We start from the raw sequence: 40,478 nt of genomic DNA, 5'->3' as shown, positions 1-40,478 counted from the left end.
ACCCGTTTCATGTGCTCAAGCGCCTGTGGGGCTTTGCCAAGGTGCGCTACCGAGGCCTGGCCAAGAACGCCAACCGCGCCTTCACGGCGCTGGCGATGGTCAACCTGTACATGGCCGCACGGCGCGTGCCGGCATTGGTGCGCCCGTAATGGGCCCATCATGGCCCGGGCGGGCGCCGAAGGGCCCGCCAGTAAGGCCCTCGAGGCCGTAGAACGCGCCAAAAACGCTCCGTTTCGCCCCGCGCAGGACAATCTCGCCGCGGCGCGGGGCTTGATCAGCGTTTCCTTAATTACCTGCCAGTCGTTGATCAATCCAGCTGAAGGCGCTTTGCACGTCATAGTTGCCAGCATGGCCGGTGTCCCACTGCAGCGCGAAGTCGACGGTACGAACTTTGCTGTCGGCTTTCAGGGCTTGGCTGATGTTGTAAGCCACGGTGAATGAAGTGTCGCGATCGCGTGCGCCGTTGCGGATGCGCCAGTGCCTGGCGATGCCATCGGTCTTTCCGATATACGGTAGGGCGTTGATCAGCTTGATCTGGTTGAGCAGGTAGTCGCGCTGCGGGGTGCCTGCCCAGGTGTAGCCGGTGTTGAGAAGGCCCACGTCGGCCTGCGGGGCGTTGATCGCGTCGCCACCGTTGTTGTTGTTCCAGCCGTACTCGGTGAAATTTGCGTACACCTGCGCGGCGGTGCCGAACAGGTTGGACTCGCCACCGCTATAGTTGGCGTAGATGGTGGCTCCGGCGTGGGTGGTATCTGCAGTGGCGGTAGAGGACAGCGCGAGGGTCTGCCCCACCTGATCGAAGGCCGGGACGGCTTTCAGGCGCGATTGCTTGGCCACGTACTTCAGGTAATTGGCCATGTTGAAGTATTTGACATTGCCTGAGGCATCTACGTCGATGAAGTCGTTGACGTAGCTCAGCACGCCGCTGCCTCCGGCCACACCGTTGGCCGACGTGGTACCGGTGGCGCCGAAGGCCACGAAAGACTTACCAGCCAGGACGTGGGCACTGGCCGACTTCTTGAACTCATCTTGCAACGCGGCGAGCAGGTTGTCGGTGGTGAGGGCGGCGCCGGTGTCGGTCTTCAGGCCCAGGCTCGCCTGGTAGGTAACGAACCGGTTCATCAACGTCAGACTGCCGACAGGGTCATTGTTGGAGGCACGCACCAATTCGTTGCCCGCAGTGTCGACGATCAGTCCGGCCTTTTGGTCGGCAGAGACGGCGGCGCGGGTGCCGAGCACGTTGAACATCCATTCATAGGCGAGGTCGGCGTTGCCCAGGTCCTGGATAGGGCAGTAAGCCACCACGGCGAACACGCTATCGCTGATCGAACTCTTGCCGTTGGCATCAATGCCGGCAGCGCCGACGGCCTGCAGGTAGGGCAGGTAGTCGACGTGGTCTCCGCTGGCGCCGAGCTGAACGGCCTGAGCACCACCGCCGCTAGTGCCGTTGACGATGATGCGTTCGGCGTTGCCGAACATCACGCTGTCATTCAGGCGGAGGTAGCGCACGGCCGCTTTGGCGTCGACGATGGCCGCGGGCGCCTTGCCTTGGTAGATTCCGTCACTGTAGACGCCCGCCGGCGCGGTGGCACCACGGCTGCGCGAGGCGATGTTGATGTAGACCATGCCACGGGCAAGCGCCGCGCCGACCTTGTCGGTGTCGCTGGTGCTGACGTAGCTTCTACCGTCCACGACGTCGGCGCCGCGGTAGTTGGTCGTGGTGATGGGGTCGGTACCGTTCCAACCGTTGAGGCCGCCCTGGTAGCTGGCGAACCAGCCGCCGTTATTGACGTTGAGCAGAATGGCGTTGTCCTGCCTTGCGGCATCAGCTTCTCGAACGAAGATGTTCATATTTTGGTAGCCGCAGGTCTGGTTGTCGACATTGGAGCCACGTTGATTTGGCGCCAGCGCCATGGGCTTGCCAACGTAGCAGACCTCGCGGTACCAGCGCACCGGCGTGGCTACGCCGTCGAGGGTGATGGTGATCGTCGTGTACTTCGTCGGGTCAAAGACCAACTGGCTGTCGTATACACCTGGGCCGACGATTTCGGGGGCAGGCGTTGAAGCGGCGTTGCTCGTGCCGCCTCCGCAGGCCGTCAGTAGGGTGGTAGCAGACAGGGTGGCGATGACAGTCGCCAGTGCTTGGCGTTGAATGGGTTGTTGCATGGTTGTCTCCTTTTTTGTGGGTGAGTCGGATCAATCGAGGCCGGTGTTGCTGCCTGGGTCGACGCGTTCACGTTCAGGCGTGGCATCCAATTCGAAGGTGGACGTTCTTTTCATTGCGAAGTGAGCTGCTTCTGACGACTTCTGGAAATGGCTGCGCACTGTACGCGGCCCGACCCCTGTGAAGAAGATTGCTCGTCAGAGGGGGCGATAACCTCGCGCCATCAGGGTTTCCCAGGGGGGGCGATGATTCGGAGCGCCGTCGTGTCTGTTCGTGATGAGCGTGCAAAGCTGATCGCCACCGCCTGGGGCGGCCATCTGCGCCGAGGTGGGCCGGCTCCTGCTGGAACGAGGGCGGCGCTTGAGCGCAGGCATGATCGTGGACGTCACCGTCTTCGCCGCGCCCCGCTCGACCAAGAACGAACCGCGCAACCGCAACCGAAGAGCCGCATCGGCGCACGCGTCGAGCCCCCGTTTCATGCGCTGGTCGGCTGTGTGGGGGCGTCAAGGTGTGCTACCACGGTCTGGCCAAGAACGCCAACCGCGCCTGCATCGCAATGCTGGGTCAGGCGGCCTGCAACGGGTCCACTGGAACCGCCATGACCAACAAAACAGTGCTGCCGGATGCCCGAACGGCCTACGTCGCTGTCTTACGGCAGCTTGATCAGCCTGTCCCAAATTCTCGATGTCTCGATGGAGTGGAGCGGCTCACAAAACGGCGTCGTGAGCTGTGCAAGCGGATGACGCAACGAGCCAGGGGCGAAAACGCCGCATGAGTGTCGAGGCTGTCTCCGACGTAGGCCATGCCCATGTGTGGGGGCTGTGCGTCATCGGCTGCCACGTTGCCCAAGGCGCGAGGCCTCATCGACGTTCTCGCACCGGAATCGGGGTTGCTCGGTCGATGGTCACTGCGGTCACGCTGTTTTGTGGCGAGCCTTCGATGACGCGGTCGGAGTAGGTGAGGTAGACGAGGGTGTGGCGCTTCACGTCCACCATGCGCACCACGTGCAGGCGTTTGAAGAGCAGGGACATGCGTTCGGTGAACACGTCTTCTTGCAGCGGCAGCGGCTGCTTGAAGGTCACGGGGCCGACTTGGCGGCACGCGATGGAGGCTTCGGAGCGGTCTTCGGCCAGACCGAGCGCGCCCTTGAGGCCGCCGGTGCGGGCGCGCGAGACGTAGCAAGTGACGCCCAAGACCTTGGGGTCGTCATAGGCTTCGACGACGATCTTGTGGTCCGGGCCCAGCCATTGGAAGGCGGTATCGACTTCTCCGAGGAGCTCTGCCTGGCTTGGCATGCTGCTCACCGCAGCGGCGAGGAGGAGGGCGCAAGGGACGGTGGGGTTCATCATGGGGGCGTACTCCTGGGGTGGCGAGGCCGAAGCGGCAGCGCCAGCAGCCCCACCAGGGCCAACGGGGCGAAGCCGTGCGCATGCCGTGGGATGCGTCAGTCGATCAATAGGTGAGTTGGAAGCGCTGCTGTCGCCAGCGCAGCACGGCCGCGCGCGGCTGGATGTGCTCGACCACCAGCTCGGGGCCCACCGAGTCGCCTTCCCGGTAGGGTTGGCCGTTGACGATGACGATGCGCTCGGACGGGGTGGTGGCGTAGATCAAGCCGCCCAAGCTCAGCGGGGGCAGGGCGCTGCGCACGGTCTCGGGCAGCTCCTGCAGGCGCGGGGCCGGGGCCGATGGGGCGGGCCGCTGGGCCGCTGCGGCCGCAGGCGGTGCGGGCTGCTGCGGCGCCAGGGGGGGCTGCGCCGTGTGAAGTGCGGCCGGCGGCGCCGCAGGCTCGGGCTGCAAGGCGGCGGCGGGGGCGGGCGGCCGTGGTTCGCTGGGCGGCCGTGGTGCCGCAGGCGCTGCGGCCTGAGGCGCCGGGCGCAGCGGCCGCGGCGTGGGGGTTGGCGAGGTGGCCGGCGCGGCTGGTGCGGGGCTGGGCGGCACGGCCGTGGGTGCAGGCGGGCTCTGCGGTGCTGAGGCGGGCGCTTGTGCGATGGGCGCTGCAAGGGGCGGCTCTTGCGCTGCCGGGGTCGGGAGGGCGGGTGGCCGTGGGGGGTGTTGCTGCGCGGCAGGTGGGGTGTCCACCGGCGTTTGGCGGCCCCACCAATAAGCCAGTCCCGGCAGCGCCAGGCCCAGCAGCAGACCCATGGCCCACCACAGCGGTGCTGGTGAGCGGTGGCTTGGCATCGCGGGTTCGGGGTCGATCCGGTGCTGGCTGTCCAGCCCGGGCACGGCACCGCGTTTGCGCTCGGCCTCGGCGCGTCGCAGGGCTTCGAGGATGTACGACATGGGCAGCGGCTTGAAAGGGTTCAGGGATCGGCGGACGCCGCAGGCGCCAGGTGGGGCGGCGCCGTGCGGGGCGCGGCGGCGGGCGAATGGGTGGGGGCCGTGGGCTCGGGCCGGCTCAGCGTCCAGGCGGCATAGCCCAGGCCGGCCAGGCCCAAGCCGGTGGCCAGCGCGGCCGCCAGGGGTCGCAGCGCCGGGCTGCGGTGCCAGCGCGGCCACCAGCGGCCGCCTCCGGCGAGGCCGCCGTCTTCCTCGTCGAAGACTTCGCGGGCGGCACGCTCGACGATGCGCGCGTCCACGCGGGGCTGGCCGCAGGCGTAGGCACCCAACAGGGCCCGGTCGCACAGCAGGTTGATGCGGCGTGGCACCCCGCGCGAGAGCCGATGGATGCGTTGGAGCGCGCCACGGTCGAAGGGCAAGGGGGTGCTCAGGCCGGCCACGCCCATGCGGTGGCGCACGTAGGCGACCGTGTCTTTCTCGTCGAGGGCTTGCAGGTGGTAGCGCGCGATCACGCGCTGGGCGAGCTGTTCGAGCTCGGGCCGGCGCAGCATGCGGCGCAGCTCGGGCTGGCCGATCAGGATGATCTGCAACAGTTTGCGCTCGTGGGTTTCCAGGTTGGTCAGCAGCCGCAGCTGCTCCAGCACGTCGGCCGAGAGGTTCTGGGCTTCGTCGATGATGAGCACGTTGTTGCGTCCCACCGAGTGCATGCGCAGCAAGAAGGCATTGAGCGCATCGACGTAGTCTTTCACCGTGGCCTGTCCGGGGCCGAGGTGTTCGATGGGCACCTGGAATTCCTCGCACACCGTGCGCAGCAGCTCCTCGACCGTGAGTTTGGGGTTGAACACATAAGCGACATTGCAGCGCTTGGGGATGCGTTCGAGGAAGCAGCGGCACACGGTGGTCTTGCCCGCACCGATCTCGCCGGTGAGCAAGACGAAGCCCCCGCCGGCGCGCACGCCATACAGCAGGTGGGCCAGCGCTTCGCGATGGCGCTCGCTCATGTAGAGATAGCGCGGGTCGGGCGCGATGGAAAACGGCGCTTGCGCCAGGCCGAAGAATTGCGCGTACATGATGGCTCAAGGATAGCGGGCGGCCGCAGCCGGCCCCAAGTCCAGCCGCACGGCAAAGCCTCGGTCCACCGGCTCCAAGGTCACCCGTCCGCCGTGCGCGCGGGCCACCAGGTCGGCCAGCATCAGCCCCAAGCCCACCTGGCCCTCGTAGGCTTGTTCATCCAGGGCTTGCTGGATCGCGCGTCGCCGCGCCTCGGGCAGGCCGGGGCCGTCGTCGCGCAGACGCAGCCCATTGCGTGGCGGCTCGGGGCCCTCCGCGTGTTCCAGCCACAGTTGGGACGCACCATGGCGGCTGGCATTGTCGAGCAAATTCGACAAGGCGGCAGCCAGCAAGTCGGGGTCGGCATGCAGTCGCAGATCGGGGGCGGCATGCACGAGCAGGCCGTCGATCGGCAGGTCCTGCAGCATGGCGTTCACATCGACCATGCGGCGGGTGGGCTCGGCGCCGCTGCGAAACAACGTGATGACCGCCGCCACCACACGGCGCAAGCGGCGCGAGGCCTCGCGCGCGCGCCGCAGCGCAGCCGAATGCTCAGCGGGCGAGGCCACCTGCGCGGCGGCCAGCTGGGCGTCCAGTCCGGCCAGCGGGGTGCGCAGCGCATGGGCCACCTGGGCGGCCACGGCGCGTTCCTGTCCGAGCCGGCGGCGCAGTCCGTCCCCGAGGCTGGCCACGGCGTCGCGCAGGGGTTGGAGTTCGAGTCGATCGGCCTCGGGCAAAGGCGGATGTTTCAAGGGGTCGTGACGGGCGATGCGTTCGGACCACTCGGTCAAAGGGCGCAACTCGCGCCGTACCCGTCGGCGCATCCACAGCACGAACACCGCGCCCACGCCCAAGGCGCTGGCGCTCACGCTCAGGGCCACGTCGGTGAGTGCTTCCAACCGTTCGGCACGGGTTTTTCCCACATACAACATGCTGCCATCGGGCAAGGCGCGGCCATACAGCCGCCAGGCTGCTGCGGCCGCTGGCGTGGTGGCGAATCCCGCTTGGGCGGTGGTCAGCCAAGGCTGCGACGGGGCGGCCGTGGATCGGGCGCGCAGCTGGCCGTCCAGACCCACCCATTGCCATGCGTAGCGGCCTGGGCCAGTGTCGCGGTGCAGGCCGGGCGGCTGTGGCGTCTGGGTCAGCAACCCGGCCAGCACCTCGGCCGACGCCACCAGGGTGTCGTCCAACAGCTCGTCGACTTCATGCCGCAGCGCCAGCCACACCGCCGCCGAGGCCAGCACCGCCCAGGCCAGCGACAGTGCCAGCACCGTGCGGGCCAGCCGACGCACGATCGAAGGCGGGGGCTTCATTCGGCGGCCTCGCTGGGGCGCAAGCGGTAGCCCAGCCCGCGCACGGTGTCGATCAGGCCGGGGCCGAGCTTGCGCCGCAGGTGTGAGACATGGACCTCCAGCGCGTTGCTGTGCACCTCGGCTTCGCGCGCGAAGACCAGGGCCTCCAGCTCGGCCTTGGGCACCAGCCGACCGGCGCGCAGGATCAAGGCTTCGAGCACCGCCCATTCGCGTGCGGTGAGCTCCACCGGCTGCTCGTCGCGGCGGACTTGCCGGCGGCCGAGGTCGATGCGCAGCGTACCCCAGCGCAGCGGCTGGCCGGCCCCGCCCTGCGCACGGCGCTGTACCGCGCGCAGGCGGGCCAGCAGCTCCTCCGGGTCGAAGGGCTTGACCAGATAGTCATCGGCGCCGCTGTCCAGCCCTTCGATGCGTTCGTGCACGCGGTCGCGCGCCGTCAGCACCAGCGCGGCGGTCGCGTCGCCTTGCCGGCGCCGCCGGCGCAGCCAGTCCAGCCCCGAGCCGTCGGGCAGCTGCCAGTCGATCAACCAGGCGTCATAGGGCTCGCTGGCCAGCACCTCGGCCTGCGCCACCTCGGTGACCCAATCCACCGCATGGCCCAGTGCGCCAAGGTAGTCGCGCAAGCCGCCGCCGAGCAAGCGGTCGTCTTCGATCAGGAGCAGTCGCATCGCAGGAAGCGCAGTCAAGTCCCCCACACGGGGTTGCAGACCGTACGCTAGCACGGCTGCGCCGGGGCTTCAGTTTGGCTTCAGGGTGAACGCTTGCAATCGCGGCATGTTTGTGTCTTTTCGTCTTCGGCCGGCCGTTCGTGCCGGCCGTGCGGTGCTGCGCCCCTGTCCTGCGGAAGTGCTGATCGTCGGCTTGAGCCTGTGGTGGCTGCTGATGGAGCACCACCGGTTCTTTGGCGCGGTGCGTGAACATCTGGGCAGCGCTTCATGGGGCGTGCTGGCCGCCTGGATGCTTGCCGTGCTGGCGTTGAACGTGGTGGTGTTGTCGGTGCTTGCGCCCGGGCGGGCGTTTCGCCCGGTGGCCGTCGCACTCACGCTGGTGGCGGCGGTGTCGAGCTATTACGTCGATCATTACGGCGTTTTCCTCGACCCCTCGATGCTGCGCAATGTGCTGCACACGCAGCCGGCCGAAGCGCGCGAGCTGTTGGGGGCAGGCTTGTTCTGGCATGTGCTGGTGCACGCGGGCCCGCCAAGCGCGGTGGTGATGCTGTGGCCGTTGTCGCGCCGCTCCTGGCCGCAGGCGTTGGCGTGGCGGGCGGCCACCGTGCTGGGGGCCAGCGTGGTTTTGATCGCCGTGGTGATGGCCACGTTCCAGCCCTTGGCTTCGCTGATGCGCAACCACAAAGAACTGCGTTATTGGTTGCTGCCGGCCGCCCCGCTGTGGTCCGTCGCGAAAGCGTTGACGGGCGATGCCAGGCAAGCGACCGGCCCGCGCACGCCCCTCGGGCTGGATGCACAACGCATCCTGCCGCCGGGCCCGCGCCGACCGCGGGTGGTGGTCCTGGTGGTGGGCGAGACGGCGCGCGCGGCCAATTGGGGATTGAATGGTTATGCCCGTCAGACCACCCCCGGCCTGGCCGAGCGTGGGGTGATCAATGTGGCGCCGGTGCAAAGCTGCGGCACCAACACCGAGGTGTCGGTGCCGTGTTTGTTTGCGCCGGTGGGGCGGCGCGATTATGACGAAGACCGCATCCGCCGCAGTGAGTCGCTGTTGCACGTGCTGGCCCGGGCGGGCTGGGCGGTGCAGTGGATCGACAACCAAACCGGCTGCAAAGGCGTGTGCGAGGGGCTGCCCTACACGACCGTGGCGCAGCTGGCCCCGCCGCAGCTGTGCCACGACGGCACCTGCTGGGACGAAGGCCTGCTCACCGGGCTGGACGACCGGCTGAAGCGTTTGCAAGACGATCAGGTGCTGGTGCTGCACATGCTGGGCAATCATGGCCCGTCGTACTTCCGGCGCTATCCGTCAGCGTTTGCTCGCTTCCAACCGGAATGCCGGGAAGATGAGTTGCAGCGCTGCTCACGCGAGGCCATCGTCAATGCCTATGACAATGCCTTGCTTTACACCGACCATGTGCTCAGCCGCCTGATCGATACCTTGAAGGCCCATGCCGCGCAGGTGGACAGCGCCATGCTCTATGTCTCCGACCATGGCGAATCCTTGGGCGAGGCGCAGCTGTATTTGCACGGCCTGCCCTATGCCATCGCCCCGGCCGAGCAAACCCGCGTGCCGATGGTGATGTGGTTCTCGCCGGGCTATGCGGCGGGCTTGTCCCTGGATGAGGGCTGCTTGCGCCAGCGCGCCCTGCAAGGCGCCGCGCACGACCACGTGTTTCACACCGTCTTGGCGCTTGCGGGGGTGAGCACGGCGCTGTACGAGCCGGCCTGGGATTTGATCGCGGGCTGCCGCCGGCCGCCGGCCGCAGCGCAGCGGCCGGCGCCATGACTCCGCGGCAAGCTTCACAAGGGCCGGCGCTGCTGGCCGCTGCGCTGCTGATCCTGGCTTGGGAGGCGCTCGGCGGCGATCTGTGGGTGGCCCACCGACTGGGCGGCGCGGCGGGGTTCCCGTGGCGCCACCATTGGCTGACCGAGACCGTGTTGCACGAAGGCGGGCGGGCGCTGTCCGGCGTGGCCCTGGTGCTGTGGGCCGCCTGGGCCATGGGGCCGCAGACCGAGGGCAGGCCGTCACGGCGTGAGCGCTGGCGGGCTTGGGTGCTGAGCCTGGGCTTGCTGTTGCTGGTGCCGGCGATCAAGCGGCTCAGCCTGGCCAGCTGTCCCTGGGACATGCATGATTTCGGCGGCGCGGCACGCTATGTGTCGCATTGGTTGTCGTGGTGGCCGGCCCAAGGCGATGGCGGCCCAGGACATTGCTTTCCGGCCGGACATGCGACCGCCGCATTTGCCTTCTTGCCCGGGGTGTGGATGTGGGCGGCGCACGACCGCCGCATGGCCATGCGCTGGGCGCTGGCGGTGGTGAGCGCCGGTGTCTTGCTGTCGCTGGGACAAACCCTGCGCGGGGCGCACTTCGTGAGCCACCATCTGTGGACCGCGTGGCTGTGCTGGGCCTGCAGCGCCATGCTGGCGCCTCGCAGGCTGGCGCGGGCGCCGGCCGTGATCCGTGATGCACAATCTTTGGATGCCTGTACCCACCTTACGTCGCTTGCTGGCGCCGCAGCGCAGCCCTGGCAGCAACAGGAAGCTCGGACGGATCCTGGCCTTCGTCGCTGGCGCCATCAATGCCGGTGGCTTTTTGGCCGTGCATCGATACACCTCGCACATGACCGGCATCGTCTCGGCGATCGCCGATGATTTGGTGTTGGGTCAGATGGCACTGGCCTTGGGTGGGGCGGCCTCGGTCGGGGCTTTCGTGGCTGGCGCGGCCACGACCGCCGGTTTCGTCCATTGGGCCCGACGGCGACAGATGCACAGCGAATACGCCTTGAGCCTGTTGCTGGAGGCCGTGTTGTTGTTGGTGTTCGGGCTGCTGGGGGCTCATCTGGCCTGGCGGGCGGACCTGATCGTTCCGGCCACGGTGCTGTTGCTGTGTTTCGTGATGGGCTTGCAAAACGCGCTCATCACCAAGATCTCTCGGGCCGAGATTCGCACGACGCACATGACCGGCATCCTCACCGACTTGGGCATCGAGCTGGGGCGCTTGTTTTATTGGAACCGCGATCCGCGGGCCAATGCGCAGTATGTCGTCCGCGCCAATCGCGACCGCTTGCGCCTGCATGCGCAGGTGCTGGGCTGTTTTCTGAGCGGAGGCATCGTTGGTGCGGCTGCATTCAAATCGTTCGGCTTTGTTGCGGCCGTGCCGTTGGCCGTGTTGCTGGCGGCGCTGGCGGTCGTTCCGGTGCTGGACGATGTGCGTCGGATGCTGGCGCGCTGATGGGCGCACGGATGGGCGCACGGATCCGACGGTGGGCTGGCTGAGGCTCAAGCAGGGCGTGGGCGCCAAGGCATCACGTGCACCAGCTCCGGGTCGAGCCGCAGGCCCAGCGACGTGCCTGGGTGCAGCCCCAACCGCCGCGGGCCGGACACGGTGAGCTTGAGCCTCACGCCAGGCAGCTCGGCCAGTTCACACCCCACCAGGCTGATCTCTCCGAGGTGGCGGGCTTCACGCACCGTGACGCGCCAGCCGTCGACCGCCTCATCGGCGTCCAGCAGGTGCAAGCCTTCGCTGCTGATGACCCAATGCACGGCTTGGCCCGCGGCGATCTTGCCTTTGTCCCGCACGCGCAGGCGCAGGCCCTCGCCGGGGGCGGCGCCTGGCGCCTGCCAGCACAGCCATGCCTGCCCGGGCTGATCCGCCGGGCCCAGCCACACGCCTTCGAATCGGTTTTGCAGCCCCACCAGATCGGCCACGCGCGCATTGCGCGGGGCCCGATGGATGTCGGCCGGGCTGCCTTGCTGAAGCACCCGCCCGGCATCCATCACGACGAGCTGATCGGCCAAGAGTCGGGCTTCGTGCAAGTCGTGCGTGACCAGCACGATGGGGATGGCCAGTTCGCGCCGCAGATCGGCCAACAAGGCGTACAGACCTTGGCGATTCATCTGATCCACGGCCGAGAACGGTTCATCCAGCAGCAGCAGCTTGGGCTCGCGCGCCAGCGCGCGGGCCAGCGCCACACGTTGCTGCTGCCCCCCGGACAGTTCGGCCGGCCGGCGCCCATGCAGCGCCGCATCCAGGCGCATGTGCTCGAGCCATTGACGCGCGCGGGCGTTGCGCTGCGCGCGCGGCAGATGCAGCATCGACAAGGCCACGTTGTCCTGCGCACTGAGGTGCGGCATCAGTGCATAGTGTTGGAACACCAGGCCCACGTGCCGTTCCTGCGGGCGGCGGTGCACGCCGGCGGCCGTGTCGCACCAGACCTCCTCGCCCACTTGGACGCGGCCCCGCGCGGGCCGCATCAGGCCGGCCAAGATGCGCAGCATCGAGGTTTTGCCGGCCCCGGAGGGGCCCACCAGCGCAGTCAGCTCACCGGCTGCACAGCCAAAGCGGCCCTGCAGCGGCATGGGGTGCGTCTGCTCGATCTCGACGAACAGGGCCGTGTTCATCGCTTCACCCACAACCGGGCCGATGCGAAGAAGGACGCGGCCACCGCGCCGAGCGAAAACAGCAGCAGCACCAGCGCCATGCGGTCGGCGGCTTGCAGGTCGAACGCCTGCACCCGGTCGTAGATCGCGATGGCGATGGTCTTGGTCTCACCGGGGATGCTGCCGCCGACCATCAGCACCACGCCAAACTCGCCCAGCGTGTGCACGAAGGTCAGCACCATGGCCGACAGCACGCCCGGCCATGCCAGTGGCAGCTCGATGCGCCAAAAGGTTTGCCAACCCGACAGGCCACTGACCGCGGCGGCCTCGGCCAGATTGCGCGGGATCGCCTCGAAGGCGCGTTGCACGGGCTGCACCATGAAGGGGATGTTGAATATCACCGAGGCCAGGAGCAAGCCGGTGAAATTGAACGTCAGGCGGATGTCGAAGTGGTCGGCCAACCATCGCCCCAGCGGCGAGGCCCCGCCCAGCCCCACCAGCAGGTAGTAGCCCAGCACCGTGGGCGGCAGCACCAGGGGCAGCACCACCACGGCTTCGATCCATGCTTTGCCCGCCATGCGAGTGCGAGCCAACCAGCGCCCCAAGATCAAGCCCAGCGGCAACAGCACGGCCAGCGTGGCGGCGGCCAGCTTCAGCGACAGGACCAGTGCCTGCCAGTCCATGGCGCGTCACTCTTTGGGGAGCTCGAAGCCGTAGCGACTCATGATCGCCTGGGCGGGTGGGCGGATCAGGTAGTCGTAGAACGCCTCGAGCGCTGGCGGTGCGTCTTTCATCAAGACCATGCGCTGACGCAAGGGCTGGTGCCAGGACTCGGGAATCAGCTCGAACTGGCCCCGCCGAGCCACCGAAGGAGCCCGGGCCAGCGACAGCGCCACGATGCCCGCTTGGGCCGCGCCCGAGGTGACGAACTGGGCCGCTTGGGAAATGTTCTCCCCATACACGAGGTGCGGCTGCAGGGCCGACCACAGGCCGGCATGCTGCAAGGCTTCTTTGGCGCGGGCCCCATAGGGGGCATGCTCGGGGTTGGCGATCGCAAAGCGCTGGAGGCGGCCGTCGCGCAGGGCCGCGGCCACATCGCGCAGTTGGCCGTCGGCTTTCAAGGGCGAGCCCTGCGGCACCAGGATGCCGATGCGGCCCAGCGCGTACAGGCGTCCGCGGTCACGGGTCTTGTCCGCGTCGGCGAGTTTGAAGACGAAGTCCTCATCGGCCGACATGAACATCTGAAACGGCGCGCCCTGCAAAATCTGCGCATAGAAGTGGCCCGAGGAGCCGAACACCAGGCGCAGTTCATGCCCGGTGTCGCGTCGGAACTGAGCGGCCACTTCCTCCAAAGCGAACTTCAGGTCCGAGGCCGCGGCCACGGTGGGCGGCGTCTGAGCCCCCACCGAGGCAGAGGCCCAGACCAAGCAGGCCAGCCCAATGCCAATGAACCGTCGCAACATCGCAACCCCCCGGGACGCCGTCTTGCACACCACCTCGATATCTATGTCCATCGATATCGTTCGTGGAGTATAACGATGAAAGTCGCCCCAGCCCCTCCCATGCCTGCCCAGCGCCTGTCTCCTGTTCCTGCGAGGGCCCATGCCCAGACGCGGTTTCGCGTGCAGATCAAACATGCCGTGGCCATCGGCCCGGGCAAGGCCGATGTGCTCCAGTGCATCGACGAGACCGGCTCTTTGGCCGAAGCCGGGCGGCGGCTGGGCATGAGCTACCAGCGGGTGTGGTCGCTGGTGCAAGCGATGAATCGAGACTTCGTCGAGCCCTTGGTGCTCACCCAGCGCGGGGGCGCGGCGGGCGGGGGCGCGCAGCTCAGCGCCACCGGGCGCAAGGTGCTTGAGCTGTACCGGCGTATCGAAGCAGACGCGCAGCGCGCCATGCTGGCGCGCTTGCCGGAGCTGGTGGCACTGATTCGTCCCGAGGCCGGGTCATGAGCCGTGAGGGCCCGGAGCGTCACCAGGTGTGGCTCTATCGGAGACCCCCGCCTGGGGGTGTTCGTCACCCAGTCGTGGGCGGGCCTGTTGGGTCGGGTGGCGGACGTGTGGGCCGTGCCGCGCAGGCTGTTCCGTCGACGGCCCGGCCCACGGCACTGGCTCACTGTTTGATGGCTTCGACCTGGATGAGCAGTTTCACGTCGTCAGCCATGCCCATCTTCAGTCCATAGTCCATGCCCCAGCGGCTGCGCTGGATGGTGGTTTCGAAGTCTCCGCCGCAGACCTCGCGCTTGAGCATGGGGTGCTGCGTGCAATTGAAGCGCTTGGCCTTGAGCACCACCGGATGGGTTTGTCCCAGCAAGGTGAGCGTGCCGGCGACTTCGGAGACTTTGTCGCCGTCGAAGCGGAACTGATCGGCAACGAATTTGGCGCTGGGGTGTTCGGCCGAATTGAAAAAGTCCTTGCTTTGCAGATGGCGGTTGAACTGCGCCGTGCCGGTGTTGATCGAGGCGGTGTCGATCGTCAGCTCCACTTTGCCGGTCTTGCCCGCGCGGTCGAACTGCACCGTGCCTTCTTTCTTGTCGAAGCGGCCCCGGTTGGTGCTGATGCCCAGGTGATCGACTTCGAATGTCACGAAGGTGTGGGTCGGGTCGATGACATAGGTGGCGCTTTGGGCCGACGCGGCCCAGGACGCAGCGCCGATGGCGGCGGCCACGGCCGTGGTGTACAAAGTCTTAGGCATGCATGCTCCTTGCGGTGAGAAAAAAGGGGGGACGACGGTCGAGAACAGCGGCCGGGCACAGACGGCGGCCCTCAAAGCGCCGGCACGCCGGTCAAGGCCAGTTTGAAGCGCACTTGCACCTCATTGGCCACCATCGAAGTGTCGGCCCATTCGCCGTCGCCGATCTTGAAGGCCAGGCGCTGCAGCGTGAACTGCCCGCTGGCGGTGGTGGTGCCGCCGGTCTGGCTCAGGGCCACGGGCACGACCAGGTCGCGGGCCGTGCCTTTGAGGCTGAGCTGGCCGCTGACTTCGAAGCGTCCGCCGCCCAGGGCTTTGATGCTGCGCGAGACGAAGCGCGCCTGCGGGAAGCGGGCGGTATGGAACCACTCGGGCTTGACCAGCTCGGCCTCGACTTCGGCCGCGCCCAAGCTGGCGCTGGTCAGATCGACGGTGAAATCGATGCGTCCGGCTTCGGGTTTCTTGGGGTCGAAGCTCAGTTGCGCGTTGAAGCGCTTGAATCGACCTTCGACCGGCACGCCGAGCTGGCGGCTGGTGAAGACGATTTCGCTTTGCGCCGGCAGAAGTTTTTGTTGCGCGAAGGCCGGCCCGGCCATCAACAGCGAGGCGGCCAGCAGCGGCGCGGTCAGGAGTTTGAGCATAGGAAGGCTGCGGTCATGAAAAAAACAGGTCAACGGCCCCACCACATGCGCCGCAGCAGGCCGTCGCGGTCGATGAACTGGTGCTTGAGCGCACCCAGCACGTGCAACACGATCAAGGCGGCCAGGGCATATGCCAGGAGGCCATGCCAGGGTTTGAGGGCCTCGGCCAAGGCCCGGTCGGCCGGCACGAAGTCCGGCAGGGGCAGCCAGCCAAAGAGCACCACGGGAAAGCCGGCGGCCGAGCTGTAGGCCCAGCCGACCAGCGGCACGGCGAAAAACAGCCAATACAGCGCCCCATGGGTGCCTTGGTGCGCGATGCGCTGCCACGTGGGCATGTGTTGCAGCACGTGGGGCGGCAGGGCCGGCGGGCGGTGCGTCCAGCGCCACGACAGACGCCAGATCGACAGGGCGAGGATGACGATGCCGGCCCATTTGTGCCAGTTGTAAAGCTTGAGCCGAGCCGGCGACATCGGCAGCTCGGTCATGTACATGCCCAAGGCCAACATCCCCAGCAGCCCCAGGGCCAGCAGCCAGTGCAACACGATGGCGGTGGAGGTGTAACGGTCTGAGGCGGCAGGCATGGTGATCGTGGCAGGCAAGGGCAAGGCCGAAAGCAGCCGAAAAGCATAGACAGCGCTGGGGCGCAGAGGTTCACCGCGCTTGATGGCAATGTTCGAAGGCTTTGAAACGAATCGTGTCCCCAAGGCGGCGGAATCGGCCGCGCCCAGCGACAATCGATCCCCATGAAACGCTCCATGTCGATGAAATGGCGTGGTGCCTGCGCTGCGCTGGCCTGGCTGGGCATGACCCGTGCCGTGGCCGATGCGCCCTGGGTCGCGCCCGAGACCTTGCCGTCGGCGCTGGCCGCCTGTGCCGCCGTGGCCGCGGACCGGGAGCGCCTGGCCTGCTATGACCGCTTGGCCGCGCGACCGGCCTCGGCGCAGCAGAGCACTTCGGCGGCGTGGGCGGGCGGGCCCTCGGCGGCCGGCGGCGCCGAGGCCGAGCCTGCGCCGACCTCGAGCCCGACGGGGCTGTGGTCCCGTTTCTGGGAGCTCGAGCGGGCCGACAAGCGAGGCACTTTCCGCTTCCAGACCTACCGCCCCAATTTCCTGCTGCCGGTGCATCACACCAGCCGGGTCAACCAAGATCCCAGCAGTCCCACTCGCCCCAGCCCCGGCAACCTGCCGGACTACAAGCATCTGGGGGCGAAGTTGCAACTGTCGATCCGCACCAAGCTGTTCGAAGGACTGCTGCTGCCCGAGGGCGACTTGTGGTTCGGCTACACGCAGCAGTCGCTATGGCAGGTGTGGAACCCGCGCGAATCGGCTCCCTTCCGCAGCACCGACTATGAACCCGAGCTGATCTATGTGGCGCCGGTGCCGGAGGTGCTGCGCCGGCTGCCCTGGGGCTGGCAATGGCGCATGGCGCAGCTGGGTCTGTCGCACCAGTCCAACGGACAGGCCGAGCCGCTGTCCCGTTCTTGGAACCGGGTGTACCTCGGGGCGGGCTTCGAGCGGGGCGAGGTCGGCTTTTTGGCGCGCCTGTTGCGGCGTCTGCCCGAGCCGGCCTCGGACGATGACAACCCCGACCTCACCCATTACCGAGGCCGCGCCGATTTCGCGCTGACCTGGGTGCCTGGCCGGGCGACGGCCTCGCTGCTGTACCGCAGCACGCTGCGCGACATCGACCGCGGCGCCTTGCAATTGGACTGGACCTATCCGGTGGACCCCTCCCATCCAAGGGGCTTGCGCTGGTATGTGCAGCTGTTCCATGGGTATGGCGAGACCTTGCTGGATTACAACGTACGCCAGACCAGCCTGGGGATCGGTTTGACCTTGTTCGAGTTTTGAGCCCCGCGCTGCGAGGCGCTGCGGGGGGTGTCCAAAGCCCGGGTGTGGGTCGTTTCACGGCACGGCCGGTGCGTGGAGCTCGGGCGCTTGCCACAGCGGGCGTGCGGCCTCGCCCCAGGCCTGCTGCAAGGGGGCCGGCAGCAAACGGCGGCGCAGCAGAAAGTCCAGCGTGACCAAGGCGGCATCCGTGCTCATGGCGTCGGTGCCGAGCAGCTGCACCACCTCCTCGATCGGCAGCAGCTGGTGCTCGGCCACTTCGCCGTCCATGTTGTGGGGGCGCAGTCCGCGCGGCAGCTCCAAGTCATAGACATAGATCTGCTCGTTTTGCACGCCTTCGGGCACGTCGCGCAGTAGGTGCACGACGCGTCCGGGCGTGGCGCGCCGCGCGGTGGCCTCGGGCAGCCCGGACTCCTCCCAGCACTCCCGCACCAAGGCTCGAAACGGCGTCTGGCCGTAGGGCACGCCGCCGGCCACTAGATTGTCCAACTTGCCCGGGTCGGTGGGTTTGTGCCAGGCGCGACGGGCGATCCACAGATGCGTGATCGCCCCGCCGGGGGCGCGCACATAGCCGTTGAGATGGGCGGCGAAGGTCAAGGTGCCCCACACGCGGGCGGCGGCCCGCTCGATGCGCGCCAGCGGCGGCATCTCGACCCCGGTGCTCACCGCGAAGGTTTCGTCGCGCCAGCCCGGCACCAAGCCATGCGCGCGCAAGACGGCATTGGTGCGCGCCAGCGCGAGCGAGCGTTGCTCGACGCTGAAGAGCCGGTCGTCCATCTGCACGGCGTCGCGGCCGATTTTCAGCCAGGGGGCGCAGGTGCCCAGCACCGGCAGCAGCGATCGGGCCACCGAGCCCACCAAATGTCGATAGATGAAGAAAGGCACACGCCGCTGCGGCGCCAGGGCACGGGCCGCCGCGATGGCGGGGCATGGACTTGCGGACTGCGGCATGAGGCCACCAGTGTAGACAGCCCGGCCGCCACGGGCGATCCCCGGCTCCAGGGGACCGAGGGCCGGCCCATGGCCGGTCGTCTCAGGCGGCTTTCGCGGCGGCGGCTCCTTCGCGCCACTGACGCAGCAAGGCCTCCCACCGTGGCAGCACCTGCGCGAGATGGCGTTCCTTCACATGGCCGTAGCCGCGGATCTGCTCGGGCAGGCGCGCGATCTCGACGGCCAGCGAGAGATTGCCTGCATGCAGGCCGGCCAACAACTCCTCGATCGTGTCCTTGTAGCGGCCGATCAGCGCGCGTTCCATTTTGCGTTCGGCCGTGTGGCCGAAGGGGTCCAAGGGCGTCCCCCGCAGGACCTTCAGGGGAGCCAGCAGACGAAACGCCTTGAGCATCCAGGGGCCGAAGGGTCGCTTGACCAGCTCCCCGCGTTCATTGCGCTTGGCCAGCGCTGGCGGGGCCAGGTGGTAGCGCAAACGGTAGTCGCCCTCGAACTGTTGGGCGATCTTGTCCAGGAACGCCGGGTCGCTGTGCAGGCGGGCCACCTCGTATTCGTCCTTGTAGGCCATCAGCTTGAACAGGTAACGGGCCACCGCCTCGGTCAGCCGGGTGCTGCCCAGCCGGGCCTCAGCGGCTCGCACGCGCTCGACGAAGCCTTGGTACTGCGTCGCGTAAGCCGCGTTCTGATAGCCCGTGAGGAATTCCACCCGCCGCGCGATGATCTCGTCCAGGCTGGTGGCCGGCTTGCGCACGAATTGCACCACCTGCCCCGCAGGCTGCGCCAAGGCCATCACCGCGGCCAGATCGTGTGCGGCGCGGCGGCCCCATTCGAAGGCCGCTTTGTTGTTCTCGACTTGCACTGCGTTGAGCTCGATGGCGCGCATCAGTGCGGCATGGGTCAGCGGGATCCACCCCTTTTGCCAGGCAAAGCCCAGCATCATCGGGTTGGTGTAGATCGAGTCGCCCAGCAGCTGCACGGCCAAGTGCTCGGCATCCAGCCGGCCGACCTGGGCCTCGCCCACCGCCTGCACGATGGCGGTGTCGCAGGTGCTGGCCGGGAACTGCCAATTGGGGTCGTGCACGAAGGCCGCAGTGGGCGTGCCGTGCACATTGAGCGCCACGCGGGTACGGCCTTCGCGCATGGCCGTCAGCGTGGTCTTGGTGGCCGTCACGATGGGGTCGCAGCCGATGACGAGGTCGGCTTCGGCCGTGCCGACCTTGGTGGTCAGGATGGCCTCGGGCCGGTTGGCGATCTGGATGTGGCTCCAGGTGCTACCGCCTTTCTGGGCCAGACCGGCGGCGTCTTGCGTGACCACGCCCTTGCCTTCCAGGTGGGCGGCCATGCCCAGCAGCTGGCCGATCGTGATGACGCCGGTGCCGCCCACGCCGGCCACGATGATTCCGTAGGCCGTCTCGGCCGGCGGCAGGGTGGGCTCGGGCAGGGCGGGCAGACGTGACGGATCGGGCCGGGCCGACTCTTTGCGGGCCGATCGCAGCTGGCCGCCCTCGACGGTCACGAAGCTCGGGCAAAAGCCCTTCACGCAGGAGAAGTCCTTGTTGCAGGTGCTTTGGTTGATGCGGCGCTTGCGGCCGAATTCGGTTTCGACCGGCTCCACGCTGAGGCAGTTGCTCTGCTCGGAGCAGTCGCCACAGCCTTCACAGACCAGTTCGTTGATCACCACGCGCTGGGCCGGCTCGGCCATCGTGCCGCGCTTGCGGCGGCGGCGCTTCTCGGTGGCGCAGGTCTGGTCGTAGATGATGGCCGTGCAGCCGGGGATCTCACGGAACTCGCGCTGAATGCGGTCCAGTTCGTCGCGGTGATGCACGGTGACGCCTGGCAACAACGGCGCGCCGCGGTATTTCTCGGGCTCGTCGGTGACGATCACCAACTTGGCCACGCCTTCGGCCACCAGGCTTTGCATGATCTGCAGCACCGAGTGGCCCTCGGGGCGCTCCCCCACGCGCTGGCCGCCGGTCATGGCCACCGCGTCGTTGTAGAGGATCTTGTAGGTGATGTTCACGCCTGCGGCGATGCTTTGGCGGATCGCCAGCAGGCCGCTGTGGAAGTAGGTGCCGTCGCCCAGGTTGGCGAAGATGTGCCGCTCCTTCGTGAAGGGGGCCTGGCCGACCCAGGGCACGCCCTCGCCGCCCATTTGCGTGAAGGTGGAGGTGTTGCGGTCCATCCACACCGTCATGTAGTGACAGCCGATGCCGGCCACGGCGCGCGAGCCTTCGGGCACGCGGGTGCTGGTGTTGTGCGGGCAGCCGCTGCAGAACCATGGCAGGCGGTCGGTGGCGGCCACCAGGGTTTGCTCGCTGCGCTCTTTGGCTTCGATCAGTGCGACGCGTGCACGCACCCGGGCTTGCTGGTCGGCGCTCAATCGTTGCATCAGGCCGGTTTTTTCCAGGCGCTGCGCGATGGCCTTGGCGATCAACGCGGGGTTCAGGTCGGCCTGGGCGCGCAGCAGCCAGTTCGACGCCGGGTTGGGCATGGACCATTCGCCGCCGGAGTGATCGCCTTCGGGTTCGTTGAACTTACCCAGCACGTTCGGACGCACGTCCTCGCGCCAGTTGTAGAGCTCTTCCTTGAGCTGGTATTCGATGACTTGGCGCTTTTCCTCGATGACCAGGATCTCGTCCAGCCCGGTGGCGAATTCGCGCGTGATGGTGGCCTCCAGCGGCCACACCACGGTGACCTTGTGCAGCCGGATGCCGATGGCGCGACACAGCTCGTCGGTCAGGCCCAGGTCGTGCAGCGCTTGGCGGGTGTCGTTGTAGGCCTTGCCGGAGGCGATCAGGCCCAGTCGGGCCTGGGGGGAGTCGATGACCGTGTGATTGAGCCGGTTGGCCCGCACATAGGCCAGCGCGGCATACCACTTGTAGTTCATCAGCCGCGCCTCTTGCTCCAGCGGAGCGTCGGGCCAGCGGATGTGCACCCCGCCTTCGGGCATGACGAAGTCTTCCGGCAGCACGATGCGCACGCGGTCGGGGTCGATCTCGACGCTGGAGGCCGACTCCACGATTTCCTGAATGGTTTTCATGCCGGCCCACACACCGGCAAAGCGGCTCATCGCAAACGCATGCAGCCCCAGGTCGAGGATCTCCTGCACGCTGGTGGGGAAGAACACCGGAAAGCCCACGGCCTTGAACACGTGGTCGCTCTGGTGGGCGGCGGTCGAGCTCTTGGCGATGTGGTCGTCGCCGGCGATGGCGATCACCCCGCCGTGGCGGGCCGTGCCGGCCATGTTGGCGTGCTTGAAGACGTCCAAGCAGCGGTCCACGCCCGGGCCTTTGCCGTACCAAATGCCGAAGACCCCGTCGTATTTCTTGTGCTCGGGGTAGAGGTCCAGCTGCTGCGTGCCCCACACGGCCGTGGCGGCCAGCTCCTCGTTGACGCCGGGCTGAAAGACGATGTGGTGAGCCGCCAGGTGCTTTTGGGCGGCCCACAAGGCCTGGTCATAGCCACCCAACGGTGAGCCGCGGTAGCCGCTGATGAAACCCGCGGTGTTCAGCCCGACCCGGGCGTCGCGCTCGCGCTGCAGCATGGGCAGGCGCACCAGGGCCTGGATGCCGCTCATGAAGGCGCGGCCATGGTCGAGCGTGTACTTGTCGTCCAAGGAGACGGTTTCGAGCGCCTTGCGGATGGCCTCGGGCAGGGGTGCGTTCATCGCGGGACTCCTCGTGGTGGTCCTTCGGGGCTGGCCTGCGAGCGCGCGGGTGGCGCCCGCCCACAGGTCTGGGGCAATGCTTCACAGTGTAGAAAGACCGGCCCGACAAGTCTTTCTTTTCTTTGCCGGTTTGACCGCTGATTCAGGAATAATCTTTCCTTGGACAGTCGTTTGGAGAAACAAGTGCCCTCGAAATCGCAGGAATCAGGGAAAACCCGAGGCTCGGGCGGGGGCGAAGCGGCGCACGAGGGCCTGGACCGCTACGACGTGGCCATCCTGGCCGAATTGCAGCAAGATGCGCGCCTGAGCAATGCCGAGCTGGCCGCTCGCGTGGGCTTGTCGCCCACGCCGTGCTGGCGGCGCGTCAAGTGGCTGGAGGAGCAGGGCTATATCAAGGGCTACCGTGCGGAGATCGACCGGCACAAGATCGGCCTGGGGGTGTTGGCCTTCGTGCGGGTGGATGCCGAGCGCAACAACGCGCAAGACACCCGGGCTCTGGAGGATGCGATCCGCGCCTTGCCCGAGGTGATCTCATGTCATTACATCTCGGGCACGGGCACGTTCGAACTGCAAGTCATGGCCACCGATTTGCAGGCCTATTCCCGCTGGTCCATGGACACCTTGTTCCGCTTGCCCAATGTGAAGGACTTGCACACCAGTTTCTCTTTGGGCGAGGTCAAGGCGAGCTCGGCGCTGCCGTTGAATCATCTGCGTCCGGGCTCGCGGCGTTGAGCTGCGCGGCGCTTTGCAGCTGGGCGGTCAAGGCGCGCACGTCCACCGGCTTGACCCAATAGCCCATGCAGCCGGCGGCCAGGAGTTCGTCGCGGCGAAAGCGGTCGTCATAGGCCGTGATCGCCACGATCGGGATGTCGCGCGTGTGAGGGTGGGCTTTGAGGTGACGTACGAAGCTCAAGCCATCCATGCCTGGCAGCTGCAGGTCCAGCAAAATGACATCGGGGCGGCGGGCCAGCACGGTGCCGGCGGCCGCCTCAGCCGAGGTGTTGGACAAGACCATGTGGCCTTGCAGCTCCAGTGCCTCGCTCATCAACCGCAAATCGATGCGATCGTCCTCGACCACCAGCACCCGAGCCTTGCGTGCCGGGGCCACAGGCGTGCGGTGCCGGTGCAGCAGCTCGGCCACTTGTTGGGGCAGACGCCGCGTGTCGATGGGTTTGGCGATATAGGCCACGCAGCCGGCCTGCAGGGCTTTGAGATCGTCGCCCTTCATCGCATGGGCCGTCACGGCCACCACCGGAATGTGCTGCCATCGCGGCTCGGCCTTGAGGCGACGGCAAAAGCTCAGCCCATCCAAGCCAGGCAAAGCCAGGTCGAGCAGGATCAAATCGGGCTGGTGGTCTTGCAACCAGGCTTGGGCTTGTTCGGCGTCGGGCACGGGCACCACGGTGTACCCGGCCAGCTCCAGCACGTCGCGCGCCAGCTTCAGATTCCAGGGGTTGTCATCGACGATCAACAAGGTGGCACTCATGGCGCGGCGGCCTCCAGCGTCGTGTGCCAGGGCAGCCACACCGTGAAGGTGCTGCCTTGGCCGGGCGTGCTTTGCACCTCGATGCGTCCGCCGTGCAGTTCGACCAGTTTGCGCGTCAGGGCCAGCCCCAGCCCCGTGCCCTCATAGCGGCGCGACAGGCCCCCATCGAGTTGCCGGAAGGCTTCGAACAAGTGCCCCAGGTCCTGCGGGGCAATGCCGATGCCCGTGTCGCTGACCGACAGCTTCAACCAATGCAAGGGCGGCTGGCTCGACACCTCCATCCGCACCCCGATGTGGCCACCGCTGTCGGTGAACTTGACGGCATTGGACAGCAAATTGAACAAAATCTGTTTGAACTTTTGCCGATCCAGCCGCACCGGCGGCAGCGCCGCCGGCAGCAGCGTTTGCACCTGCATCGACTTTTTGCGCGCTTGGGCATTGATGATGGTGCACACTTCTTGGAGGGCTTCTTCCACCCGGAACACCTCCGGGCGCAGGTCCATCTTGCCTGCCTCGATCTTCGACAAATCGAGCACGTCGTTGATCAGTTGCAGCAAATGGCGGCCGCAGTTGAGGATGTCTTGCACGTATTCCCGTTGCTTGGCATTGAGCGGGCCGGCCAGCTCGTCGATCAGCAATTCCGAAAAGCCCAGCACGCCATTGAGCGGCGTCCTCAGCTCGTGGGACATGTTGGCCAAGAACTCGCTCTTGAGCCGGTTGGCCTCGTGCAAGGAGGCTTCGATGCGTTTGCGTTCGGTGGCATCGCGGATGGCCGCCGAGATCACCAGGCCGTCTTCGGTTTCGATCGGACTGAGGCTGATTTCCACCGGAAATTCCGAGCCGTCCTTGCGCAACCCGGCCAGCTCCAATCCGGCGCCCATCGAGCGCACCTTGGGGTTGCTCATGAAGCGTGCCCGGTGGTCGGGATGCACGCCGCGCAGCCGGGACGGCACCAAGATCTCGATGCTTTGCCCGAGCAGTTCGGAGCGCGACCAGCCAAACAGCCGCTCCGTCTGAGAGTTGATCAGCACGATGCGGCCGTGGGCGTCGACGATGACCATTGCATCGGGGGCCGATTCCAACAAGTCTTTGAACTTGCGGTCGGCGCGCCGGCGCAGCTCTTCGCGCTCACTCAGGTCCCGCACGGCGCTGACGATCAGGACCCCCTCGTCGCTGACCATCGGGCTCAAGCTGATTTCCACGGGAAACTCTCGCCCGTCGCGCCGCTGCCCCAACAATTCCAAGCCGGCTCCCATGGTGCGCGCCCGTGGCGCCTGGGCGTATCGGCCGCGGTGCGCGGCATGCACGGCCCGCAAGCGCTCGGGCAACAACTGTTCGACCGGCAGCCCCAGCCATTGCCGCGAGGCGTAACCGAACATGCGCTCGGCCTGGGTGTTGGCATACACGATGCAGCCGCTGGCATTGGCGATCACGATCGCATCCGGGACGAACTCCAGCACCGTGCGATAGCGCGATTCGATCCATTGCGCCTGACGCAACACCTTCAGGTGCGTCACGTCTTTCATCGTGCACAAGTAGCACTGCAAGCGGCCTTGGGGGTCCAGCACGGCCTTGGTCGATGCGCTGACCGACACCAACGAGCCGTCGCGGCGCCGACGCTCGACTTCCTCGACCACCACGCCTTCGTCGCGCGCCCGAGCCAGGCTCTGGGCCACGGCATCGGCCTGCCCGGCCGGCGCGATCAAATCGGACAGCAAGACCCCCGCAGCCTCTGCGGGGTCGTAGCCGAACAACTGCTGTGCCGTGGCATTGAGCTCGCACACCCGCCCATCGGGCGAGAGCAACATCACGGCGTCCGGGCAGTCATCGACCAAGACACGCCACAGACTGGGCAGATCGTTCATCGGCACGGCACCGTCGCGCGAACCACGATGGCCTCACGATCGGCCCTGGCTTGACGAAAGTCAAGCCCCGCCGTGGCGCGGGCGTGCGAAAGATGACACCACGCCCGTCTCAGCGCACGCTATAGCCCCGTCCTTCCATGCAGGCCGACCAGGCGCGCCGATAGTTGTCCCGCAGCGTCGGGCTGTCCTCCATCGGCTGGCCGCTGCCCAGCCAGCTCGGGTCGAAGCGGCTGACCGACACCGCCCATTCGTGGCACTGGAACTGGTCGTCGGCTTGTTGCTGAGCGCTTTGTTGGCGCGCAGGGTATGCGATCGGATAGTCGAAACTCGCACTGGCGGCCTGGCTCGGGGGCTCTACCACCTGGTATCCCCCGGTGGACAGCGGGGCGTAGTACACGTCATCGAGCACGTAATACACCGAGGGACCCCAATACACCACCCGGTGATAGTAGGGCAGGGTGCTGACGTACAGACCGACCGGCGGACGCACCACCACATAGGCGCTGCCGCGGCGGCTGTACCACACCCCCTGGTAGAACCAGTACGGCGCGCCCAAGTAGACCGTGGAGTAGGTGGTGGGGGGCAGCTGATAGACCACATGACCCGGGCGCGGCGGACGAGGCGGTGGCACCGGCTGCCAGCTGCCGCCACTCGAGGCCGGCGGGGGCTGGCCCTGCCAGCGGCGCCCATCGTCCCATGAGCGATCCTCGTCACGGGGGCGACCCGGCCGGGCCGACCCGTCCCGCTCGGGCGGGCCGTCGCGCAGCCGAGCGGGACGCTCCGGGGCCGGCCCATCGCCCGACAGGCGCGATTCCCCCACGCGGGGCGGGCGTTGCCCTTGACCAAAACGCTCGCCCACACGCGGACCGTCTTGCCAACCCCGGTGCTGCTCGACCACCCGGCTCAGCGGGTGGGGGCGCTCGCGATCGGCATCACGGCCATCCTTGGGACGCCAGCCCTCCTGGGCCCAGGCGCCGCTGGCGGTCCACAGGGCCGCCAGCAGCCAGGGCCAGGGGCGGCGCAGCGGGGTGGGCAGTTTCAGCATAGGGCCTCCTGGTGGCACGGTGTCAGCGTACCGCATAGCCTCGGCCGCTCATGCAGGCGGCCATGGCACGGCGCAGCTCATCGTACGCCGGCGGCGGCAAGGCCGATGCGGCGGCCTGCGCATTGAGCCGTCGGGCTTCCTCGGCGCGCGCCTGGTCCGAGGCGGCGCCGATGATGGCCCCCAACACCAGCCCGACGGCGGCGGCTTCGCCCGCATGGCGCGGGGAGGAGGCCGTCAGGCTGCCGACGATGGCCCCGGCGGCGGCGCCCAGCGCGGTGTCACGTCCCGGCTCAGGGTCGTAGACGGTGGCCAGCGGCGCCCTCGTGCTGCGACCCACCGGGATCATGCCCGGATCGCGCCCGGTCTGCTGGACGGCCCAGCGGTAGCACTCATAGCGGTCGCGGTGCTGGCGGCGCTCGTCCTGACCCTGCATCGGATAGAAGTACAACGGCTGGCTGGCGGCGGCCGGCACGGCCGAGGCCACCGGCACGGCCCGTGGGGTTGCGCAGCCGCCCAGAGCCGCCGCCAGCACGGCAGCCCCGGGCAAGCCACCCCATCGCAGCCAAGCTCGCGAGGCAGTCAAGGGAGTTGACTTCATGGCCTGCATGGTGCAAGTGTCGTGCGTCTGCCGTGCAACGGGTGCGTGAACCGATGTAAAGACCCTGCCGGCGGCTGCGGGCCAGCGACCGGCGCATACCGATTCAACGTTTCAGTCCCCCTGCGCGCGGACAAGACCGGCTCGCACGCCGCCGCAGGGGCGTGCTCACAACGGAGGTTGGCGCGGCCACAGCACCCACAGTTTCAGCGGCTGCTTCATCCGTCCGGCCAGTTCCTCGGCGCCCTCGCCCCAGCCCCAGAAGAAATCGCCGCGCACCGCTCCGACGATGGCCCCGCCGGTATCCTGGGCCACCATGAGACGTTGCAGGGGCCGCGGCTCGCCGCCGGGGCGTGTCGGTGGCTCGGTGCTGGCAATCCACACCGGCGTTCCGTACGGAATCGAGCCGCGATCCACGGCGAGCGAGCGGCCGGGCGTCAGCGGCACCCCTTGGGCGCCGACCGGGCCGACGCTGGGGTCGGGCAAAGGCTCTTCGCGGAAGAAGACATAGCGGGGATTGGCATGCAGCAGTTCGGTCACGCGCTGCGGATGGGCGCGCGCCCACTGTTTGATGGCCGGCCAAGACGCCTGCTCCAAGGGCAGCGCTCCCTGGTCCACCAGCCAGCGGCCCACGGACCGGTAAGGCTGGTCATTGTGGCCGGCGAAGGCCAGGCGCACCAGGCGCTGGCGACCGTCGGGTTCGGTCAGCGCGAGCCGGCCCGAGCCCTGGACATGCAGGATCAGCGCATCCAGCGGGTCGGCCACGTAAGCGATTTCCAAGCCCTTGAGGGCGGCCTTGGCCGCCGGCAGGGTTTCCAGCTGCGCACGGGTCCAATAGGGGCGGCGTTGGGCCAGGTCGGCTGGTGCACGGTACAGTGGCACCCGGAAGCGTGCATCGGGCAAGCGGCGCGCCTCGATCAGGGGTTCGTAGTAGGCCGTTAGCAGTCCATCGGTGGCCGAGCCGTCCAGCGGCTCCACCCGGTACGGGCGCAGATGCTGCTGCAGCCACGCCCGCACCGCCGCCTCGTGGGGCTCGCGCAAAGCCTGGGCGCTGGCGCAAACCTCCTCCCAGCCGGCGGCCGGGCGGGTGCAACTGCGCAACAGCGCCGGCCAGGCCCGCACGATCTGGTCGTCGGCCCAGCCGGGCAAGGCATCCCAGCCCACCGGCACCCAACGGGACTTGGGCTGCTCGATGACCCGAGCCATCGGTGCTTGCTCGACCGCAGTGCCAGGTGGCGCCACGGTGCCGCAGGCGGCCAGCATCCCTAGAATGGCGGCGGCCGCGGCCATGCGCCACCGCAAGACGGGGCGCTTTGGAGCGCTGGTCCCAACAGGACAGGACGAAGACATGTGGTTGATCTTGCTGGAGGCGCTGGGCGCCTTGGTCTTGTTGATCCTCATCGTGTGGTGGACGATGTTCTCCGGCCGCCGCAAGGGTGAGCGTCGCGACGAGACGCAGACGCCGCCCCATTGACGGCCCCGATCAGCTCGCTGCCGGGTCGCGGGGCGGCCACAAGAAGCTCCAGGGGCGCTGGCGCAGCCGGGCCCAGACCGCGGCGTGGATGCGTCCACGGTCTTTCAGGCGGATGTTGCGTGCGCGCAGCGCCAGGCGGAACGCCAGCAGGAAGCTCACCGTCACATTGAGCACGCCGGTCAGTGCGATACCCGTCACCGCCAGCCAAAACCCCGGGGTGGACAGCAGCTCCCAGCCGATGGCGCCCAAGGCCACGCCCAGCTGACCGCTGGCCAAGGTCACGTGCCGCACGTCAAAGCCGATGCCGAAAAAGTGCGCCACGGCAGGCACCAGCCCCAGCATCAGTCCCAGCGAGACATTGCCGGCCAAGCCCGAGACATGGGCTTGCAGCCAAGCGGACCAGCGTGCGGCGCGGTGGGCGCCCAGTCGCGCCACGATGCGCGGGTTCCAGCGCAGTGCGCTGCCCAAGCGGTGCAGCACGAACCAATTCTCGGCCCAGCCGGCGATCAGGCTGGAGGCAAACAACAGCACGCCCGTGGCGGCTGCATACACCGGCGTCCAGCCCAAGGCGCTGAGCGAATCGACGGCATAGCGAGCCTGGTCGACCCCGATCAGCGGCGCACCGAACACCAGGCTCCACCCCCATTGCACGGCCAAGGCGCAGGGCAGCACCACGCTCACATTGCCCACGATGCCGGCCACCTGTGTGCGAATGAGGTGGCTGACTTCGTCGACGAAATCCTCCACCGCTTCGTCACGGCCCAAGTCGCCGAGCTTGTGGGCCATGGCTGGCGCGGTCATGGCGGGCTGCTTGGTGGCCAGGGTGAAATGAGCGAGTTGGATGGCCACGAAGCTGATCGCATAGTTCAGTCCGGCGGCCATCCCTGCGAAGAAGCCCGACAAGCCCATCAGGCCGATCAGAAACTTCAGAAAGACCGTCACCGTCGTGACCGCCCCGCCGCCTGCGGCGCGCCAAACCATCTGGAGATACTCGCGGCGGTTGCGGGTGATGTAGTGTTCGCCCGTTTCCGCATTGCGTTCGGCCATCTTGCGCGCCAGCAAGGAGTAATTGCGTGCCACCAGGGCCCGCACGCTGCGCCGGCGCTCGGCGGTGTGCGCCAGCTGCACCACCAAGTCGCGCACGGCCCGCGCCGGCGCTTCGCTGAGCAGGCTGTCCAGCAACTGTTGGGCCCGGTCCAGCCGGGCTTGCAACTGCTGCACGGCAAACACGATGTTGACGGAGATGCCCGTGTCTTCCAGCGTGTCATAGACCGTGTCTGCATCGCGCCGGCAGGCATCCAGCACGGTGTGGAAGTAGCGCAGCGCCGGGCCCAAGGCCTCGGGGCGCGGTGGTGCGGCCTCCAGCTCCTGGCGTACGGACTGGAAGGCGCGCAGCAATTGATGAAACGGCACCAGTGCACGGGCCGCGCCGGCCAGGCGTATGCGCACGTCGGCCGAGAAGGCCAACGCGCGCGCTTGTGTCAGGCACATGACCGTGGCGTCCAGCAGCGCCGTGCGCCAGCTCTCAGCGGCTTTGGGATGCCGGCTGGCGGCCACCGCCTCGCGCAACAGGGCTGCGAGTCGATCCAGCGTCTCGTCGTCGATCGCTTGCAGCCACTGTGCATCGTTGGCATCGCTGAACATCAGCTGAAACAGCTCCGACCAGTCTTCCGTGTCCGGTGTGCCTGGCAGCAGCTTGCGCTGGAGGCGTTCCAGCACCTCGCTGAAGAAGGCTCTGTGGGAGGCAAAGCCGAAGTCGGCCAGCAACAACGTGGCATCCATGTCCACCAGGGTGCGGGCCAGCAATTCCACGAGCCGGGCCCGATATTCGGGCTCCCGGTCCAACAAATTGAGCAGATGGCGCAGCTTGAGCACGGGCCGAGGCGTGCCGGGCGGCACGGCCGCCGGGGCCGAGCCCTCGGCCGGCTTGGGCGAGACCGGGCTGCGGCGCAGCCACTCCAGCAAGCGCACCAGCCACAGATTGCGCTCGGCCCGCGGGGCGCGCGGGTCCAAGGCAGCGAGCAGCGAATTCAGGTCCCACACCGCGGCGGGCCGGGCATCGAACAGGCCAGGCATGCGAGCGGTCAATGCAGGTGGTTGCGCTGGGCGGACAGCGAGAACGCCGGAATCGGCACTTCGAAGCGCTCACCGTCCTCGGCCACGCAGAAGTAACTGCCGCCCATGGTGCCGCACGGCGTGGCCAGACGGGTCCAGCTCGTGTACTCGAACCCCTCGCCCGGCTTGAGCAGGGGTTGGTGCCCCACCACGCCCAGGCCCTTGACTTCCTCGATGCGGCCGTGGGCATCGGTGATGATCCAGTGCCGCGAGATCAGCTGTGCTGCCACCTGGCCCGTGTTGCGGATGGTGACCGTGTACGCAAACGCGTACATCCCTTGTTCGGGGTCGGAATGTTCGGGCAGGTAGCGCGGTTGAACCTCCACGCTGAATTCGTAGGCGCTCATACCTCGGGATGGTAGCAACCCTGCGCCCACCCCGGCACGCGCCGGACTTCTACAATCCCTGCGCCCTGGAGAGCCTCATGAACTACCGCATCGCCCCGTCCATTCTGTCCGCCGACTTCGCCCGCTTGGGCGAGGAAGTGCGCCAGGTCATCGCCGCTGGCGCCGACTGGATCCATTTCGACGTGATGGACAACCATTACGTTCCCAACCTGACGTTCGGCCCCATGGTGTGCCAGGCGCTCAAGCCGCATGCCAAGACCCCGGATGGCCGGCCCGTGCCGATCGACGTGCACCTGATGGTGCAACCCGTCGATGCCTTGGCCCAGGCGTTCGCCAAGGCCGGTGCCGACCTGATCAGCTTCCACCCCGAAGCCAGCGCTCACGTCGACCGCACCTTGCAGCTCATCAAGGACGCAGGCTGCCAAGCCGGCTTGGTGTTCAACCCGGCCTCGCCCCTCGACGTGCTGGAGTGGGTGCTCGACAAAGTCGACTTGGTGCTCATCATGAGCGTCAACCCCGGCTTCGGCGGGCAAAGCTTCATTGCCTCGGCCTTGCGCAAGATCGAGCGAGTGCGTCAGTGGATCGACGCCAGCGGGCGTGACATTCGCCTGGAGGTCGACGGTGGCATCAAGGTGGACAACATCCGCCAGGTGGCCGATGCCGGGGCCGACACCTTCGTGGCCGGCAGCGCCATCTTCGGCCAGCCTGACTACAAAGCGGTCATCGACGCCATGCGGGCGCAGCTGGCTGCCTGAGCAGGCGTCGAGGCGGTGGGCGGCCGCCCCAGCAGGTCGCCATAGACCTGCGTCATGTGCTGCAAGGCCTCGTCATTGCCATGGCCCCGCACATTGTGGCGGTACAGGCCCGAGCGCTGGCTGCCCAGCCAGCTCACCAGCCGCTGCCCGCGTCCGGTGGTGAACACGCCGTAGCCCTGCAATCGGGTCATCCAGTTGAGCCAAATGTCATCCCCGTGGGGGGCGAGCGCCCGGTAGCGATCTCCCTCGGCGGCACAGCGCTGCAGCGAGCCGGCGGGGTAAAGCACGCCGCCCACTCCGGTGAAGAACAAATCGTCGCCGCAGGCCGGCTCCTCGACGCTCCAGCACCAGTCCCGGTAGGCGCGCAGGCGCCCGGCATCGTCACGCAAGACCCGGTGCGCCCGATGGCACACCACGTGCCCCGGCCTGTGGGCGCTGGCGGCCAGCAGTTCCTCCAGCCATGTCGGCCAGTAGCAAATGTCGTCGTCGGCCGTCACGAAGGTGGCCTCGGGCCAGCATGCCAGGCTGGGGATGATCTTCATGTAGCTCTTGATGTCCTGCGGCCAGGTGCGGATGCTCAAGCCATGGTCTTGCAGCGAGCGCACCTTCGGCGGTACGAGGTCCGCATAGGCTTCGTCCACCCACAGCACCACGTGGTCGGGCTTCACGGTTTGCCCCAGCAGGCTCATCAAGGTGAGGTGCAGCACAGGAAAGCGCCCGGGAAACGACGTCAGACTGAGGACCAGTTCGCCCGGCAGTCCATGCGGGCGAGGCGGGGCGTGGCGTGCGCGCTGCCAATGCCAGCGCACCGTCAAGGGCGCTGCCAGCCGCTGAAGGCCATGGGCCACCGACGCCAGCTTGTGGCGCCAGGGCTTGTTCAGGGAGCGCCGCCAGCGAGCGAGATGACGTGACCAACCGGTCGATGCGTTGGGCAATTCAGGAGGTTCGTGGGTCGACATCCCCTGAGCGTAACCCGAACGACTCCCCCTGAGGCAGCCCCAGCGCCTCGTGGCGTGCGCGATACTGCGATTTTTGCCGTCTTCTGTTCCAGATGTCGTCCTTGCCGCCCTTGCAAGCTGCCATCGTCGATCTCGATGGCACCCTGATCGACACCTTGGGCGACTTCGTCGTGGCCCTCAACCGCTGCCTCCAGGACCTGGGCTTGCCCGGCATCGACCGCCAATTCGTGGCCAACACCGTCGGCAAAGGCTCGGAGCACCTGCTGCGCAGCACCCTGGCGCATGTCGGCGCCGACCCCGCGCTGTACGCCGCCGCCTGGGCTCGTTACCAAGCGCATTACCAGGCCATCAATGGCCAGCACGCGCAGGTCTACCCGGGGGTCGAGCAGGGCCTGTCCTGGCTGCATTCGCAAGGGCTGCGGCTGGCCTGCCTCACCAACAAGCCCACGGCCTTCGCCCAGCCCTTGCTGCAGCGCATGGGCTTGGCCGGCTACTTCGAGCGGATCTACGGTGGCGACGCCTTCGAGCGCTGCAAGCCCGACCCTTTGCCGCTGTGGCGCACCTGCGAGGCGCTGGGCAGCGAACCCTCACGCAGCCTGATGATCGGAGATTCCAGCAACGATGCCGAGGCGGCCCGGGCGGCCGGCTGTCCCCTGGTGCTGGTCACCTACGGCTACAACCATGGCCAGGATGTGCGCGCCCTGCCTGCATGGGCCCACCTCGATCGGCTCGATCAGCTGGCGCACAGGCTGCGCCAGGGGCTGGGCGCCTAGTTTGTCGCGTCCTGGCTGGCGGGCGCCTTGCCCAACAGCGCGTCCTTCAGGTTGGCGTCTGCCGGATGCTGCCCCAGCCAAATCTTCATCAGCGTGGTGTAGAACTCCGGCTCCTTGATCGGTTCGGCCGCGGGTTTGCCGTTGACCAGAATCACTGTGCCTTGGCCGGGGATCCAGTCCACCTGGAAGCTCTCGCCCGTGGCCAAGCGCTTCTTGGCGGCGAAGATCTCGCCCATTTTGATCGTGCCGGGAATGGATTTGACGAAGTCCTCGCGGGAGGCGTTTTTCTCCATCCCCTGGGTGAACAGCTTGCCCAGTTCGTTGGCATCGATGTCGCGCAACATCACGATGTGCAGACGTTTGGGGCCGGCGGCGGCGAACACCGCCGCAGGCGTCGACGCCTTCTGGGCGAGATACAAGCCCGCGGCATAGACGCGAAAGATGGCTTTGAACCGAATCCCCGCGCCATTGAGCTGCAAACGCTGGCCGGCCAGCGTGATCTCGTTGTCGAACTTCGCGCCGGCCAGCTCCACCGCGGCGCGTGTCGTGGCCGCGGGGGCGGTGTTCGGGGGGGTCTGGGCCTGGACCCAGGCAGGACAAGCCGTCAGGGCCAGGGCCCATGCGAGCTGGCGGACCCTGAGCCATGGAGTGTGCAAGCGCATGGTGGAGCTCTCCTCGACGAACCGACCGCAGCCGCGGCCAAGGATCCGGCATGTCGCACGATCCTCGGTCGCACAATGTAGCAGGAAAACGCACGAACGTTCGTCAGAGATCGGGGGTCAGAGATCGGGGTGGTTTTCCCTGACTTGGGGGGCTGCTACACTGAAGCCCATGTTCCTGTCTCGCAAACTAACCAGGGGTCAACACGACCGGGGAGCCTGGCCCTGGCGTCGCCCGCATCGGCCGGTTTAGTTTGCCCATGCCCGCACCGCGGTCGGTGCCCAGTGCCCCTGCCAGCGCTCCTGCGGGTTCGGCGTCCAAGGAATTCTCGGATCCGTCTGACCGGGGATTCGCCCACCAACACCATCCGCATGGCCACCGGCGCCTCCTGCAGGCGCCCGTGCCCAGGAGGGCCCTGTGATCACCGAACTCGAATTCAAAAGCCTGTCCCAACAAGGCTACAACCGCATTCCTCTCATCGCCGAGGCCTTCGCCGACCTCGAAACCCCGCTGTCGCTGTATTTGAAGCTGGCCCATGGCGGCGGCCAGGGTCGCCACAGCTTCCTGCTGGAGTCGGTGGTCGGTGGCGAGCGTTTCGGACGCTATTCCTTCATCGGCCTGCCGGCGCGCACTTGGCTGCGCAGCACCGGCTGGGTCACCGAGGTCTGCACCGATGGTCAGATCGTCGAACGCCACGAAGGCAATCCGCTGGACTTCATCGCGCAGTACCAAACCCGCTTCAAGGTGGCGCTGCGTCCCGGTCTGCCGCGTTTTTGCGGCGGGCTGGCCGGCTACTTCGGCTACGACACCGTGCGCTACATCGAGCCGCGCTTGGCCAAGGGGCGCAAAGGCGGCGGCATCGGCACGCCGGACATCCTCTTGCTGCAAACCGAAGAGCTGGCCGTCATCGACAATCTCTCGGGCCGTCTCTACCTCATCGTCTACGCCGATCCGCGCGAACCCGAAGCCTATTTCCGCGCCAAACGCCGCTTGGCCGAGCTCACCGACAAACTCAAGTACAGCGTCACCGCCCCGCCGGTGCGTCGCGGCGTCTCGCATCCGGTGCAGCGCGAATTCGCCAAGGACGACTACCTGGCCGCCGTGCTCAAGGCCAAGGAATACATCGCCGCGGGCGACATGATGCAGGTGCAAATCGGTCAGCGCCTGAAGAAGCGCTACACCGAGTCACCGCTGTCGCTGTACCGGGCGCTGCGCTCGCTCAACCCCTCGCCCTACATGTACTTCTACGACATGGGGGATTTCCAGATCGTGGGCGCCTCCCCCGAAATCCTGGTCCGCCACGAGCATGTCCCCGAGGGTGAGAAGATCACCATTCGGCCCATTGCCGGCACTCGCCCGCGTGGGGCCACGCCCGAGCAGGACAAGGCCTTGGAGGCCGAGCTGCTGGCCGACCCCAAGGAGCGTGCCGAACACTTGATGCTCATCGACCTGGCGCGCAACGACATCGGCCGCATCGCCCAGACCGGCAGCGTCAAGGTGACCGAAGCCTTCGTCGTCGAGCGCTACTCGCACGTGATGCACATCGTCAGCAACGTGGAAGGCTTGCTCAAGCCCGGCACGACCAACCTCGACGTGCTGCGCGCCAGCTTCCCGGCTGGCACCCTGACCGGCGCCCCGAAGATCCGCGCCATGGAGATCATCGACGAGCTCGAGCCCGTGCAGCGCGGCATCTACGGCGGCGCCTGCGGCTACCTCAGTTTTGCCGGCGACATGGACGTGGCCATTGCGATCCGCACGGGCATCGTCAAAGACAACACCTTGTACGTGCAGGCTGCCGCCGGAGTGGTGGCCGATTCGGTGCCCGAGATGGAATGGCGCGAGACCGAGGCCAAGGCTCGAGCCTTGCTGCGCGCTGCCGAGCTGGTCGAAGAGGGCTTTTGAGCCAGGGGGCTGCCATGCTATTGATGATCGACAACTACGACTCCTTCACCTACAACCTCGTGCAGTATTTCGGCGAGCTGGGCCAGGAGGTGCGTGTCTTTCGCAACGACGAGATCACGCTCGAAGGCATTGCCAGCCTGAAGCCCGATCACCTCGTGCTGTCGCCGGGGCCCTGCTCGCCAGCCGAAGCCGGCATCTGCATCGACGCGATCCGCCACTTCATGGGCCGCCTGCCGATTCTGGGCGTGTGCCTGGGCCACCAAAGCATCGGTGCGGCGCTGGGCGGCCGCATCGTGCGCGCCAAGGTGCAGATGCATGGCAAGACCAGCACCATCACCAACGATGGGAAAGGCGTGTACACCGGCTTGCCGCGCCAGTTCAAGGTGGTGCGTTACCACTCGCTGGCCATCGAGCGCGAGACCCTGCCGGCCGAGCTGGAGATCACCTCCACCACCGAAGACGGGGAAATCATGGGGGTGCGTCACATCGCGCTGGCCGCAAGCCGCACCCCGCTGGAAGGTGTGCAATTTCATCCGGAGTCCATACTCAGCGAGCATGGGCACGCGATGCTGAGAAACTTCCTGAATCTGCACTGAGGAGGAGGCCCCCGATGCCCATCACCAACACCGAGGCCCTGACCCGCGTCATCGAGCACCGCGAGATCTTCCACGACGAGATGCTCGCCCTCATGCGCCGCATCATGAGTGGGGAGATGTCGCCGGTGATGATCGCCGCGCTGGCCATCGGCTTGCGTGTCAAGAAAGAAACCATTGGCGAAATCGCTGCGGCCGCCCAAGTCATGCGCGAGTTCGCCACGCCGGTGACGGTGCCGGACAAGACCCATCTCGTGGACCTGTGCGGCACCGGCGGCGATGCGGCGCATACCTTCAACATCTCCACTGCGGCGATGATCGTGGCGGCTGCGGCCGGTGCACGTGTGGCCAAGCACGGTGGACGGGCGGTGTCGTCCAGTACCGGTAGCGCCGACGTGCTCGAAGCGCTAGGCGCCAACATCATGCTCAGCCCCGAGCAGGTGGCCGCCTGTCTGACCGAGACCGGCGTCGGCTTCATGTTCGCGCCCAACCATCACAGCTCGATGAAATTTGCAGCGCCGGTGCGCAAAGAGCTGGGGGTGCGCACCATCTTCAACATTCTGGGGCCGCTGACCAACCCCGCGGGTGCGCCCAACCAGCTCATGGGTGTGTTCCACCCTGACCTGGTGGGCATCCAGGTGCGCGTGTTGCAGCGCCTGGGCGCCGAACACGTGATGGTCGTCTACGGCATGAATGGCATGGACGAAATCTCGCTGTCCGGCGAGACCATGGTCGGTGAGCTCAAGGACGGTGAAGTGCGCGAATACATGATCCATCCGGCCGACTTCGGCTTGCCCGTCCATGACGCGCGCGTGCTGCGCGTGGCCAGCAAGGAGGAGTCGGTGCAGTGCATCCAGCGCGCCTTGGCCAACGAGGATGGGCCCGTACGCGACATCGTGCTGCTCAATGCCGCCGGGGCGCTGTATTGCGCCAACGTGGTTGCATCCATCGCCGAAGGCGTGCGCCTGGCCCGCGAGGTCGTGGCCTCGGGCAAGGCCCTGGCCAAGCTCAGCCAGTTCGTGGCAGTCACGCAAAAGCTTGCGGCTGGAGGAGCTGCCGCATGAGCGACATCCTGCAACGCATCGTCCAGGTCAAGCGCGAGGAAGTCGCCGCGGCCCGACGCCAGCGTGACCTGCCCAGCCTGCGCCGGGAGGCCGAGGCGCTGGGCGGGCAGCGCGATTTCGTCGGCGCCATGCGCCAGGTCCAGGGGGCCGGCCGCGCCGCCGTGATCGCCGAGATCAAGCAAGCCAGCCCCAGCAAAGGGCTGCTGCGCGAGCATTTCGTGCCGGCCGACATCGCGGCCAGCTATGCCCGCCATGGCGCGGCCTGCCTGTCGGTGCTCACCGACGAGCGCTTCTTCCGCGGCTCGGCGCGCCACCTGCAAGACGCTCGCGCCGCCTGTTGGCTGCCGGTGCTGCGCAAGGACTTCATGATCGACGAGTACCAGGTCTACGAGGCGCGATCCTGGGGTGCCGACTGCATCCTTCTGATCGCGGCCTGCCTGGACGATGCACAGATGGCCGATCTGGAGGCCGTGGCGCACGGCTTGGGCATGGCGGTGCTGGTGGAAGTGCACGATGGCGCCGAGCTCCAGCGGGCGCTGCGCTTGAAGACGCCCCTGGTGGGCATCAACAATCGCGACCTGCGCAGCTTCGAGGTCCGCTTGGAGACCACCTTGAGTTTGCTGCCCGAGGTCCCGCAGGACCGCTTGTTGGTCACCGAATCGGGCATTCTCACGCGTGCGGACGTGCTGCGCATGCGCCAAGCCGGCGTGCATGCGTTCCTCGTGGGCGAGGCGTTCATGCGCGCCGACGATCCCGGCTCGGCCCTCTCGGCGTTGTTCGCGTGAGCGCCCAGCCCCCCCAGCCCTGCTTCTTGGCCGCCGAGGGTCCAGTGGACAACCGGCTGCGCGAGCCGCTGGAGGCCTGCTTCGAGCGGGTCGGTGACGACTGGCGTGCCGTCACCGAGCCCTTTCGTGTCAGTCCGCAGGGCCGGGCCCTGATCGATTTCGTCGATGGGCGCGTGCGCCAGGGGGCCATCGTCTATCCCGCCCAAGTCTTCCGTGCCTTGCAAGCCGGCGGGCCGCAGGATGTGAAAGTGCTCATCTTGGGGCAAGACCCCTACCACGGGGCGGGGCAGGCGCAGGGACTGGCCTTTTCGGTGCCGGCGGGGCAGCGCTTGCCACCGAGTTTGCTCAACATCTATCGCGAAGTTCAAGCCGATACGGGACGGGTGCCACCCGCCAGTGGCGACCTCGGGCGCTGGGCGGCGCAAGGCGTGTTGTTGCTCAATACCGTCCTGACCGTCGAAGACGGCCGCCCCGGCAGCCACGCCGGATGCGGCTGGGAAGTCCTGACCGACGCCCTCATTACGCAGGTGTCGCGATGCTCCCCGGCCTGCGTGTTCTTGCTATGGGGCGCCAGCGCGCAGGCCAAGCGCCCGCTGATCGACGCCACGCGGCACGCCATCCTGGCGTGCAATCACCCTTCGCCGTTGTCGGCCCGCCGTCCGCCTGCGCCGTTCGTGGGGTGCCGGCATTTCAGTCAGGCCAACGCCTGGCTGGCCAGCCGTGGCCGCAGCGCAATCCTTTGGTGACCGTGCGTCGCGGATGGGGGCATTGGCAGCGACTCAAACTCAACATATAATCTGTGGTTCGCCGCGGAGGGGTGCCCGAGTGGCTAAAGGGGGCAGACTGTAAATCTGTTGGCTTACGCCTACGTTGGTTCGAATCCAACCCCCTCCACCAGGCGAAGCGATGAGGCCGTTCGTGCGGGTTTGCTGGCGCGCGGACGTGGTGAGTCGGCGATGGGAAGCGACTCCTTTGCGGGAGTAGTTCAATGGTAGAACCTTAGCCTTCCAAGCTAATGACGCGGGTTCGATTCCCGTCTCCCGCTCCAGCAAACCGTCGGCACGGGTTTGGGTGTCGTGGCCAAGGCGCCCAAACCCGTGTCGATGCCCATGTGGCTCAGTGGTAGAGCACTCCCTTGGTAAGGGAGAGGTCACGCGTTCGATCCGCGTCATGGGCACCACTCCTCTCATCGTCCAATCCGGCATTGCGCCGTCAGGAGATCGAAACAATGGCAAAAGGCAAGTTTGAGCGGACCAAGCCGCACGTGAACGTGGGGACGATTGGTCACGTGGACCATGGCAAGACGACGCTGACGGCGGCGATCACGACGATTTTGGCGGCCAAGTATGGTGGCGAGGCCAAGGCGTACGACCAGATCGACGCGGCGCCGGAGGAGAAGGCGCGCGGCATCACGATCAACACGGCGCACGTGGAGTACGAGACGGCCAACCGTCACTATGCGCACGTGGACTGCCCCGGGCACGCTGACTACGTGAAGAACATGATCACGGGTGCGGCGCAGATGGATGGGGCGATTCTGGTGGTGTCGGCTGCGGATGGTCCGATGCCGCAGACGCGCGAGCACATTCTGCTGGCCCGTCAGGTGGGTGTGCCCTACATCATCGTGTTCCTGAACAAGTGCGACATGGTCGACGATGCCGAGCTGCTCGAGCTCGTCGAGATGGAGGTGCGCGAGCTGCTGTCGAAGTACGAGTTCCCTGGGGACGACACGCCCATCGTGAAGGGGTCGGCCAAGCTGGCGCTCGAAGGCGACAAGGGCGAGCTGGGCGAGCAAGCCATCATGAAGCTGGCCGAGGCGCTGGACACCTACATTCCCACGCCGGAGCGTGCGGTCGATGGCACCTTCCTGATGCCTGTGGAAGACGTGTTCTCGATTTCGGGTCGTGGCACGGTGGTGACCGGTCGCGTGGAGCGCGGGGTCATCAAGGTGGGTGACGAAATCGAGATCGTGGGGATTCGTCCGACGCAGAAGACCACCTGCACGGGTGTGGAGATGTTCCGCAAGCTGCTGGACCAAGGTCAGGCGGGCGACAACGTGGGGATTTTGCTGCGCGGCACCAAGCGTGAGGAAGTCGAGCGTGGGCAAGTGCTGGCCAAGCCGGGCTCGATCACGCCGCACACGCACTTCACGGCCGAGGTGTACGTGCTGAGCAAGGAAGAAGGTGGGCGTCACACGCCGTTCTTCAACAACTACCGTCCGCAGTTTTACTTCCGCACCACGGACGTGACCGGTGCCATCGAACTGCCCAAGGACAAGGAGATGGTGATGCCGGGCGACAACGTGACGATCACCGTCAAGCTGATCGCGCCCATTGCCATGGAAGAAGGCCTGCGCTTTGCCATCCGCGAAGGCGGCCGCACCGTTGGCGCCGGCGTCGTGTCCAAGATCATCGAGT

The 40,478-nt window shown here is 67.2% G+C and carries 37 protein-coding genes, 3 tRNA genes and 2 pseudogenes; 19 read left to right on the top strand and 23 right to left on the bottom strand.

Annotated features, from left to right (window positions below):
- Positions 1 to 149, top strand: a pseudogene (locus tag F615_RS19950) (IS5/IS1182 family transposase); the annotation flags it as partial.
- A gap of 136 nt (positions 150 to 285) precedes the next feature.
- On the opposite strand, the gene F615_RS0112810 reads toward F615_RS19950, so the two are convergent.
- The 6 genes from F615_RS0112810 to F615_RS0112780 form a co-directional block, all read right to left on the bottom strand.
- Positions 286 to 2,166, bottom strand: a complete 1,881-nt coding sequence (locus tag F615_RS0112810; RefSeq protein ID WP_019561589.1) for a subtype B tannase — start codon at positions 2,164 to 2,166, stop codon at positions 286 to 288.
- A gap of 858 nt (positions 2,167 to 3,024) precedes the next feature.
- The gene (locus F615_RS0112800; protein WP_245558363.1) at positions 3,025 to 3,459 is read right to left on the bottom strand and encodes a CreA family protein; all 435 of its coding nucleotides are present in this window, start codon (positions 3,457 to 3,459) and stop codon (positions 3,025 to 3,027) included.
- Between the two features lie 157 nt (positions 3,460 to 3,616).
- The gene (locus F615_RS0112795) at positions 3,617 to 4,447 is read right to left on the bottom strand and encodes a general secretion pathway protein GspB (RefSeq protein WP_019561587.1); all 831 of its coding nucleotides are present in this window, start codon (positions 4,445 to 4,447) and stop codon (positions 3,617 to 3,619) included.
- A 20-nt stretch (positions 4,448 to 4,467) separates the two neighbouring features.
- Positions 4,468 to 5,514 (bottom strand): ExeA family protein, encoded by a 1,047-nt coding sequence (locus tag F615_RS18555; protein ID WP_019561586.1) that lies wholly within the window; start codon positions 5,512 to 5,514, stop codon positions 4,468 to 4,470.
- 6 nt (positions 5,515 to 5,520) lie between these two features.
- Positions 5,521 to 6,807, bottom strand: a complete 1,287-nt coding sequence (locus F615_RS0112785; protein WP_019561585.1) for a sensor histidine kinase — start codon at positions 6,805 to 6,807, stop codon at positions 5,521 to 5,523.
- A complete protein-coding gene (locus tag F615_RS0112780) occupies positions 6,804 to 7,472 on the bottom strand; it encodes a winged helix-turn-helix domain-containing protein (protein WP_019561584.1) in 669 nt (222 codons plus the stop codon). Before F615_RS0112780 ends, F615_RS0112785 begins: the two co-directional genes overlap by 4 nt.
- Positions 7,473 to 7,578: 106 nt before the next feature.
- On the opposite strand from F615_RS0112780, the gene F615_RS0112775 reads away from it, so the two are divergent.
- The 3 genes and pseudogenes from F615_RS0112775 (at position 7,579) to F615_RS0112765 (ending at position 10,701) form a co-directional block, all read left to right on the top strand.
- Entirely contained in the window at positions 7,579 to 9,258 is a 1,680-nt protein-coding gene (locus tag F615_RS0112775; RefSeq protein ID WP_019561583.1) for a phosphoethanolamine transferase, read from the top strand.
- Positions 9,255 to 9,878, top strand: a pseudogene (locus F615_RS20740) (phosphatase PAP2 family protein); the annotation flags it as partial. The gene F615_RS0112775 and the pseudogene F615_RS20740, both read left to right, overlap by 4 nt.
- A gap of 70 nt (positions 9,879 to 9,948) precedes the next feature.
- Complete coding sequence (locus F615_RS0112765) at positions 9,949 to 10,701, top strand: YoaK family protein (protein WP_026330299.1); 753 nt, start codon at positions 9,949 to 9,951, stop codon at positions 10,699 to 10,701.
- Positions 10,702 to 10,748: 47 nt separating this feature from the next.
- Here the strand turns inward: F615_RS0112765 and F615_RS0112760 are convergent, their stop codons facing one another.
- Genes F615_RS0112760 through modA form a run of 3 tightly spaced genes read right to left on the bottom strand, consistent with a single transcriptional unit; the run spans position 10,749 to position 13,363 of the window.
- Positions 10,749 to 11,870 (bottom strand): ABC transporter ATP-binding protein, encoded by a 1,122-nt coding sequence (locus F615_RS0112760; RefSeq protein ID WP_019561580.1) that lies wholly within the window; start codon positions 11,868 to 11,870, stop codon positions 10,749 to 10,751.
- Positions 11,867 to 12,532, bottom strand: coding sequence for a molybdate ABC transporter permease subunit (gene modB, locus F615_RS0112755; RefSeq protein ID WP_019561579.1), 666 nt, complete (start codon positions 12,530 to 12,532; stop codon positions 11,867 to 11,869). The genes F615_RS0112760 and modB overlap by 4 nt, the downstream gene beginning before the upstream one ends.
- Positions 12,533 to 12,538: 6 nt before the next feature.
- Entirely contained in the window at positions 12,539 to 13,363 is an 825-nt protein-coding gene (gene modA, locus F615_RS0112750; protein WP_245558362.1) for a molybdate ABC transporter substrate-binding protein, read from the bottom strand.
- Between the two features lie 108 nt (positions 13,364 to 13,471).
- Between modA and F615_RS0112745 the strand changes: the two genes are divergently transcribed.
- On the top strand, positions 13,472 to 13,801 hold the full coding sequence (locus F615_RS0112745; protein WP_232301028.1) for a winged helix-turn-helix domain-containing protein: 330 nt from the start codon (positions 13,472 to 13,474) through the stop codon (positions 13,799 to 13,801).
- 160 nt (positions 13,802 to 13,961) lie between these two features.
- Here F615_RS0112745 and F615_RS0112740 read toward each other — a convergent pair whose 3' ends face one another.
- The 3 genes from F615_RS0112740 to F615_RS0112730 form a co-directional block, all read right to left on the bottom strand.
- A complete protein-coding gene (locus tag F615_RS0112740; RefSeq protein WP_026330297.1) occupies positions 13,962 to 14,543 on the bottom strand; it encodes a YceI family protein in 582 nt (193 codons plus the stop codon).
- 71 nt (positions 14,544 to 14,614) lie between these two features.
- On the bottom strand, positions 14,615 to 15,181 hold the full coding sequence (locus F615_RS0112735; RefSeq protein ID WP_019561575.1) for a YceI family protein: 567 nt from the start codon (positions 15,179 to 15,181) through the stop codon (positions 14,615 to 14,617).
- 29 nt (positions 15,182 to 15,210) lie between these two features.
- On the bottom strand, positions 15,211 to 15,762 hold the full coding sequence (locus F615_RS0112730; protein ID WP_033371455.1) for a cytochrome b: 552 nt from the start codon (positions 15,760 to 15,762) through the stop codon (positions 15,211 to 15,213).
- A gap of 162 nt (positions 15,763 to 15,924) precedes the next feature.
- Here F615_RS0112730 and F615_RS0112725 point away from each other — a divergent pair, with 162 nt between their 5' ends.
- Positions 15,925 to 17,031: a phospholipase A gene (locus F615_RS0112725; RefSeq protein ID WP_026330295.1), complete on the top strand. Its 1,107-nt coding sequence runs from the start codon at positions 15,925 to 15,927 to the stop codon at positions 17,029 to 17,031.
- A gap of 54 nt (positions 17,032 to 17,085) precedes the next feature.
- Here F615_RS0112725 and F615_RS18545 read toward each other — a convergent pair whose 3' ends face one another.
- Together F615_RS18545 and F615_RS0112715 are read right to left on the bottom strand one after the other, a co-directional pair.
- Entirely contained in the window at positions 17,086 to 17,979 is an 894-nt protein-coding gene (locus F615_RS18545) for an NUDIX hydrolase (protein WP_019561572.1), read from the bottom strand.
- Between the two features lie 82 nt (positions 17,980 to 18,061).
- The gene (locus tag F615_RS0112715; protein WP_019561571.1) at positions 18,062 to 21,643 is read right to left on the bottom strand and encodes an indolepyruvate ferredoxin oxidoreductase family protein; all 3,582 of its coding nucleotides are present in this window, start codon (positions 21,641 to 21,643) and stop codon (positions 18,062 to 18,064) included.
- Positions 21,644 to 21,826: 183 nt separating this feature from the next.
- Here F615_RS0112715 and F615_RS0112710 point away from each other — a divergent pair, with 183 nt between their 5' ends.
- Positions 21,827 to 22,375 carry an Lrp/AsnC family transcriptional regulator gene (locus F615_RS0112710; protein WP_156824636.1) on the top strand — a complete coding sequence of 183 codons (549 nt, stop codon included), beginning with the start codon at positions 21,827 to 21,829 and terminating at the stop codon, positions 22,373 to 22,375.
- Here the strand turns inward: F615_RS0112710 and F615_RS19700 are convergent.
- The 5 genes from F615_RS19700 to mltA form a co-directional block, all read right to left on the bottom strand.
- Complete coding sequence (locus tag F615_RS19700) at positions 22,320 to 23,129, bottom strand: response regulator (protein WP_019561569.1); 810 nt, start codon at positions 23,127 to 23,129, stop codon at positions 22,320 to 22,322. The genes F615_RS0112710 and F615_RS19700 overlap by 56 nt on opposite strands.
- Complete coding sequence (locus F615_RS0112700) at positions 23,126 to 24,994, bottom strand: PAS domain S-box protein (RefSeq protein WP_019561568.1); 1,869 nt, start codon at positions 24,992 to 24,994, stop codon at positions 23,126 to 23,128. Before F615_RS0112700 ends, F615_RS19700 begins: the two co-directional genes overlap by 4 nt.
- A 109-nt stretch (positions 24,995 to 25,103) precedes the next feature.
- Positions 25,104 to 26,039 (bottom strand): DUF6515 family protein, encoded by a 936-nt coding sequence (locus F615_RS20505; RefSeq protein WP_019561567.1) that lies wholly within the window; start codon positions 26,037 to 26,039, stop codon positions 25,104 to 25,106.
- Between the two features lie 22 nt (positions 26,040 to 26,061).
- Entirely contained in the window at positions 26,062 to 26,622 is a 561-nt protein-coding gene (locus tag F615_RS0112690) for a glycine zipper 2TM domain-containing protein (protein WP_019561566.1), read from the bottom strand.
- A gap of 180 nt (positions 26,623 to 26,802) precedes the next feature.
- The gene (gene mltA / locus F615_RS0112685; protein WP_019561565.1) at positions 26,803 to 27,924 is read right to left on the bottom strand and encodes a murein transglycosylase A; all 1,122 of its coding nucleotides are present in this window, start codon (positions 27,922 to 27,924) and stop codon (positions 26,803 to 26,805) included.
- Between the two features lie 58 nt (positions 27,925 to 27,982).
- Here mltA and F615_RS20660 point away from each other — a divergent pair, with 58 nt between their 5' ends.
- On the top strand, positions 27,983 to 28,108 hold the full coding sequence (locus F615_RS20660; protein ID WP_259370076.1) for a hypothetical protein: 126 nt from the start codon (positions 27,983 to 27,985) through the stop codon (positions 28,106 to 28,108).
- Between the two features lie 9 nt (positions 28,109 to 28,117).
- On the opposite strand, the gene tlpB is transcribed toward F615_RS20660, so the two are convergent.
- Together tlpB and apaG are read right to left on the bottom strand one after the other, a co-directional pair.
- On the bottom strand, positions 28,118 to 30,184 hold the full coding sequence (gene tlpB / locus F615_RS0112675) for a transporter-like protein TlpB (RefSeq protein ID WP_019561563.1): 2,067 nt from the start codon (positions 30,182 to 30,184) through the stop codon (positions 28,118 to 28,120).
- 8 nt (positions 30,185 to 30,192) lie between these two features.
- Positions 30,193 to 30,570 carry a Co2+/Mg2+ efflux facilitator ApaG/CorD gene (gene apaG / locus F615_RS0112670; RefSeq protein ID WP_019561562.1) on the bottom strand — a complete coding sequence of 126 codons (378 nt, stop codon included), beginning with the start codon at positions 30,568 to 30,570 and terminating at the stop codon, positions 30,193 to 30,195.
- Between the two features lie 77 nt (positions 30,571 to 30,647).
- Here apaG and rpe point away from each other — a divergent pair, with 77 nt between their 5' ends.
- Complete coding sequence (rpe, locus tag F615_RS0112665; RefSeq protein WP_019561561.1) at positions 30,648 to 31,325, top strand: ribulose-phosphate 3-epimerase; 678 nt, start codon at positions 30,648 to 30,650, stop codon at positions 31,323 to 31,325.
- On the opposite strand, the gene F615_RS19470 is transcribed toward rpe, so the two are convergent.
- Positions 31,280 to 32,284: a glycosyltransferase family A protein gene (locus tag F615_RS19470; protein WP_019561560.1), complete on the bottom strand. Its 1,005-nt coding sequence runs from the start codon at positions 32,282 to 32,284 to the stop codon at positions 31,280 to 31,282. The genes rpe and F615_RS19470 overlap by 46 nt on opposite strands.
- A gap of 92 nt (positions 32,285 to 32,376) precedes the next feature.
- Here F615_RS19470 and gph point away from each other — a divergent pair, with 92 nt between their 5' ends.
- Positions 32,377 to 33,057, top strand: coding sequence for a phosphoglycolate phosphatase (gene gph / locus F615_RS0112655; protein WP_019561559.1), 681 nt, complete (start codon positions 32,377 to 32,379; stop codon positions 33,055 to 33,057).
- On the opposite strand, the gene F615_RS0112650 is transcribed toward gph, so the two are convergent.
- Positions 33,054 to 33,719 carry a chalcone isomerase family protein gene (locus tag F615_RS0112650; RefSeq protein WP_019561558.1) on the bottom strand — a complete coding sequence of 222 codons (666 nt, stop codon included), beginning with the start codon at positions 33,717 to 33,719 and terminating at the stop codon, positions 33,054 to 33,056. The genes gph and F615_RS0112650 overlap by 4 nt on opposite strands.
- 415 nt (positions 33,720 to 34,134) lie before the next feature.
- On the opposite strand from F615_RS0112650, the gene trpE reads away from it, so the two are divergent.
- From trpE to tuf, 9 genes are all read left to right on the top strand, one after another.
- Positions 34,135 to 35,619 (top strand): anthranilate synthase component I, encoded by a 1,485-nt coding sequence (gene trpE / locus F615_RS0112645; protein ID WP_019561557.1) that lies wholly within the window; start codon positions 34,135 to 34,137, stop codon positions 35,617 to 35,619.
- A 14-nt stretch (positions 35,620 to 35,633) separates the two neighbouring features.
- Positions 35,634 to 36,215 carry an anthranilate synthase component II gene (locus F615_RS0112640; RefSeq protein ID WP_026330293.1) on the top strand — a complete coding sequence of 194 codons (582 nt, stop codon included), beginning with the start codon at positions 35,634 to 35,636 and terminating at the stop codon, positions 36,213 to 36,215.
- 14 nt (positions 36,216 to 36,229) lie between these two features.
- Positions 36,230 to 37,276 carry an anthranilate phosphoribosyltransferase gene (gene trpD / locus F615_RS0112635; protein ID WP_019561555.1) on the top strand — a complete coding sequence of 349 codons (1,047 nt, stop codon included), beginning with the start codon at positions 36,230 to 36,232 and terminating at the stop codon, positions 37,274 to 37,276.
- Entirely contained in the window at positions 37,273 to 38,061 is a 789-nt protein-coding gene (gene trpC / locus F615_RS0112630; protein ID WP_019561554.1) for an indole-3-glycerol phosphate synthase TrpC, read from the top strand. Before trpD ends, trpC begins: the two co-directional genes overlap by 4 nt.
- Complete coding sequence (locus tag F615_RS0112625) at positions 38,058 to 38,807, top strand: uracil-DNA glycosylase (protein ID WP_019561553.1); 750 nt, start codon at positions 38,058 to 38,060, stop codon at positions 38,805 to 38,807. Before trpC ends, F615_RS0112625 begins: the two co-directional genes overlap by 4 nt.
- Positions 38,808 to 38,872: 65 nt before the next feature.
- Positions 38,873 to 38,958: transfer RNA gene (locus tag F615_RS0112620), tRNA-Tyr, on the top strand.
- A 77-nt stretch (positions 38,959 to 39,035) separates the two neighbouring features.
- Positions 39,036 to 39,109: transfer RNA gene (locus tag F615_RS0112615), tRNA-Gly, on the top strand.
- A gap of 57 nt (positions 39,110 to 39,166) precedes the next feature.
- Positions 39,167 to 39,241: transfer RNA gene (locus tag F615_RS0112610), tRNA-Thr, on the top strand.
- 48 nt (positions 39,242 to 39,289) lie between these two features.
- The coding region (tuf, locus tag F615_RS0112605; RefSeq protein WP_019561552.1) for an elongation factor Tu at positions 39,290 to 40,478 on the top strand (1,189 nt) is incomplete at its 3' end.

This window comes from Caldimonas manganoxidans ATCC BAA-369, from assembly GCF_000381125.1.
GTDB lineage: Bacteria > Pseudomonadota > Gammaproteobacteria > Burkholderiales > Burkholderiaceae_C > Caldimonas > Caldimonas manganoxidans.
This window is presented reverse-complemented; position numbering and strand designations above follow the sequence as displayed.

Bases quoted from the DNA above. Each gene is read 5' to 3' on its own strand.
- F615_RS0112810 (WP_019561589.1), bottom strand. From the start codon at position 2,166: ATGCAACAACCCATTCAACGCCAAGCACTGGCGACTGTCATCGCCACC.
- F615_RS0112800 (WP_245558363.1), bottom strand. From the start codon at position 3,459: ATGCCAAGCCAGGCAGAGCTCCTCGGAGAAGTCGATACCGCCTTCCAA.
- F615_RS0112795 (WP_019561587.1), bottom strand. From the start codon at position 4,447: ATGTCGTACATCCTCGAAGCCCTGCGACGCGCCGAGGCCGAGCGCAAA.
- F615_RS18555 (WP_019561586.1), bottom strand. From the start codon at position 5,514: ATGTACGCGCAATTCTTCGGCCTGGCGCAAGCGCCGTTTTCCATCGCG.
- F615_RS0112785 (WP_019561585.1), bottom strand. From the start codon at position 6,807: ATGAAGCCCCCGCCTTCGATCGTGCGTCGGCTGGCCCGCACGGTGCTG.
- F615_RS0112780 (WP_019561584.1), bottom strand. From the start codon at position 7,472: ATGCGACTGCTCCTGATCGAAGACGACCGCTTGCTCGGCGGCGGCTTG.
- F615_RS0112775 (WP_019561583.1), top strand. From the start codon at position 7,579: ATGTTTGTGTCTTTTCGTCTTCGGCCGGCCGTTCGTGCCGGCCGTGCG.
- F615_RS0112765 (WP_026330299.1), top strand. From the start codon at position 9,949: ATGCCTGTACCCACCTTACGTCGCTTGCTGGCGCCGCAGCGCAGCCCT.
- F615_RS0112760 (WP_019561580.1), bottom strand. From the start codon at position 11,870: ATGAACACGGCCCTGTTCGTCGAGATCGAGCAGACGCACCCCATGCCG.
- modB (WP_019561579.1), bottom strand. From the start codon at position 12,532: ATGGACTGGCAGGCACTGGTCCTGTCGCTGAAGCTGGCCGCCGCCACG.
- modA (WP_245558362.1), bottom strand. From the start codon at position 13,363: ATGGACATAGATATCGAGGTGGTGTGCAAGACGGCGTCCCGGGGGGTT.
- F615_RS0112740 (WP_026330297.1), bottom strand. From the start codon at position 14,543: ATGCCTAAGACTTTGTACACCACGGCCGTGGCCGCCGCCATCGGCGCT.
- F615_RS0112735 (WP_019561575.1), bottom strand. From the start codon at position 15,181: ATGCTCAAACTCCTGACCGCGCCGCTGCTGGCCGCCTCGCTGTTGATG.
- F615_RS0112730 (WP_033371455.1), bottom strand. From the start codon at position 15,762: ATGCCTGCCGCCTCAGACCGTTACACCTCCACCGCCATCGTGTTGCAC.
- F615_RS0112725 (WP_026330295.1), top strand. From the start codon at position 15,925: ATGAAACGCTCCATGTCGATGAAATGGCGTGGTGCCTGCGCTGCGCTG.
- F615_RS18545 (WP_019561572.1), bottom strand. From the start codon at position 17,979: ATGCCGCAGTCCGCAAGTCCATGCCCCGCCATCGCGGCGGCCCGTGCC.
- F615_RS0112715 (WP_019561571.1), bottom strand. From the start codon at position 21,643: ATGAACGCACCCCTGCCCGAGGCCATCCGCAAGGCGCTCGAAACCGTC.
- F615_RS19700 (WP_019561569.1), bottom strand. From the start codon at position 23,129: ATGAGTGCCACCTTGTTGATCGTCGATGACAACCCCTGGAATCTGAAG.
- F615_RS0112700 (WP_019561568.1), bottom strand. From the start codon at position 24,994: ATGAACGATCTGCCCAGTCTGTGGCGTGTCTTGGTCGATGACTGCCCG.
- F615_RS20505 (WP_019561567.1), bottom strand. From the start codon at position 26,039: ATGCTGAAACTGCCCACCCCGCTGCGCCGCCCCTGGCCCTGGCTGCTG.
- mltA (WP_019561565.1), bottom strand. From the start codon at position 27,924: ATGGCCGCGGCCGCCGCCATTCTAGGGATGCTGGCCGCCTGCGGCACC.
- F615_RS20660 (WP_259370076.1), top strand. From the start codon at position 27,983: ATGTGGTTGATCTTGCTGGAGGCGCTGGGCGCCTTGGTCTTGTTGATC.
- tlpB (WP_019561563.1), bottom strand. From the start codon at position 30,184: ATGCCTGGCCTGTTCGATGCCCGGCCCGCCGCGGTGTGGGACCTGAAT.
- apaG (WP_019561562.1), bottom strand. From the start codon at position 30,570: ATGAGCGCCTACGAATTCAGCGTGGAGGTTCAACCGCGCTACCTGCCC.
- rpe (WP_019561561.1), top strand. From the start codon at position 30,648: ATGAACTACCGCATCGCCCCGTCCATTCTGTCCGCCGACTTCGCCCGC.
- F615_RS19470 (WP_019561560.1), bottom strand. From the start codon at position 32,284: ATGTCGACCCACGAACCTCCTGAATTGCCCAACGCATCGACCGGTTGG.
- gph (WP_019561559.1), top strand. From the start codon at position 32,377: ATGTCGTCCTTGCCGCCCTTGCAAGCTGCCATCGTCGATCTCGATGGC.
- F615_RS0112650 (WP_019561558.1), bottom strand. From the start codon at position 33,719: ATGCGCTTGCACACTCCATGGCTCAGGGTCCGCCAGCTCGCATGGGCC.
- F615_RS0112640 (WP_026330293.1), top strand. From the start codon at position 35,634: ATGCTATTGATGATCGACAACTACGACTCCTTCACCTACAACCTCGTG.
- trpD (WP_019561555.1), top strand. From the start codon at position 36,230: ATGCCCATCACCAACACCGAGGCCCTGACCCGCGTCATCGAGCACCGC.
- trpC (WP_019561554.1), top strand. From the start codon at position 37,273: ATGAGCGACATCCTGCAACGCATCGTCCAGGTCAAGCGCGAGGAAGTC.